Source organism: Marivita geojedonensis (assembly GCF_002115805.1).
In the GTDB taxonomy this organism is placed as follows: Bacteria; Pseudomonadota; Alphaproteobacteria; order Rhodobacterales; family Rhodobacteraceae; genus Marivita; species Marivita geojedonensis.
In genome coordinates this window covers 113875-171074 of sequence record NZ_JFKC01000002.1, presented here as the reverse complement: position 1 = coordinate 171074, position 57200 = coordinate 113875, and the positions used below count along the sequence as shown (strand labels likewise).

The 57200-nt window shown below is 61.3% G+C and carries 54 protein-coding genes and 1 pseudogene (2 of these 55 only partly in view); 28 read left to right on the top strand and 27 right to left on the bottom strand.

Annotated features, from left to right (window positions below):
- From fdhF to leuS, 5 genes are all read right to left on the bottom strand, one after another.
- Positions 1 to 2728, bottom strand: the 5' portion of a protein-coding gene (fdhF, locus tag MGEO_RS03975; protein ID WP_085635415.1) for a formate dehydrogenase subunit alpha. The gene continues 41 nt to the left of window position 1, outside the view; only the first 2728 of its 2769 coding nucleotides appear in the window; its start codon is at positions 2726 to 2728; the stop codon falls past the left edge of the window.
- A 143-nt stretch (positions 2729 to 2871) separates the two neighbouring features.
- Entirely contained in the window at positions 2872 to 3456 is a 585-nt protein-coding gene (locus MGEO_RS03970; protein ID WP_085635414.1) for a glutathione S-transferase family protein, read from the bottom strand.
- A gap of 38 nt (positions 3457 to 3494) precedes the next feature.
- Entirely contained in the window at positions 3495 to 4520 is a 1026-nt protein-coding gene (gene holA, locus MGEO_RS03965) for a DNA polymerase III subunit delta (protein ID WP_085635413.1), read from the bottom strand.
- Complete coding sequence (lptE, locus tag MGEO_RS03960) at positions 4517 to 5011, bottom strand: LPS assembly lipoprotein LptE (protein WP_085635412.1); 495 nt, start codon at positions 5009 to 5011, stop codon at positions 4517 to 4519. Before lptE ends, holA begins: the two co-directional genes overlap by 4 nt.
- Positions 4998 to 7583: a leucine--tRNA ligase gene (leuS, locus tag MGEO_RS03955; RefSeq protein WP_085635607.1), complete on the bottom strand. Its 2586-nt coding sequence runs from the start codon at positions 7581 to 7583 to the stop codon at positions 4998 to 5000. Before leuS ends, lptE begins: the two co-directional genes overlap by 14 nt.
- Positions 7584 to 7795: 212 nt before the next feature.
- Between leuS and MGEO_RS03950 the strand changes: the two genes are divergently transcribed.
- A complete protein-coding gene (locus tag MGEO_RS03950; protein WP_085635411.1) occupies positions 7796 to 9058 on the top strand; it encodes a glycosyltransferase in 1263 nt (420 codons plus the stop codon).
- A 56-nt stretch (positions 9059 to 9114) separates the two neighbouring features.
- On the opposite strand, the gene MGEO_RS03945 is transcribed toward MGEO_RS03950, so the two are convergent.
- Positions 9115 to 9624: a DUF3576 domain-containing protein gene (locus tag MGEO_RS03945; RefSeq protein ID WP_085635410.1), complete on the bottom strand. Its 510-nt coding sequence runs from the start codon at positions 9622 to 9624 to the stop codon at positions 9115 to 9117.
- 274 nt (positions 9625 to 9898) lie between these two features.
- Here MGEO_RS03945 and MGEO_RS03940 point away from each other — a divergent pair, with 274 nt between their 5' ends.
- From MGEO_RS03940 to MGEO_RS03930, 3 genes are all read left to right on the top strand, one after another.
- Positions 9899 to 10822, top strand: a complete 924-nt coding sequence (locus MGEO_RS03940; RefSeq protein WP_085635409.1) for a porin — start codon at positions 9899 to 9901, stop codon at positions 10820 to 10822.
- A gap of 101 nt (positions 10823 to 10923) precedes the next feature.
- Positions 10924 to 12393, top strand: a complete 1470-nt coding sequence (locus MGEO_RS03935) for a tetratricopeptide repeat-containing sulfotransferase family protein (RefSeq protein WP_085635408.1) — start codon at positions 10924 to 10926, stop codon at positions 12391 to 12393.
- Positions 12384 to 13043 carry a YggS family pyridoxal phosphate-dependent enzyme gene (locus MGEO_RS03930; protein WP_085635407.1) on the top strand — a complete coding sequence of 220 codons (660 nt, stop codon included), beginning with the start codon at positions 12384 to 12386 and terminating at the stop codon, positions 13041 to 13043. Before MGEO_RS03935 ends, MGEO_RS03930 begins: the two co-directional genes overlap by 10 nt.
- Positions 13044 to 13150: 107 nt before the next feature.
- Here the strand turns inward: MGEO_RS03930 and MGEO_RS03925 are convergent, their stop codons facing one another.
- The 5 genes from MGEO_RS03925 to MGEO_RS03905 all read right to left on the bottom strand — a co-directional run bounded on the left by MGEO_RS03925 (position 13151) and on the right by MGEO_RS03905 (position 15721).
- Complete coding sequence (locus tag MGEO_RS03925; RefSeq protein WP_085635406.1) at positions 13151 to 13711, bottom strand: F0F1 ATP synthase subunit B; 561 nt, start codon at positions 13709 to 13711, stop codon at positions 13151 to 13153.
- On the bottom strand, positions 13708 to 14262 hold the full coding sequence (locus MGEO_RS03920) for a F0F1 ATP synthase subunit B' (RefSeq protein WP_085635405.1): 555 nt from the start codon (positions 14260 to 14262) through the stop codon (positions 13708 to 13710). Before MGEO_RS03920 ends, MGEO_RS03925 begins: the two co-directional genes overlap by 4 nt.
- 85 nt (positions 14263 to 14347) lie before the next feature.
- Entirely contained in the window at positions 14348 to 14572 is a 225-nt protein-coding gene (locus MGEO_RS03915) for a F0F1 ATP synthase subunit C (protein ID WP_072775827.1), read from the bottom strand.
- Positions 14573 to 14631: 59 nt separating this feature from the next.
- Positions 14632 to 15390, bottom strand: a complete 759-nt coding sequence (locus tag MGEO_RS03910) for a F0F1 ATP synthase subunit A (protein ID WP_085635404.1) — start codon at positions 15388 to 15390, stop codon at positions 14632 to 14634.
- Positions 15374 to 15721, bottom strand: coding sequence for an AtpZ/AtpI family protein (locus MGEO_RS03905; protein WP_085635606.1), 348 nt, complete (start codon positions 15719 to 15721; stop codon positions 15374 to 15376). Before MGEO_RS03905 ends, MGEO_RS03910 begins: the two co-directional genes overlap by 17 nt.
- 231 nt (positions 15722 to 15952) lie before the next feature.
- Between MGEO_RS03905 and MGEO_RS03900 the strand changes: the two genes are divergently transcribed.
- The gene (locus MGEO_RS03900) at positions 15953 to 16285 is read left to right on the top strand and encodes an ArsR/SmtB family transcription factor (protein ID WP_085635605.1); all 333 of its coding nucleotides are present in this window, start codon (positions 15953 to 15955) and stop codon (positions 16283 to 16285) included.
- A 51-nt stretch (positions 16286 to 16336) separates the two neighbouring features.
- Here the strand turns inward: MGEO_RS03900 and MGEO_RS03895 are convergent, their stop codons facing one another.
- From MGEO_RS03895 to MGEO_RS03870, 6 genes are all read right to left on the bottom strand, one after another.
- Positions 16337 to 18349 carry a M3 family metallopeptidase gene (locus MGEO_RS03895; protein WP_085635403.1) on the bottom strand — a complete coding sequence of 671 codons (2013 nt, stop codon included), beginning with the start codon at positions 18347 to 18349 and terminating at the stop codon, positions 16337 to 16339.
- 80 nt (positions 18350 to 18429) lie between these two features.
- The gene (locus tag MGEO_RS03890) at positions 18430 to 19503 is read right to left on the bottom strand and encodes a HesA/MoeB/ThiF family protein (RefSeq protein WP_085635402.1); all 1074 of its coding nucleotides are present in this window, start codon (positions 19501 to 19503) and stop codon (positions 18430 to 18432) included.
- Positions 19500 to 19958 carry a dUTP diphosphatase gene (dut, locus tag MGEO_RS03885; protein ID WP_085635604.1) on the bottom strand — a complete coding sequence of 153 codons (459 nt, stop codon included), beginning with the start codon at positions 19956 to 19958 and terminating at the stop codon, positions 19500 to 19502. Before dut ends, MGEO_RS03890 begins: the two co-directional genes overlap by 4 nt.
- Before the next feature lie 50 nt (positions 19959 to 20008).
- Complete coding sequence (gene coaBC / locus MGEO_RS03880; protein ID WP_085635401.1) at positions 20009 to 21202, bottom strand: bifunctional phosphopantothenoylcysteine decarboxylase/phosphopantothenate--cysteine ligase CoaBC; 1194 nt, start codon at positions 21200 to 21202, stop codon at positions 20009 to 20011.
- A 58-nt stretch (positions 21203 to 21260) separates the two neighbouring features.
- Positions 21261 to 22040, bottom strand: coding sequence for a ChaN family lipoprotein (locus MGEO_RS03875; protein ID WP_085635400.1), 780 nt, complete (start codon positions 22038 to 22040; stop codon positions 21261 to 21263).
- Positions 22037 to 22915: an RNA polymerase factor sigma-32 gene (locus MGEO_RS03870; RefSeq protein ID WP_085635399.1), complete on the bottom strand. Its 879-nt coding sequence runs from the start codon at positions 22913 to 22915 to the stop codon at positions 22037 to 22039. Before MGEO_RS03870 ends, MGEO_RS03875 begins: the two co-directional genes overlap by 4 nt.
- A 207-nt stretch (positions 22916 to 23122) precedes the next feature.
- Here MGEO_RS03870 and MGEO_RS03865 point away from each other — a divergent pair, with 207 nt between their 5' ends.
- Positions 23123 to 23809, top strand: coding sequence for a glutathione S-transferase (locus MGEO_RS03865; RefSeq protein WP_085635398.1), 687 nt, complete (start codon positions 23123 to 23125; stop codon positions 23807 to 23809).
- A 66-nt stretch (positions 23810 to 23875) separates the two neighbouring features.
- Positions 23876 to 25387, top strand: coding sequence for a YifB family Mg chelatase-like AAA ATPase (locus MGEO_RS03860; RefSeq protein ID WP_085635397.1), 1512 nt, complete (start codon positions 23876 to 23878; stop codon positions 25385 to 25387).
- 6 nt (positions 25388 to 25393) lie between these two features.
- On the opposite strand, the gene gshB is transcribed toward MGEO_RS03860, so the two are convergent.
- From gshB to rsmI, 3 genes are all read right to left on the bottom strand, one after another.
- Positions 25394 to 26326 (bottom strand): glutathione synthase, encoded by a 933-nt coding sequence (gene gshB, locus MGEO_RS03855; protein ID WP_085635396.1) that lies wholly within the window; start codon positions 26324 to 26326, stop codon positions 25394 to 25396.
- 66 nt (positions 26327 to 26392) lie between these two features.
- Positions 26393 to 26800, bottom strand: coding sequence for a YraN family protein (locus MGEO_RS03850; protein WP_085635395.1), 408 nt, complete (start codon positions 26798 to 26800; stop codon positions 26393 to 26395).
- A gap of 37 nt (positions 26801 to 26837) precedes the next feature.
- Positions 26838 to 27695 (bottom strand): 16S rRNA (cytidine(1402)-2'-O)-methyltransferase, encoded by an 858-nt coding sequence (gene rsmI, locus MGEO_RS03845; RefSeq protein WP_085635394.1) that lies wholly within the window; start codon positions 27693 to 27695, stop codon positions 26838 to 26840.
- Positions 27696 to 27784: 89 nt separating this feature from the next.
- Here rsmI and MGEO_RS03840 point away from each other — a divergent pair, with 89 nt between their 5' ends.
- The 4 genes from MGEO_RS03840 (at position 27785) to murJ (ending at position 35612) form a co-directional block, all read left to right on the top strand.
- A complete protein-coding gene (locus MGEO_RS03840) occupies positions 27785 to 28966 on the top strand; it encodes a penicillin-binding protein activator (RefSeq protein WP_085635393.1) in 1182 nt (393 codons plus the stop codon).
- Entirely contained in the window at positions 28926 to 31736 is a 2811-nt protein-coding gene (locus tag MGEO_RS03835) for a [protein-PII] uridylyltransferase (RefSeq protein ID WP_085635392.1), read from the top strand. Before MGEO_RS03840 ends, MGEO_RS03835 begins: the two co-directional genes overlap by 41 nt.
- A gap of 75 nt (positions 31737 to 31811) precedes the next feature.
- A complete protein-coding gene (locus MGEO_RS03830; protein ID WP_085635391.1) occupies positions 31812 to 33683 on the top strand; it encodes a DUF4214 domain-containing protein in 1872 nt (623 codons plus the stop codon).
- Positions 33684 to 34067: 384 nt separating this feature from the next.
- Positions 34068 to 35612 carry a murein biosynthesis integral membrane protein MurJ gene (murJ, locus tag MGEO_RS03825; protein ID WP_085635390.1) on the top strand — a complete coding sequence of 515 codons (1545 nt, stop codon included), beginning with the start codon at positions 34068 to 34070 and terminating at the stop codon, positions 35610 to 35612.
- Here the strand turns inward: murJ and MGEO_RS03820 are convergent.
- Complete coding sequence (locus MGEO_RS03820; RefSeq protein ID WP_085635389.1) at positions 35609 to 36298, bottom strand: rhomboid family intramembrane serine protease; 690 nt, start codon at positions 36296 to 36298, stop codon at positions 35609 to 35611. The two genes, murJ and MGEO_RS03820, sit on opposite strands and share 4 nt — an antisense overlap.
- Before the next feature lie 77 nt (positions 36299 to 36375).
- Between MGEO_RS03820 and trpS the strand changes: the two genes are divergently transcribed.
- The 15 genes and pseudogenes from trpS (at position 36376) to MGEO_RS03745 (ending at position 49186) form a co-directional block, all read left to right on the top strand.
- Positions 36376 to 37407 (top strand): tryptophan--tRNA ligase, encoded by a 1032-nt coding sequence (gene trpS, locus MGEO_RS03815; protein WP_085635388.1) that lies wholly within the window; start codon positions 36376 to 36378, stop codon positions 37405 to 37407.
- A gap of 95 nt (positions 37408 to 37502) precedes the next feature.
- Entirely contained in the window at positions 37503 to 37985 is a 483-nt protein-coding gene (locus MGEO_RS03810; protein ID WP_085635387.1) for a VOC family protein, read from the top strand.
- Positions 37986 to 38122: 137 nt separating this feature from the next.
- Positions 38123 to 38986 (top strand): branched-chain amino acid aminotransferase, encoded by an 864-nt coding sequence (locus MGEO_RS03805; RefSeq protein ID WP_085635386.1) that lies wholly within the window; start codon positions 38123 to 38125, stop codon positions 38984 to 38986.
- Positions 38987 to 39064: 78 nt separating this feature from the next.
- Positions 39065 to 39520: a universal stress protein gene (locus tag MGEO_RS03800; protein WP_085628445.1), complete on the top strand. Its 456-nt coding sequence runs from the start codon at positions 39065 to 39067 to the stop codon at positions 39518 to 39520.
- A 64-nt stretch (positions 39521 to 39584) separates the two neighbouring features.
- Positions 39585 to 40085: a ClbS/DfsB family four-helix bundle protein gene (locus tag MGEO_RS03795; RefSeq protein WP_085635385.1), complete on the top strand. Its 501-nt coding sequence runs from the start codon at positions 39585 to 39587 to the stop codon at positions 40083 to 40085.
- Positions 40086 to 40163: 78 nt separating this feature from the next.
- Positions 40164 to 40727 carry a NifU family protein gene (locus MGEO_RS03790; protein ID WP_085635384.1) on the top strand — a complete coding sequence of 188 codons (564 nt, stop codon included), beginning with the start codon at positions 40164 to 40166 and terminating at the stop codon, positions 40725 to 40727.
- Positions 40717 to 41292, top strand: a complete 576-nt coding sequence (tsaB, locus tag MGEO_RS03785) for a tRNA (adenosine(37)-N6)-threonylcarbamoyltransferase complex dimerization subunit type 1 TsaB (RefSeq protein WP_085635383.1) — start codon at positions 40717 to 40719, stop codon at positions 41290 to 41292. The genes MGEO_RS03790 and tsaB overlap by 11 nt, the downstream gene beginning before the upstream one ends.
- Positions 41289 to 41702 carry a GNAT family N-acetyltransferase gene (locus MGEO_RS03780; protein ID WP_085635382.1) on the top strand — a complete coding sequence of 138 codons (414 nt, stop codon included), beginning with the start codon at positions 41289 to 41291 and terminating at the stop codon, positions 41700 to 41702. The genes tsaB and MGEO_RS03780 overlap by 4 nt, the downstream gene beginning before the upstream one ends.
- Before the next feature lie 149 nt (positions 41703 to 41851).
- Positions 41852 to 42847 (top strand): BMP family lipoprotein, encoded by a 996-nt coding sequence (locus tag MGEO_RS03775; protein ID WP_085635381.1) that lies wholly within the window; start codon positions 41852 to 41854, stop codon positions 42845 to 42847.
- A gap of 96 nt (positions 42848 to 42943) precedes the next feature.
- Positions 42944 to 44501, top strand: a pseudogene (locus MGEO_RS03770) (ABC transporter ATP-binding protein); the annotation flags it as partial.
- Between the two features lie 366 nt (positions 44502 to 44867).
- Entirely contained in the window at positions 44868 to 45959 is a 1092-nt protein-coding gene (locus MGEO_RS03765; protein WP_085635380.1) for an ABC transporter permease, read from the top strand.
- Positions 45959 to 46924, top strand: a complete 966-nt coding sequence (locus tag MGEO_RS03760; protein ID WP_085635379.1) for an ABC transporter permease — start codon at positions 45959 to 45961, stop codon at positions 46922 to 46924. Before MGEO_RS03765 ends, MGEO_RS03760 begins: the two co-directional genes overlap by 1 nt.
- Positions 46925 to 47085: 161 nt before the next feature.
- Positions 47086 to 48000, top strand: a complete 915-nt coding sequence (locus MGEO_RS03755) for a sulfite exporter TauE/SafE family protein (protein WP_085635378.1) — start codon at positions 47086 to 47088, stop codon at positions 47998 to 48000.
- On the top strand, positions 48000 to 48758 hold the full coding sequence (locus MGEO_RS03750; RefSeq protein WP_085635377.1) for a TIGR02186 family protein: 759 nt from the start codon (positions 48000 to 48002) through the stop codon (positions 48756 to 48758). The genes MGEO_RS03755 and MGEO_RS03750 overlap by 1 nt, the downstream gene beginning before the upstream one ends.
- Entirely contained in the window at positions 48755 to 49186 is a 432-nt protein-coding gene (locus MGEO_RS03745; protein WP_085635376.1) for an acyl-CoA thioesterase, read from the top strand. The genes MGEO_RS03750 and MGEO_RS03745 overlap by 4 nt, the downstream gene beginning before the upstream one ends.
- 96 nt (positions 49187 to 49282) lie before the next feature.
- Here MGEO_RS03745 and uvrC read toward each other — a convergent pair whose 3' ends face one another.
- The 5 genes from uvrC to MGEO_RS03720 all read right to left on the bottom strand — a co-directional run bounded on the left by uvrC (position 49283) and on the right by MGEO_RS03720 (position 54177).
- Positions 49283 to 51148, bottom strand: a complete 1866-nt coding sequence (gene uvrC / locus MGEO_RS03740; protein ID WP_085635375.1) for an excinuclease ABC subunit UvrC — start codon at positions 51146 to 51148, stop codon at positions 49283 to 49285.
- Between the two features lie 312 nt (positions 51149 to 51460).
- Positions 51461 to 52240 carry an SDR family oxidoreductase gene (locus MGEO_RS03735; RefSeq protein WP_085635374.1) on the bottom strand — a complete coding sequence of 260 codons (780 nt, stop codon included), beginning with the start codon at positions 52238 to 52240 and terminating at the stop codon, positions 51461 to 51463.
- A 15-nt stretch (positions 52241 to 52255) separates the two neighbouring features.
- Positions 52256 to 53209 (bottom strand): calcium/sodium antiporter, encoded by a 954-nt coding sequence (locus tag MGEO_RS03730; protein ID WP_408607484.1) that lies wholly within the window; start codon positions 53207 to 53209, stop codon positions 52256 to 52258.
- A 1-nt stretch (position 53210) separates the two neighbouring features.
- A complete protein-coding gene (locus MGEO_RS03725) occupies positions 53211 to 53378 on the bottom strand; it encodes a hypothetical protein (protein ID WP_198948081.1) in 168 nt (55 codons plus the stop codon).
- A 1-nt stretch (position 53379) separates the two neighbouring features.
- Complete coding sequence (locus tag MGEO_RS03720) at positions 53380 to 54177, bottom strand: S49 family peptidase (RefSeq protein ID WP_085635372.1); 798 nt, start codon at positions 54175 to 54177, stop codon at positions 53380 to 53382.
- 321 nt (positions 54178 to 54498) lie between these two features.
- Between MGEO_RS03720 and rpiB the strand changes: the two genes are divergently transcribed.
- Both rpiB and MGEO_RS03710 read left to right on the top strand, forming a co-directional pair.
- The gene (gene rpiB / locus MGEO_RS03715; protein WP_085635371.1) at positions 54499 to 54948 is read left to right on the top strand and encodes a ribose 5-phosphate isomerase B; all 450 of its coding nucleotides are present in this window, start codon (positions 54499 to 54501) and stop codon (positions 54946 to 54948) included.
- 121 nt (positions 54949 to 55069) lie between these two features.
- On the top strand, positions 55070 to 55573 hold the full coding sequence (locus tag MGEO_RS03710) for an AAA family ATPase (RefSeq protein ID WP_332908302.1): 504 nt from the start codon (positions 55070 to 55072) through the stop codon (positions 55571 to 55573).
- 85 nt (positions 55574 to 55658) lie between these two features.
- On the opposite strand, the gene MGEO_RS03705 is transcribed toward MGEO_RS03710, so the two are convergent.
- On the bottom strand, positions 55659 to 57200 hold the 3' portion of the coding sequence (locus MGEO_RS03705; RefSeq protein ID WP_085635370.1) for a primosomal protein N'. 657 nt of this gene lie beyond the right edge of the window; the window shows 1542 of its 2199 coding nt (coding positions 658-2199); the start codon falls outside the window, past its right edge; the stop codon is at positions 55659 to 55661.

Genomic DNA, 57200 nt, shown 5'->3' with positions numbered 1-57200 from the left:
GAACCGCCGAGAACTTGAATTCGGGGATCTTGCCGTAGGGGTCGAGCGCCGGGTTAGTCAGGATATTCGCCGCCGCTTCGACATAGGCAAACGGCAGGAACACCATGTCCGGCGCCACCGCGCGATCGGCACGGGCCATCACCACAACAGACCCACGCTTGGTCGTCAGGCGAACATGCCCACCGGGTTCGACGCCCAGCTTGCGCAGCGTGCTCGGATGCAGCGAACAGTTCGCCTCCGGCTCCACCGCGTCCAGCACCGCAGATCGCCGCGTCATCGACCCGGTGTGCCAATGCTCCAACTGCCGCCCTGTGGTGAGGATCATCGGGTAATCCGCATCCGGCACATCGTCAGGCGCGATCACGGACGCAGGCGTGAACCGCGCGCGGCCCTGTGGGCGGGGGAAGCCATCGCCGAACACGATCGGCTGGCCGGGGTCCTCGGGCGACAGCGAGGGATAGGTCACCGCGTTTTCCCGCGCCAGACGGTCCCAGGTGATGTTTTCCAAAGACCGCATGTTCAGCTTCATCTCGGCAAACACATCGGCGGGACTGTCATACCCCCACTCCATCCCACAACGCCGCGCGAGTTCCGTGGTGATCGCCCAATCCTCGCGCGCCTCACCCGGAGGCGTGACAGCAGGACGACCCATCTGCACCTGACGGTTGGTGTTCGTCACCGTGCCAGACTTTTCGGCAAAGGCCGACGCCGGCAGGATCACGTCGGCATAGTTGGCCGTCTCGGTGAGGAAAATGTCCTGCACCACAAGATGATCGAGCTTGGCCAAAGCATCCCGCGCATGTTCCACATCGGGGTCCGACATTGCCGGGTTTTCGCCCAGAATATACATCGCCTTGATGTAACCCTCGTGGACCGCGTCCATGATCTCGGTGACGGTCAGGCCCTTCTGGTTCGAGAAATCCTCCGAACCCCAGACCTCGGTAAACGCGGAACGCACGCCGTCATCCATGACCGACTGGTAATCCGGCAGGAACATCGGGATCAGCCCCGCATCCGACGCGCCCTGCACGTTGTTCTGCCCGCGCAGCGGGTGCAGCCCGGCACCGGGGCGGCCCACATGCCCGGTCATCAGCGCCAGGGAAATCAGGCAGCGCGAATTGTCCGTACCGTGGATGTGCTGGCTGACACCCATGCCCCAGAAGATCATCCCGGCCTTGCCCCTGGCAAAATCACGCGCCACCGCGCGGAGGGTCTCGGCGTCAATGCCGCAAATGTCGGCCATCTTCTCGGGCGCGAAATCCGCCAGATGCGCCTTCTCGGCCTCCCAGTTCTCGGTATAGGCCTCGATATACTGGCGGTCGTAAAGCTCTTCCTCGACGATCACATGCATGATCGCGTTCAGCATCGAAACGTCCGCGCCGGGGCGGAATTGCAGCATGTGCGTCGCGTGGCGCTTGAGTGCCTGACCGCGCGGGTCCATGACGATCAGCTTGCCGCCACGCTTGGCGAACTGCTTGAAATAGGTCGCCGCGACGGGATGGTTTTCGATCGGGTTCGCGCCGATCACGATGGCCACATCGGCGTTTTCAATCTCGTTGAACGTGGCCGTCACAGCCCCTGATCCGACGTTCTCCAGCAGCGCCGCCACCGAGGACGCATGGCACAGCCGCGTGCAATGGTCGACGTTGTTGTGGCCAAAGCCCTGACGGATGAACTTCTGGAAAAGATACGCCTCTTCGTTCGTACACTTGGCCGACCCGAACCCCGCCACTTCGCGTCCCCGGCCCTTCAGCCCCTTGGCGGCAAAGTCCAGCGCTTCGTCCCATGTCGCCTCGCGGAACACCTCCTGCCAATTGTTCGGATCGACGTTCAAACCCTTGGCTGGCGCATCGGCGCGCCGGATCAGCGGCTTGGTCAGGCGATGGTCGTGGTGGATGTAATCGAAGCCAAAGCGCCCCTTGACGCAAAGACGCCCCTCGTTCGCGGGGCCATTGATGCCTTCGACATAGACAACCTTGTTGTCCTTTACCTTGAGCGAGACTTGGCAGCCCACGCCGCAGAATGGGCAGACGCTTGCTACTTCCTTGTCATAGTCCTGACTGTCACCCACCTGCGCGTCATCGAGAACGGTCGCGGGCATCAACGCGCCCGTCGGGCAGGCCTGCACACATTCGCCGCACGCGACACAGGTCGAGGCACCCATCGGATCGTCGAAGTCGAAGACCGGGTAGGCATCATGCCCCCGCCCTGCCATGCCGATCACGTCGTTGACCTGCACCTCGCGACAGGCGCGGACGCAGAGTCCGCACTGGATACAGGCATCGAGGTTCACGCGCATGGCAACATGGCTGTCGTCGAGAAGCGGGATCCGTTCCGCTTCCAAAGTCGGCAGACGGCTCTCCGTAACGCCGTTCAATTCGGCCATGTCCCAAAGATGCGAGGACTTGTCATGCGCCGCGTCGCGCTCGGGCTGGTCCGCCAGCAGCATCTCGACCACCATCTTGCGCGCCGACGTGGCACGGTGCGAGTCGGTCGTGACCACCATCCCTTCGACGGGTTCGCGGATGCAGGACGCGACCAGCGTCCGTTCGCCCTCGACCTCGACCATACAGGCGCGGCAATTGCCATCCGGGCGATAGCCGGGTGCCGGTTTGTGGCACAGATGCGGGATCACCAGACCCCGGCCATTGGCAACTTCCCAGATGGTCTCGCCCGGCTGGGCCTCGACCTCTTTGCCGTCCAGAGTAAAGCGGATCGTGTCAGTCATCGCGGTCTCCCTTGTCGGGGACAGTCTAACCGCAAATCGGGGCGGGCGTGGATCAACATTCCCGACACCTTGGCGCGGATTTGCGGCTGAGCCGTTTCCGATGCGAACAATTCTCTCGGAAGAGGCGCGGGAAGCCCTTTCGCTCAGAGCGCCGCAGCCCGCTCGAAGGCCGGTCTTGTCCGCAACCGCCGCAGGTAGTTGACCAGAGCCTCCGGCGCATCCGGGAACTTCGCGTTCCGCGCCCAGCCCAGACAATGCGCCAGGACGAAATCCGGCACCGTCGGTTGATCCCCGGCAAGGAAGTCCGAGGTCAACTCACCGGCAATCCGTTCAAGGTTCTGGGCAAACTCCGCTTTAAGACTGTCCTTCACCTCCGGCACACGCTGGTCCTCTGGCAGGATGAAACTGTGCCGCGCCGCAGTCCAGAGCACGGAATCCACCTCGTCCAGCACGCGGAAGGTCCACGCATCCTGCCGCGCCCGTGCCACCGTGCCCGCCGGGTGCGTAAACGCGCCGTGCTTGTCCGCCAGATAGGTCAGGATCGCCGTCGAATCGGCGATTACGTCGTCCCCATCCACCAGCACCGGCACCTTGCCCAAGGGACTGACCGCGCGCACCTCGTCAGAACGCGGGGCTGCCGGGACATGCTCATATGGCACGCCCAATTCCTCCAGCAGCCACAAAGGCCGAAACGCCCGTGTCGCGCGATTGCCCACCAGTTTGTACATGTCCGTCCTCCCAAAACCGGGCCTCTGCCCGGCAAACCTTATCTGCGTCCCAGCATCGCCAGCCGGATGAAGGCCCGCTCCACAATTGCCAGCGCTGGCCCGTGCTGCCCGGCCGAGCGCAGCGACAGGTCGGTTTCCAACAGCATCTGCAAGGCCTGTTCGAGCCGATACATGCCCCATCCGGACGCCTGCCGCGACATGCGATCCCGGCGCGGGCCGAACACCGGCGGACGCAACCGTGTGATCCCCTGCCCGACGCCACCAGGATCAGAGGCCGCCGTGTGCAGCGCCCGGAAATGGCGGGTCGCCATGATGAGCAGCGTCACCGCCGCCGTGCCCTGCGCCTCAAGCCGTGCCATCACCGGGCCAATCTCGCCAGTGCGCCCCTCGGCCACGATGTTGAGCACGTCGTCCAGGTCGGCCTCTGTCGAACCCGGCGCGCAGAGCGCCACCTCGTCCGGCGAGAGCGGCGCGTCATCCCCCAGCTTATAGAGCGCGATCTTTTCGAGCGTCTGGCGGAAATCGCCCGGGTCCAATTCCTTCGACAGCGAGGTCAGCATCTCCATCGCTGCGCCATCGGGGCGGGCTAAACCTGCGCGGGTCAATTCCGCCTCGATCTCGGCCCGGCTGGGCGGATCGTTATAGAGCGCCGCCGCATAGGCGTTTGGATGCCCTTCAAAGAGCTTGCGCAGCGCGGACTTGGCCTGCAACTGCCCCGCCGTCACTACGATCTGCGCATCGCCCGGTTGCCAATCTTCAACCGCTGCCGCAATGGGCTTGATCACCGTGTCATTTGCATCTTCGACAAAAGCCGCGCGGGCGCCGGGAAAGAACCCCACCGCCTTGATTGCATCGCCCAGCAAAGCGGGTTCCTTGCGCAACTCTGCCGCCGGAATCCGCGTGAGCCGCATTTCGGCCTCGCCCTCCGGCCCGATCAGAGCCGCAATCAACTCCTGCCGCTTGAGCGCCACGCGCATCGCGTCTTCGCCATAGATCAGGATGCCGGTCTTGGCCGGATCCGGGCGGGCAAAATAGCCCGACGCCTCGCGCGGGGGCAGCTTCATTCGGGCAGACCGCCTGCCGAAATGACCAGACGGTCAACGATCTGATTCGCCAGAATCACCATCAATCGCGCTGCCGCATCACGTTCGGCGGCCAGTGTGGCGACAGTCGAACCGGTGGCGGAAAAGCCGGTGAAATCGGTCACGCGCCCTTGCCGGACCACGCTGTCCATCTCTTTGTCACGCAGCTCGAAATCCGCGCGACCCGTCAGTTGGAAACGATTGGTCGTCCCTTCGACCGAGGTCGCAAGTCCCTGCCGCTGGATTGTGGGTGTGACGGTCAGCACATAGCGCCCACCGTCATTTCGACCAAAACGATCTTCCAGCCGTTGCGCAATCAAGAACCCGTCGCGCCGTTCCGGGGCTGCGACACGCAGATTGTTCTGCAAAACCGACGCGCCGCCATCCGGCCCATATGCCGGCGTAAACCCGCAGGCCGCGCCCGCGACGAGCGCAGACAAAGCAAACAGCGTCTGGCGTCTATGCAACCACATTCACGATCCGACCCGGCACGACGATCACCTTCTTGGGACTCGCGCCATCCAGCGCGCGCTTCACACCTTCGGTCGCCAGCGCCAGCTTTTCAACCTCGGCTTTGTCCATGTCCTTGGGCACGGTGATTTCGTCACGGCGTTTGCCGTTCACCTGAATCGGCAGCGTGACGGTGTCTTCGACCAGCATCGCCTCATCGGCCACGGGCCACGGCGCATTGGCGACAAGGCCCTCGCCCCCCAGCAGCGCCCAGATTTCTTCGGACAGGTGCGGTGTCATCGGCGACATGAGCTGCGCCAGTGTCTTTGCCGCCTGCCGTTTCGCATCCGACCCGGCTTTGGATTTAGCCAGTGTGTTTGTGAAAGCGTAGAGCTTTGCAATCGAAGCGTTGAACCCGAAGCTTTCCACGCCACCGGTTACGTCGTGGATCGCTTTGTGCATCTCGCGCAGAAGGGTTTCGTCTTCGGTGTTGGCAGCGTCGTCAGCATCGGCCACCTCGGCAGCAATCCGATGGACCCTGGCAAGGTGCTTGGCCGCCGCCTCGGCGCCGGAAGCTGTCCACTCCACGTCCCGTTCGGGGGGCGAGTCGGACAGCACGAACCACCGTGCGGTATCTGCGCCGTATTGCTGGATGATCGCCACCGGATCGACCACGTTGTTCTTCGACTTCGACATTTTGGCCGAAGGGATGATCTCGACCTCGGTGCCGTCTTTCAGGAAGCCTTTGCCGTCGCGCAGTTCCACGTCTTCCGGGTAGTGATAAACGGGGCGTCCATCCGTGCCGGTGGTCTTGTAGATCGCGTGAGTGACCATGCCCTGCGTAAAGAGCGCGTTGAACGGCTCCTTGCAGCGTTCCGGCAGGTGTCCGGTGATGTACATGGCGCGCGCAAAGAAGCGCGAATAGAGCAGGTGCAGGATCGCGTGTTCGATGCCGCCGATATACTGGTCGACATTCATCCAATACTCCGCATCCGCCATATCCGTCGGCGTATCCGCACGTGGCGCGGTGAAGCGGGCAAAGTACCAGGACGAATCGACAAACGTGTCCATCGTGTCGGTTTCCCGCTTGGCGGGTTGGCCACAGGACGGGCACGGGCAATTGCGCCACGACGGGTGACGATCCAGCGGGTTGCCGGGGATCGAGAAGTCGATGGGCTTGCCATCCTCGTCATAAGGAAGCGCGATCGGAAGGTTTTCTTTCTTCTCCGGGACGACGCCGCAGGCATCGCAATGCACCACCGGTATCGGACAGCCCCAATAGCGCTGGCGGCTGAGACCCCAGTCACGCAGGCGGAACTTGGTTACGCCATGGCCGACGCCGTTCTCTTCGCAGAAGCCGATGGCCGCTTCGATGGCATCGTTCCCGGTCTGCGCTTCTTCGCCAGCAAAGCCACGGACATAGCGCACGGTTTCGGGCTTGGGCGGCACATAAGCCGGGCCACCGTCTTCGGGCAGGATGAACGCATCCTCACCCGTCGCAGGCACGAAGGTGCTCTGCACCGGCAGGTCGTATTTCCGCGCGAAATCAAGGTCGCGCTGGTCATGCGCCGGGCAGCCGAAGATCGCACCGGTGCCATAATCCATCAGGATGAAGTTGGCGACATAGACCGGCAATTCCCACGCGGTATCAAAGGGATGGCGGACGCGCAGCCCGGTGTCGAAACCGCGCTTCTCGGCCTTCTCCAACGCCTCTTCCGTGGTTCCACCTTTGCGGCACTCTGCATTGAACGCGGCCAGTTCGGCGTTGTCCTTTTCCAGATGCTTGGCGAGAGGATGGTCGGGAGAAATGCCGACAAACGACGCGCCCATCAATGTGTCGGGACGGGTCGTGTAGACCTCGATCCGGTCAAACCCATCCGGCGCGTCAATCGTCGAGAACGCAAACTGAAGGCCACGGGATTTACCGATCCAGTTCGCCTGCATCAACTTCACCTTGGCGGGCCAATCGTCCAGCGTATCCAAAGCGTCCAGCAGTTCTTCAGACATATCGCTGATCTTGAAGAACCACTGCGTCAGCTCGCGCCGCTCCACTTCGGCACCCGAGCGCCAGCCCTTGCCGTCGATCACCTGTTCGTTGGCGAGAACGGTCATATCCACCGGATCCCAGTTCACCACCGCGTTCTTGCGGTAGACCAGCCCGGCCTCCAGCATGTCGAGGAACAGCGCCTGCTGCTGGCCGTAATATTCCGGATCACACGTCGCGAACATGCGCGACCAGTCGAGACCGAAGCCCAAAGGCTTCATCTGGCTGACCATCGTGTCGATGTTGGAATAGGTCCAATCCTTCGGGTGCCCGCCCGACGCCATTGCGGCGTTTTCGGCCGGCATCCCAAACGCGTCAAATCCCATCGGATGCAACACGTTATGCCCGGTGGACAGCTTGTAGCGCGCGATCACGTCGCCCATCGTGTAGTTGCGCACATGGCCGATATGGATGCGGCCTGACGGGTAGGGGAACATCTCGAGCACGTAGTATTTCGGCTTGTCGTCCGACCGCACGGCGCGGAACGTGTTCTGCTCTTCCCAGGCAGCCTGCCATTTCGGCTCAATGACAGAAGGGTCGTAACGCGACATGGGCATGTCCTCGTGGTGTTCAATGACGTGTTGCAGCGCGTGATAGGACGATGCTGCGCGATGGTCCAGTCCCGCCGCTCTGCCATTGGCGGGCATTGATGCAACAGACATCGAGCGCGCAAAGACCCCGCCGGATCTATGTGCGGCGTTGTGATTGATCCGAATTGCCTCCATACAGAGCGCGTTGCCTTCGTTTGTCACGGCGTTTTCGTATGAACATTTTGTTGATTCACCAAAACTTCCCCGCTCAGTTCAAGCACTTGGGTCCCGCCCTTGCAGAACGCGGCGATCAGGTTGTGGTGCTGACCCCTCGGGTCAAGGAGCCAACCAAATGGAAAGGGATCAACGTTCTACCCTATACCGTAAAGGGATCGACAACGCAGGGCGTTCACCCGTGGCTCGCTGATTTCGAAACGAAGATACTGCGTGGGACAAGCTGCTTTGAGGCGGCTCTCGCTCTGAAAGAGCGTGGCTTTGTCCCCGATGTGATCCTCGCCCACCACGGCTGGGGCGAAAGCCTGTTCCTCAAGGATGTCTGGCCGGATGCGCGTTTGGGACTTTATTGCGAGCTCTATCATCGGTCGAGCAAACACGAGACAGGCTTCGACCCCGAATTCCCAAGCCCGACACCCGGACGCGACGCGCTGCGTCTGCGGATGAAAAACCTTAACAACCGCCTGCACGAAGAGGTGATGGATGCGGGCCTCAGCCCGACGCAGTATCAGGCGGGCACCTATCCGGACGCGTACCAGTCGCGGATCACGACATGTCACGACGGGGTCGATACCAATGCGATTGTCGCCAATCCGGATGCCAAACTACAGCTTCCTGATGGGCGCGAGGTGACACCGAGGGATGAGGTGATCACCTTCATCAACCGCAATCTCGAGCCCTATCGCGGATACCACATCTTCATGCGCGCCCTGCCCGACCTGCTGCGCCGCCGACCCAATGCGCAGGTGGTGCTGCTGGGTGGCGACGAAACCAGCTATGGCGCGAAGCCACCACAGGGCCAGACCTGGAAACAGATCTTCATTGATGAAGTCCGCCCGCAGATCCCGGATCAGGACTGGGCCCGCGTTCACTTCCTGGGGCGCGTTCCCTACCCGACGTTCCTGTCGATGATTCAGGTCAGCACGGTGCATGTCTATCTGACCTACCCATTTGTCCTGTCCTGGTCCCTGATCGAAGCGATGAGTGCCAAATGCGCCATTGTTGCCTCTGATACCGCGCCGGTGCGGGAGGCCATCATCGGTGGGCAGACCGGTGTTCTTGTGGACTTCTTCGACAGGGAAAGGCTCGTCGAGGAAACCTGCGCTCTTCTCGACTCACCCGAACGGCGCGATTTCCTGGGGTCAAACGCCCGCCGATTCGCCAGAGAGCGCTACGATCTCAAACGGGTGTGTCTGCCAAGGCAGCTGAAATGGGTTGACGACCTCGCCGCCACTCATCCCGTGCGGCACCCCAGAGACTGACCATCTTCGGCACAGCCGACCCAAGCCATTGGCGCTCGGGGCACACCTTCGAAAAATCAGAAACCGCTGTCCTGCTGTCGCAGCTGCCGCGCCCGCGTCAGGATCGCATCCTCAACCGCCCGCACGGTGGCCGCGCTGACTGGACCGGACCGGGTCATCAGCGCGATGTTCAGGGACCGCGCATCCAGCGCAGGATCGTTCACCAGAATGGTTGCCCGATAGGCACGGCCGCCACCCGGCGGCGTTCCATACCCGGTGGTGATCACGCCTGTGAACGGATCAACCGATTGAACCGGAAGGAAATCAAGCGTCTCGAGAGCAGCGTTCCAAATATACTTGTTAACCGCGCCCACCTGTCCGGCGTCATTGCGATTCCGGAAGAAATCGAACAGCGAGGACTGCGCCCTGTAGGGGCGGCGTTGTTCCTGGATTTCATCCATGATCTCCTGTGCCGGTCGTGTCTCGACCGGTTCGCGGTCTTCCGACCCGCCGAAAAACCCACAGCCTGAAACAAACGCACCTATAAGGGCAACGCCTAAACCTGTCCTGAAACGTGTAAGGTCCATAAGAGACTGCCCTCGTTTGCCTGTTTGCCTCTTGCTTTGCATACAAGCCGATCCCTATCCCGACAAGCCGAACTTGTCTTTGCACAATAAGCCTGTGTTCTTTCAAAGGGAAAAGCCCGGAACAAACCTTGTGGCAAATGAGCATCACAGATGGCGAAGTTGGGAAAGGGGGGTCACCTTGGCTTGCAAACATGACCCGCCAAAGAGCATAGAGTTTCCAGCTAATCCGGACCTTCCGGTTTGGTACGTGCCTTACGAACACATGAGGGAAAAAATGAAAACTCTTCTTCTTGCTTCCACCGCGCTGGTTGCAACTGCTGGCATCGCAGCAGCCGAAGTTTCGATCTCCGGTTATGCAGAAATCGGCATCATCGGCGGCGACAAGTACGCAACTGACCAGTGGCACACCGACATCGACGTCACATTCGCAATGACCGGCGAATCCGATGGTGGTCTGGCATTTGGTGCATCCGTTGACCTCGACGAAAACGGTGCATTCGGCAACACTACCCAGGGTGGCGAAACATACTTCCTGTCGTACGGCGGCCTGCGCCTCGACATGGGTGACACCGATGGCGCGCTCGACGCGGTCATGAAGGAAGTGAACTTGGCCGGTGCATCGATCGCGGACGACGAGACTTCGCATGCTGGTTTCAATGCCAACTCCGGTCTCGACGGTCAGTTTGATGGCCAGATTGCTCGCGTGTCCTACTCCGCGGCAGGTTTTGCAGCTCATATGTCGGCTGAAATCGACGACACGGGTGCTCAGGATCCGATCTGGGGTCTTGGTGTTCGCTACTCCACCGACTTTGGCGGTGCATCGCTTGGAATTGGTGTGGGCTTCCAAACTCAAGAGGATATCGCTGACCTCGTGGGTGTGAGCCTCGATGTTGCCATGGCTAACGGCTTCTCCGCTGGTATCAACTACACCCAGGCTGACATCGAAGGTGGGCCGGATGATGCAACGCACATGGGCATCGGTGTCGGTTACACCATGAACGCACTGTCCATCGGTGTGAACTACGGCGAATACGATGATTGGGCCGTCGGTGGCATCGGTGATAGCTCCGGCTGGGGCCTTGCGGCTACCTACGATCTGGGTGGCGGACTCGCCGCTCACTTGGGTTACGGTTACAGCGATGACGGCAACGACAACACCAGCGATAGCTACTCGCTGGGTCTGTCGATGAGCTTCTAATAGCTCATAGCCAGATTTGATTAAGGGAAGAGCGGGCCTTGTGCCCGCTCTTTTCTTTTCGGGATGGGCCGAGTAGCTAAAGGCAAAAGGCCGAGGCTCCGATGCAGAACAACCCAGCACTCGCAATCAAAACGACCTATGACAAGGCCCTCGCACTTGCGCGGGACGGGAACGATCTGCAGGCCGCCGCGTTGCTCGATGGACTGTTGCTGCAAGCCCCAAACCTTCCTGAGATCCATTACCAGCGGGCGCGTATCGCCGCCCGCCTGGGAGATCAGGACAAACGGCTCAGCGCCATCGACCGTGCTGTCGCGCTCCGACCCTCCGAACAGGCGATCCTGACGGAAGCCATTGCCGCACATTCCGCCGCCGGAAACCACGAGACCGTTCTGTCACTCTATGACAAACAAATCGCTCTCGATCCGAAGGCCATCAAACCGCAGGCGGAAAAGGCGCTTTATCTCCAAACTGCCGGTCAGTTCGATGAATCGGAAAAACTCCTCCGGAAGCTGCAGAAAAAACACCCGTACGATGCCGAGCTGTACCGGATGCTTGCCACAACCATTCGGATCAAGCCAAACGATCCTATGATTGGCGCTATGCGGCGATTGGCAAATCATCCACGCCTGTCGGCCACGGGGCGCATGCATATCAACTTCGCGCTGGCCAAGGCTATGGAGGATACCAAGAACACCTCGAAAGTGTTTCCGCATCTTCGCCTCGCGAACAAGGCACAGGCCGATCTCTGGCCTGATGACCCCGAGGTCCGAAAGGCCGAACGTGACGGTGTTCTGAAGGCGCAGGACGGTTTGCGTCCGCTGCAGGATGCCAAAGGAACAGACCCGGCGTTGATCTTTGTGACGGGCCTGCCCCGTTCCGGGACAACTCTGGTAGAGCAGATCATAGCCAGCCATAGCCGGGTACACGCTGGCGGCGAGATGGCGACAGCTTTGCGCTGTGCCTATGCCAGTTTTGGCACTGGTGCCGACATGCGCCCGCTTGCCGAGGAGCCGTCAGAACACTTCAAGGCTTTCATCGGTCTTCTCGGGCGCGCCAACGTGCCTTTTGTCGATCAGACGAAACCCTGTCTGACGGACAAATCCATCATGGCTTTCATGATTTACGGCCTGTTACACGCGACGCTCCCAAACGCGCGCTTCATCGTTGTGCACCGCGATCCACGCGACATCGCGCTGTCGATCTACAAGAACCACTTCAAGGGCGGCACGCATCGCTATGCCAACGACCTCGCGACGATCGCCGAAGTCATCAAAGCATTCCGGCAGGTCATCAGCCACTGGCGCGACACGCTTCCAGACCGCTTTGCCGAAGTCCGGTACGAAGATCTCGTATCGGACCCCGAGCTTCAATCACGCAGGGTGATTGAAGCTGCAGGTCTTGAATGGGAGGATGAGTGCCTCAACTTCCATGAGAAGGGCGGCACGGTCAAAACACTCAGCCTGCATCAGGTACGGCAGCCAATTTACAAAAGTTCGACCGCTGCGTGGCGCCGCTACGAAACCGAGATGCAACCCTTCATCGACGCCTGGGGAGACACACCATGGGATTGACAGAGATCGCCAACCGCATCGCCAAAGCTGCCACCGAAGCAGGCCGCGATCCGTCGGACGTCACCCTGATTGCCGTGTCCAAGGTTCAGCCGAATGAACGCGTCGAAGCAGTCCTCAAGGAAGGGCACCGAAGCTTTGGTGAGAACCGCGTGCAGGAAGCGGCCGGCAAATGGCCCGGTTTCCGCGAAACCTATGACGGCATCGACCTGCACCTTATTGGCCCTTTGCAAAGCAACAAGGCGCGTCAGGCATTCGAGCTTTTCGATGTCATCCACACGCTCGACCGGCCCAAACTGGCCAACACCTTTGCCCGACTGGCGCAGGAAATGGGCCACTGCCCTCCACTCTTCATTCAGGTGAACACCGGGGAAGAGCCGCAGAAAGCCGGGATCGCACCGGCTGACACGGACGCCTTCGTTTCCGAATGTCGCGCCCTCGATCTGCCCGTTCAGGGTCTGATGTGCATTCCGCCGGTGGACGAAACCCCTTCGCTGCATTTCGCTCTGCTGCGCAAGCTGGCTGACCGTAACGGCCTAAGCCAACTCTCCATGGGCATGAGCGACGATTTCCAACAGGCCATCGCCTTCGGTGCCACACATATCCGTGTTGGCTCTGCCCTGTTCGGCGAACGGGTTCCGCCCGCAGGATAGCGCAGCTTTTCCGTCGACAGAAAACCCGGATGCGTCGACGCATCCGTCCCCACAAAACAAAAAAGCCCCGGGCAACCGGGGCTCTTTTCATACTGTGATCAGAAAGCTCAGTGGAGCTTCTGGCCAACCTCTGCAATTGCATCGTCGATACTCTTGGCCGCGTCTTTGGCAGTCATCTGCTTGGCTACAACGTCGCGTGCAGCTTTGATTGCCACGGCAATCGCACGGTCCCGCACTTCTTTGACGGCGCTGGCCTGAGCCGACGCAATCTGATCTTCGGCGGCAGCCAAACGGCGTGCGATCGACTTTTCCAGATCCGCACGGGCCTGCTCACCGGCTAGAACGGCCTCTTCTTTGGCATGTGCGATGATGCGGTCCGCCTGCTCCTGCACTTCGCGCTGACGGCGCTCATAGGAGGCCAGCAGAGCCTGTGCTTCTTCACGCAGCGCTTTGGCCTCATCCAGCTCGTTCCGGATACCTTCTGCGCGCTTGTCCAGCATGCCCATCAGCAGAGACGGCACCTTGAAGTACAGCAGAACGCCGATGAAGACGAGGAAACCAACGGTCACCACGAAGTCGGTGTTCTTCAGAGAGAAGAACGGGCCGCTTGCGGCAAAAGCCGGGCTGGCGAGCAGCGATGCTGCGGCAATTGTCATGATACGGTTCATGTCATTCCCCCCTTTATCTGCGCGTCAACGGCAGCGGCAACCGCCGCGTCATCCGCCTGACCACCCACAGCGGCAACGATGCTGCCTGCGGTGTCTTTGGCGACGGCTTCCACACTCTGCACGGCAGAGGCGCGGATTTCGGCAATGGCCTTTTCCGATTCCGCTGCCTTCGCAGCAATCTCGGCATCCGCCTTCGCGATAGCCTTGTCCAGTTCGGCCTGCATTTCAGCCTTGTTCTTTGCGATGATCTCGTGCGCTTCCGCACGGGCATCGGCGAGGGCCTTGTTATAGGCCTCTTCGGCCTCGACAGCCTTCTGCTTTAGATCTTCAGCAGCTGCGAGGTCGTTTGTAATCGTGCCTTGTCGTTCCGCCAGAACCGTCGCAATGCGCGGCAACGCGATGCGGGACAGGACAAAGTAAATCGCGATCAGCGCGATCAGAAGCCAGAAGATCTGGTTCGGCATCCAGTCGGCGCAAAGCTGCGGCATGCCGATGGCGCTGCCATCCGGACCCACACATGCGCTGGCTGTACCAGTGGTTTCGGTTGCCATGTCGTCCTCCGTCGGAACTTGTCGTTACATCGGGCGGGCCGCGTGATTACGGCACCGCCCGCGCGTAAGGATTTAAGTCCGAAGCTTAGACGGCGAACATCAGCAGCAGCGACACGAGGAATGCGAAGATCCCCAGCGCTTCTGCGAACGCGATACCGATGAAGAGGGTTGCTGTCTGCGAAGCAGCAGCGGACGGGTTACGCAGGGCGCCTGCGAGGTAGTTGCCGGCCACGTTGCCCACCCCGATTGCGGCTGCGCCGGAACCGATTGCTGCCAGGCCTGCGCCGATGTGTGCGAGATCGCCTTCCATGTGAATTCTCCTTACGATTGGAAGTTGAAACTGGGGATGGGTGCACGCACCCACCGGTATTAGTGTGACGGGTGCAGCGCGTCCTTGAGGTACACGCAAGTCAGGATGGTGAACACGTAAGCCTGGATGAAGGCCACGAGCACTTCCAGTGCATAGATTGCCGTGATGCCGAGGATCGACAACGGGGCGACTGCGGTGATCGCGGCGAAACCGGCGAACACTTTGAGAACCGCGTGGCCTGCCATGATGTTACCCGCAAGACGGATGGAGTGGCTGACGGGACGCACGAAGTAGGAAATCAGTTCGATCACCGCGAGGATCGGACGCAGCGCCAGCGGCGCGCTCGAGACCCAGAAGAGACCAAGGAAGCTCGCGCCGTTCTTGATGAAGCCCAGCGCAGTCACCGCGATGAACACGCCGAAACCGAGGATGGCCGTAACCGCGATGTGCGAGGTCGGCGAGAATGAGGTCGGGATCAGCGCAAGGAAATTCGAGAAAGCGATGAACATGAACAGCGTGAAGATATACGGGAAGTACTTCACCGCATCCTTGCCGGTCACATCCTCGACCATCTTGTAAACGAAACCATAGGCCAGTTCCGCGATCGACTGCACTCGTGTCGGCACTGTCGCGCGCTTGGACGTGCCCAGCACCATCAGCGCGATCACGCAGGCCACAGCCAGCAGGAGCCACAACGCAACGTTGGTAAAGGTGAACATGCCCACTGCACCGTCGCCGAACAGCGGCTTGACGATGAACTGGTCCATCGGGTGGAAAACCAGTCCGCCTTCGCTGTGACCGTTAGCTTCCGTCGCCATGTCGATCCCTCTCGTTCTCTCCGGCCAGCTCGGCCAGTTGCTTGACCTGAAGCTCCTTGGCGGTGCGGATCATAACATTCACCCCCGCCGCGAAGCCCAGCAATGTAAACAGCACCATCAACCACGGATCGGTCTTAAAGACCGCATCAAGCCCGTATCCGATGCCAAATCCGATCCCAAGACCGGACACCATCTCAATCACCATGCGCCACGCTTGCTGCGCCTGGCTGTAATGTTCTTCCTGGTGTGGCTTGTCCTCTTTGGCCCCCTTGGCCGCCGCGATCCGCGCTTCCAGCTCTTTCAGCCTTTGCTTTGGATCGTCGTCAGACATGCGCTCCATCCCAGTTGGAACTTTCGGCATGTGCTACGGTGCAGCATGTCCTGAGTCAAGGCGCTGCTTGGCGTGGGCATGATACGCCCAACCTTTTGATAAAAATCAATTTTCATGTTTCGAATAAGTGGCCGCGCAAAGGGTCGCAGGGGCAATTCTCCCAATTTGGTCCCATTCCGCATATTCAACTTTCCGGTTGAGTTTTCCGGCCATCTCCGTCTACTGCGCGCCATGGGCCCCACACTCGACACCGTCTTTGCCGCATTGGCAGACCCGACCCGCCGTCAGATTCTGACGATGCTGCTCGAGGATGACATGGCCGTCACCGACGTGGCAGACCCGTTTGACATGTCCCTCGCGGCGATCTCGAAACACCTCGTAATCCTCGCCAATGCGGGCCTGATCAGCCAGGAAAAACGCGGTCGTGTGAAGTGGTGCAAACTGGAACCGGACGCACTTCGCGATGCCAGCATCTGGATGCAGGCCTTCGGCCAGTTCGAAGCCATCAATCTCGATGCCTTCGAACGCTTTCTGGAAACAGAAAACCTGACCTCCGACACCTGACCCCAAACGCGTCGACGCGTTTGGGCACTCCGTCGACGGAGTGCCTCCGATTCAGGCTGCCAATCCACGACCCTTTAGCAGTGCTTCAACCCCCGGCATCCGACCCCGGAACTTGGTATAAAGCACATCCGCCTCTTCGGACCCACCAGCCGACAGGATGAACTGCTCGAGCTTGCCAGCCATCGCCGGATCGAATGCGCCGCCCGCTTCCTCGAACGCCTCGAAGGCGTCCGCGTCCATCACTTCGGACCACATGTAGCTGTAATAGCCAGACGAATAGCCGTCCCCGGTGAACACATGCGCGAAATGCGGCGTCGCATGGCGCATGACGATGGCCTCGGGCATCCCTATATCCGCCAGCACCTCGGCCTGCGCCGCCATCGGATCGGCGGGAGGATCCCCTTCATGGAACGCCAGATCGACCAGCGCAGAGGCCACATATTCCACCGTCTGGAAGCCCATGTCATAGGTCGCCGCCGCCAGCACCTTGTCCAGCATCTCCTGCGGCATCGCTTCGCCAGTCTCCGCATGGGTGGCGAATTCCTGCAACACCTCCGGCACTTCCAGCCAGTGCTCGTACAACTGGCTCGGCAGCTCGACAAAGTCCCGCGCCACCGACGTGCCCGAAATCATGTCATAGGTCACATCCGAAAGCATCTGGTGCAGCGCATGGCCGAATTCGTGGAACAGCGTGCGCGCATCGTCATAGGACAGCAGCGCCGGGTCACCCTTGGCGAAGTTGCAGATGTTCACCACAATTGGTGCCTGAACATCCGGGAACTTGCGCTGAGACCGCATCGCAGAACACCACGCACCCGACCGCTTCGACGCACGCGCAAAGTAATCCCCGATGAACACAGCCACATGCTGCCCGTTCCGTGCCACCTCCCACGCCCGCGCGTCCTTGTGGTAGAGCGGCACTTCCAAAGGCCGGAACTCCAGCCCGAACAGTCGGTTCGCACAGGCAAAAGATGCCTCGATCATCTTGTCCAACTGGAAATACGGCTTCAACTCTGCCTCGTTGAGCGCAAATTCCTCGCTCCGCCGCGCCTCGGAATAGTACCGCCAATCCCATGCCTGCAGCGGTCCGTTCACACCATCGGCCACCATCCTCTCTTCCAGCAGCGCAGCATCCGCCAAAGCCCGCGCCTTTGCAGGCTCCCACACATCCATGAGCAGACCGCGAACGGCCTCCGGCGTTTTCGCCATTTCGGTCTCGAGCTTGTAGGAGGCAAAATCGTCATAGCCGAGCAGCTTCGCCCGCTCCTGCCGCAACTGCAGGATCTCAGCCGCCACACCCCTGTTGTCGGTCTTGCCGCCATTTTCGCCGCGCGCCACCCAAGCGCGCCAAGCCTCTTCCCGCAGCGCCCGATTGGGACAGAACTGCAGGAACGGCACCATCACCGAGCGCGACAGGGTCAGAACCGGGCCGTCAGCCCCGCGCTCCTTGCCCGCGGCGCGCACTGCGTCGACCACGAATTTCGGCAGGCCCTCAAGCTCGTCCTCGGACAAGGCCCGTTGCCAGTCCCGCTCATCCGCCAAGAGGTTCTGACCGAATTGCGTGCCCAAGGTGGCCAAACGCCCCTTGATCTCCTTCATTCGCGCCGCCTCATCCCCGGTCAGCGCAGCGCCCGCGCGCACGAAACCTCGATGGGTCAGCATCAGCACCCGCGCCTGCTCCGGCGTCAGGTCCAGCGCCTCGCGCGCCAGCCACACTTGTTCAATCCGCGAAAACAGCGCCTGATTGCCATAAATGGCCGCCGAATGCGCCGCGAGCTTGGGCGAAAACTCCCGCATGATCTCTTCACGCATATCGGTGCTGTCGGCCCCGGCCAGGTTGTAGAATACGCCCAGAACCCGATCCAAGGCCGCGCCGGTTTTCATCAGACCTTCAATCGTGTTCTCAAAGGTCGGCGGCTCGTGGTTGTTCGCCACCGCTTCGACCTCTGCCAGCCCTTCCGCCATCGCGGCCTCGATCGCGGGCGCGAAATGCGCGTCCTCAATCTGCTCAAACGGCGGCAGGCCGAACTCTGTGTCCCAGGTCTCAAGCAAAGGGTTGGTCATCGAAGGCTCCTATTCGGTTTCCCAAAACCTAGGGCCGCCCGATGCCAACAACAATGGGCCACGAACAGGGAAAGCGGTGTTCAGCGTGCCGCAGCTGTCTTCACAGACGCCGCACCGCAGATCGGGCAATCGTCGCGCGGTTTCAGCCCGATTTTCCGCGTCTCACCCCACAGCGCATCGTAAATCAGCATCTCACCCTTGAGCGCCTGCCCCGCCCCGGTGATCAGCTTGATCGCCTCGACTGCCATCATCGACCCGATCACACCGGGCAAGGGCCCGATCACCCCAACCTCGGCACAGGACGGGGCCAGCCCCGCTGCAGGCGCTTCGGGGAAGATACACTGATAACAGGGCGTACCAGAGGCCGGATCAAAGACCGAGATCTGCCCTTCCCACTGCGACAACGCACCGGAAATCAACGGCTTGCCCATAGCAACGGCAGCGCGGTTCGCAAGATAGCGTGTCTCGAAATTGTCCGTGCCGTCCAGCACCAGATCGTACTCCGACACCAGCTTTTCGGCCACATCCTCGGCCAGCCGCCGGTGATAGGGGCGCACCTCAACATGCGGGTTTTGCGCCAGCATCGCGGCCTGCGCGGAAAACACCTTGGGCATACCGATGTCCTTATCCCGGTGGATCACCTGCCGTTGCAGATTGGCGTTCTCAACCACGTCGTCGTCTATCACCCCGATGTTGCCGACACCCGCCGCCGCCAGATATTGCAGCGCAGGCGCGCCCAGACCCCCAGCCCCGATCACAAGCACCTTGGCATCCCGCAGCGCCTTCTGCCCCGGGCCACCGATCTCACGCAGCACGATATGGCGTGCGTACCGTTCCAATTCCGATGCCGAGAAACTGGCAGACCGCTGCACGGGCGCCGCCTCACCCTTTTCCTTGGCCACTGCGCGGTCCTTCAATCTCTTGACGACCTTGCCATACAGAACCGCGACCGCCGCAAAGACGCCCAACAAGATCCACAGTGCCGCACTCTCGCCTGTCGCCATGCGCAGCGGATGCCCCACCGGCAGCGCGATCTGGATGAACAGCACCCCGACATAGAGCAGCCCGATCATGTAGAGCCGCGCCGTTCGCGGCATCTTCATCAACGCGCCCAGCCCCCAAAGGGCCGCGGCCATGGCAAAGACAACAATCATTCCGAAACCCCGGTCGATCCAAAGCCACCCGCACCGCGCGCCGTGTCGTCCAGTGTTTCCTCCAGCGCGAATTCCGCCCGCAACACCGGGGCGACGATCATCTGCGCAATCCGGTCGCCATGGGAAATCTCGAACGATTCCTGCCCGGCATTCATAACGATCACGCCCAAAGGCCCGCGATAATCGCTGTCGATGGTCCCCGGCGCGTTGGGCAGCGTGATCCCATGCTTGAGCGCAAGCCCTGAACGCGGCCTGATCTGCACCTCAAACCCCTCCGGGATCGCCATGCGCAGCCCGGTCGGCACCAACGCCCGCGCACCCGGCTCCAGCACAATCGCTCCGCGATCCGGGAAGTTCGCCCGCAGATCCGCACCAGCGGCACCGGCGCTGGCATAAACCGGCAGCCCCAAAGACCTGTCCGCCCCTTCATCCCAAGTCAGCCTGATCGCGACCACGCCTTGCCCTTCTTCTTTTTCCAAATATGCAAAATGGTCCAACCGTGCCGTCAGACCAGAGCGTCGGCAATCCGCGCTGCCAATTGCCGCGCCACCGCATCCTTGCCCATGCGCGGCCAGGCCTCTGCCCCGGTGTCCGAGATCAGCGTCACCGCGTTTTCACTACCGCCCATGATCCCCGTTGCAGGTGACACGTCATTCGCCACGATCCAGTCACAGCCCTTGCGCGTGCGCTTGGCGGTGGCGTTTTCGATCACATCATTGGTCTCGGCGGCAAAGCCCACCACCAGTCCGGGACGGTCCTCCGTCATCTGAGACACCTCGGCCAGAATGTCCGGGTTCTCTTCAAACGCCAGAGTCGGCAGCGCCCCTGCCACTTTCTTGATCTTGCTGTCCGACGCCCCGACCACGCGCCAATCGGCCACCGCTGCTGCGAACACCGCCGCATCAGCAGGCAAGGCGGCAAGCACCGCGGCCCGCATCTCCCGCGCGGTCTCAACTCGGACCACCTCGACGCCATCCGGCGGCGCAACATCCGCAGGCCCGGTGACGAAAACCACCTCCGCCCCCAACGCCCGCAGCGCCGCTGCAATCGCCTTGCCCTGCGCCCCTGACGACCGGTTCGCGATATAGCGCACCGGATCAATTGGCTCATGCGTCGGCCCGGATGTCACTACAATCCGCTTGCCGTGCAGCGGCCCATCCGCCAGCGCCCCCACCACGGCATCGACGATCTCCAAAGGCTCCGCCATGCGCCCCGGCCCATACTCGCCGCACGCCATGTCGCCGTCATTCGGCCCAACCACCGAAACGCCGTCGCCCTTCAAGACCTCGAGATTGCGCTGGGTCGCCCGATGCTCCCACATCCGCACATTCATCGCTGGCGCGATCATCACCGGCGTGTCGGTCGCCAAAAGCAGCGTCGTCGCCAGATCGCCGGCCATCCCCTGCGCCATCTTCGCCATCAGATCCGCCGTCGCCGGGGCAACCAGCACCAGATCGGCCACGCGGGACAGCTGGATATGCCCCATCTCGGCCTCATCAGTCAGGTCGAAGAGATCGGTATAGACCTTCTCCCCCGCCAGCGCAGAAACCGACAAAGGCGTGACAAACTCCGCCGCCGCCCGCGTCATGACCGGCGTCACCGCCGCACCGCGTTCGCGCAACCGGCGGATCAGGTCCAGGCATTTATACGCCGCGATGCCGCCGCCGATGATCAGAAGAATACGTTTGCCGCTCAACATAAAGCACAGTCCTGACAGGTCCCCGCACCTTGTTACGGGGCTGTCGGGCAAAACTCAATCAGCGGAACGCGGCGCAGGGATCTCCTCGATCGACCTCGGGCGAAGTTTCTACCACGTCGAAGAGGCCCTCGGGCGGCACGTCCTCCTCGCCCTGCCCCAATGATGCAATCCGCAAATCGGGCGCCGCCGCCATGAGATACACCGGCGCCCCCCAATCCTTGCGCGCATGTCCATTTCCGGTGATCACCACCACCGGCCCGCCATGCGCCTCGAACGCCTGAACTGCGGAATAAGCCAGCTCCGCATCCCGAAGCCGTTGAATGTCCACCATCACCGGCAGCATGTCTTCCGGCATCGCATCGCAATGCGCCGCCAGCTGCAACGCCTCACGCTCCGCCTGCTGGTCCTCCGGCAAAACCGCCGTCAGCCCGTACACGTCGGCATCACCGCGAAACGCCGCCGCCATGCCGGTCTCCATCGCCTGCCGCGCGACGTCCCGAGGCACAGCCGCACCGAAATACGCGGCCTCAGGCGCTTCGGCAAAGATCGGGTAGTACATCGAAAAATCAGGCCAACCGCTGTCGTTCCAGCCCAACGCGGCCTCCAAAGCCGCCTCGTCCGCAACCAAGTCAGGCGTCACCAAATCCGCCTGCGCCTGCGTCAGCATCTCGAACACCAGCGCGGTCGGCTCCACCTCAGCCACCACTTCGGCCTGCCGTAGATGGTGCGCGGGATTGTCATGCAACTCCCCCAGAAACACCACATCGGCACCATCAAAAACGCCCCCAGCGACCAAAGCCGTGGGGGCGCAGATGAGAGAAATCAAAGCGTACTTCATGAAAGGAAGTGATGCACCTCAGGGCTTTGGGCTTCAAGCGACTTCCGGATCTTTGCAAACGCGGCCGCCTCAAGCTGGCGGACACGCTCCTTGGACAGGCCAAGCTCATTGCCAAGGCTCTCCAGCGTCCGAGCATCTTCCCGCAGCTTACGTTCGCGCACGATGAACCGCTCACGTTCGTTCAGCTGGTTCATTGCCATCATCAGCCACTGTCGCAGCTGTGCGAGATCCAGATCCTCTTCGACCCGCTCATCCGCCTGCGCGCTTTCATCTTCCAGCGCGTCGATCCACTCACGGCCTTCATCCTCGGTCGATTGGGTCGCGTTCAGCGAATAATCGGAACCGGACAGCCGCCCTTCCATCATCTCGACATCATGCAGCGGCACACCGATTTCTTCGGCAATCATCCGGCGCATCTCGTGACCTTCGAGCACTTTGGCCTCGGCAGCCGCTTCGCGTTCCAGACGCGCCTGGACCCGGCGCATGTTGAAAAACAGCGATTTCTGAGAAGAGGTCGATCCGGTCCGAACAATCGACCAGTTGCGCATCACGTAATCCTGGATGGACGCCTTGATCCACCACACGGCGTAGGTCGAAAAGCGTACGCCGCGATCGGGATCGAACTTGTCAGCGGCCTTCATCAGCCCCAAGCCGGCTTCCTGAATGAGATCGTTCATCGGCGCGCCATAGCGCTTGAACTTGGACGCCATCGAGATCGCCAGACGCATATACGCGGTGATCAGACGGTGCAGCGCCACCTCATCGCGCTGATCGCGCCATGCATAGGCCAGCTTGAGTTCCGTCTCCGCGTCCAGCAATTCTGCCTTCATCGCGCGGCGCGACAGGGTTTGGTCGTTAAACGAGTCCAGTGCCATTGGTGCCCCCTGATCTTATGTCTTGTTCTGTCTACGAGGGTCCCCGGCCCGTGGATCAAAGATTCATGAAAAAAAGTTTCAACATCGGGCCAACGCCCATGTCTCTTATTCGCTCCTGTGATGACCTCACGCACAATTCGAAATTGGGAATGCCCACCGGGCTGCGCTAGACATGCGTGAGAAACGGGCAATCGGAGTGACCCCTGCATGACTTACGAGCTTTTCATTGGCGACTACGCCTATTCCAGCTGGTCGCTGCGCGGGTGGCTGCTGTTTCGGCATCTCGGCGTCGATCCGAAGCTTCGTTTGGTGGATTTCACCAAAGGAAGCGTGGCAGAACAATTGCCCGACGTAGCACCCGCGCGCACCGTTCCGGCGATGCGCACACCGGAAGGCGCAGTGGTCTGGGATTCCCTCGCCATGGCTGAGGAACTGCATGACCGTCACCCCGAAGGTGGCCTCTGGCCAACCGACCCTGCGGCCCGCGCACTGGGGCGTTCCCTCGCAGCCGAAATGCATTCGGGGTTTTCCTCCTTGCGCAGCGAATGCCCGATGAACCTCCGCACGGCCTACGTGAATGTTCCCCTTTCCGATGCTACGAAGGCCGACATTGCGCGGATCGAAAGCCTTTGGGCCTATGCCCGGTCACAACATGCAGATTGCGGGCCGTGGCTCTTGGGCGACTATTCCATCGCCGACATCGCCTTCGCGCCCGTCGCTGCCCGCTTTGCCGGCTATGACGTGGCGCTGTCGGAGGCATCGCAGGCCTACGTGGACCTGCATCTCGCAGATGCGAAATTCCGCGAATGGCGCAGCATTGCGTTGAAGACCGGCGAAACGCTGCCCTGGTACGCCAAGACCTTCGAAACCAAGCCATGGCCCGACCCGGCCTGAGCATCAGCGTTAACCTTTTCGCAACCATGATGGCCGCACCCTCGAAACACACGAGGACCGGATCACATGGTTGCGCATGCCTACACTGTCGCCTTCGAAGGCGTAGACGCCCGCATGGTCGAGGTGCAATGCGCCGTGACACCCGGATTGCCTGCGTTTTCCTTGGTCGGTCTTCCGGACAAAGCGGTCTCGGAATCCCGTGACCGGGTGCGCGGCGCACTCTCGACGCTGCACATCGCGCTTCCGTCAAAGCGGATCACGGTGAACCTGTCTCCTGCCGACCTGCCCAAGGAAGGGTCACATTTCGACCTGCCCATCGCCCTGGCCCTGCTGGCCGAGTTGGACATCCTGCCCAAGGACGCGGTGGCCGATGCGGTGGCTCTGGGGGAACTGTCACTCGACGGCGCGCTGATCCCGGTGATCGGCGCGCTGCCCGCCGCGATGGCCGCAGCCGAGGAAAACCGCGCCCTGATCTGCCCCGCCGCTTCCGGGGCCGAGGCCGCGTGGGTTGGCGGCTGTCAGGTGATTGGGGCGAAGGGACTGATGGACGTGATCCAGCATGTCACGGGGCGCGCCCCGCTCACCCCCTGTGACCCCGGCGAAGTCAGCCACGCCCGCGACAGTCGGGACATGCGGGATGTAAAAGGACAGGAACGCGCCAACAGAGCGCTCGAAATCGCGGCGGCCGGGCGGCATCACGTTTTGATGGTCGGCACGCCGGGATCCGGCAAATCCATGCTCGCCGCGCGTCTGCCCGGTATCCTGCCACCACTCACCCCCGCCGAAGCGCTGGAAACCTCAATGGTGCATTCCCTCTCCGGCTTGATCGAAGCGGGCGGCATTTCCCGCGACAGGCCTTTCCGGGAACCGCATCACACCGCCTCGATGGCGGCCATCGTTGGCGGCGGGCGCACCGCCAAACCGGGCGAGATCAGCCTCGCCCACAATGGCGTGCTTTTCATGGACGAATTTCCCGAATTCCCCCGCGCCGTTCTGGAAACCCTGCGCCAGCCGATTGAGACGGGCGAGGTCATGGTCGCCCGCGCCAATGCCCACATCAAATATCCCTGCCGGTTCCTGCTGGTGGCCGCCGCGAACCCCTGCAAATGCGGCTATCTCAGCGACCCATGCCGCGCCTGCTCCCGCGCGCCCAATTGCGGTGAAGACTATATGGGACGCATCTCAGGCCCCTTGATGGACCGCTTCGACCTGCGTGTAGACGTGCCCCCCGTGGCCTTCCGCGATCTCGACCTGCCCAGTTCCGGCGCCACCAGCGAAGAGCTTGCATCCCGCATCGCGGCAGCACGCACCCGTCAGGCCGACCGCTTCAATAGTCGCCCCGATCTGCGCCAAAACGCCGATTTGCAAGGTGACCTGCTGGAAGAGGTGACAGAGCTCGATCCCGAAAGCCGCGCCCTACTGAACAGCGCCGCCGACCGTTTCGGCCTCTCGGCGCGCGGCTATCACCGCGTCCTGCGCGTCGCACGCAGCATTGCCGATCTCGACGCCTCCGATAGGCTCAGCCGCGATCACGTGGCCGAGGCGCTCAGCTACCGCCTGCCCCAAAGCACGGCCTGACGCGCCTTACAGCTTCGCCTCGATCGCCTGCCAGATCTTCTCGGCCACATTGATCCCGTCGAAACGCTCCAGCTCCTGAATGCCGGTGGGCGAGGTCACGTTGATCTCGGTCAGATACGTCCCGATCACGTCGATCCCGACAAACACCTGACCCTTTTCCTTAAGCAACGGCCCGATCCGCGCGCAGATCTCCAGATCGCGCTCCGTCAGCCCGATCTTCTCGGGCCGTCCGCCCACATGCATGTTCGACCGCGTCTCGCCCTCTGCCGGCACCCGGTTTATGGCGCCAACCGCTTCACCGTCGACAAGGATCACGCGCTTATCCCCCGCCGACACGTCCGGCAGGAATTTCTGCACGATCAGCGGCTCGCGCGAAAACCCGGTGAAAAGCTCGTGCAGCGAGGTCAGGTTTCGATCATTCGCATCCAGCCGGAACACCCCGGCCCCGCCATTGCCGTAGAGCGGCTTGAGAATGACATCCCCATGCCGTGCCTTGAACGCTTTGATCGACGCAAGATCCCGCGCAATCATCGTTGGCGGTGTCAGGTCGGGGAAATCCAGCACCAGCAGCTTTTCCGGGTAATTGCGCACCCAGAACGGATCATTGACCACCAGCGTCTTGCCCTTCAGCCGGTCCAGCAGATGCGTCGAGGTGATGTAATGCATGTCGAACGGCGGATCCTGCCGGAGCCAGACCACATCCACATCCGCAAGGTCGATCTGCTCCACCGGTCCTAGCTGGGCATGATCCCCCTGCACCCGCTGCACGGTGAACCACTGCCCGGTCGCAAGAATGCGACCCTCGTCATATGCCAGTTTATCGGGGCTGTAGAAGAACAGCTCATGCCCCCGCGCCTGCGCCTCTTCCGCCAGCCGGAACGAACTGTCGCCATTGATGTTGACCGATTGGATCGGATCCATCTGGAACGCGATTTTCATGTGCTGCCCCCTGCAAACCTTGCCCGTGTAATGGCGCAAGCGTAAGGGGCGCGCAAGGTCGGCGCGTCAGAACCCCATGCTGGCATTGGGCAGGATATCGATCCGGCCTTCGGCATCGACAAGCGCCACATCCAGCCGCGCATCCGTCAACGCACCTGCCGGACACCGGCCCAGATAATCCTCGGCGCTGCGCATGATCCGCCCAATCTGCCGGGCGGTCACGCGTTGCACCGCTTGGGCATGCGTACGGCTTTTCTTCACTTCGACAAAAACCACCCTGTCGCCTTCAGACAGGATCAGGTCAATCTCACCAGACCGCCCGCGCCAGCGGGTTTCCCGCAGCACTGCACCGCGATCCTGATAATGCCGGGCAACAGCCTGTTCCGCGCTGACACCTGCATGGTAATTGGTCCGATGCACGGCCCCTGCATCGCCCTGCCCCGCAAACCCGTCAGTCTGAAAATCGAATGGCATCCAAATCCCCTTTCGCCTTCAGACTACCACCCGACATCTAACGTTTCCCTAACGCCATTGCCCTTTGATAGGCCTCGCGGCGTGGCACGCCGAATGTCTTGGCCACTTCGCTGGCCGCGTCTTTGACCGACATGCGGCTCAACGCTTCCAACAACGCGTCGTCCAGCGTCGCCTGATCGGTGACCACCCCGGCCCCGCGTTCGATCAGCACGACGATTTCACCTTTCGGGGTCTCGTCCGTGTACTTCTGGGATAGGTCCGCCAACGTCCCCGCACAACGCTCTTCGAATTTCTTGGTTAACTCCCGGCACACCACAGCATCGCGCTCCGGCCCCAGCACTTCTGCCGCATCGCGCAGCATCGCACCCAGCCGTTTCGGGGATTCGTAGAAAATCAACGTCGCCGGCACAGCGACGAACTCTGCCAAGGCTGATTTCCGCTTTCCCGAGCTGTTGGGCAGGAACCCCGCGAACAGGAACCGATCCGATGGCAAGCCCGACAGGGTCAGAGCAGCCACCACCGCCGTCGGTCCCGGCGCCGTGGTGCAGGGCAGACCCGCCTGCAAGGCTTCGCGCATCAGGTCAAAGCCGGGATCGGAAATCAGCGGCGTCCCCGCCTCGGACGCATAGACCACTGATTGTCCGGCTTCCAACGCAGCCATCAGCCTGGGCCGCGCACGGTCGCCATTATGGTCGTGGTACGCCACCAGAGGCCGGTCCCCCAAGGCGACGCCATGGATCTCCATCAACCGCCGCAGCGACCGCGTGTCCTCTGCTGCCAACACGTCAGCGCCCGCCAGCAGGTCCAGCGCGCGCAGTGTGATGTCACGCGCGTTCCCGAGCGGGGTTGCCACAAGGTACAGCCCCGGCGCGATATCGCGTGCCTGCCAATTCATGTCTGGACCCGCCTTTCGCGTTGTCTATTATCGCCCCAAATCAAAATTGCGCGTGCCCAACGGTGACACGCGAACAGGGAGTGCGTTTTATGTTGGCTGTTTTGTCCACCCCCCGCAAGCTGTTGCGCAAGGCAATGGCTGTTGGAGCAATCATGGGCCTGACAGCCTGCGATCCCAGCATGATGGCGGCGCCCAGCGGTGGCTCTGGCCCCAGTGTCGACACCAGCGCACCGGTCCCGGTCGCCCTTCTGATCCCGCGCAGCGACAGCGGCGCAGGTGCCGTTGCAGCAAGCCTCGAAAACGCGGCGCGATTGGCCATAGCCTCGCTTGACGGGGTGCAGATCGACCTGCGCGTCTATGATACCGGCGGCGACGCCCAGCGCGCCGCAGTACAGGCCGAAACGGCCGTATCTGAGGGCGCGAAGATCATCCTCGGCCCGCTCTTCGGTGAAGCCGCCAACGCAGCCGGTGTGGCTGTATCCGACAACAACGTGAACGTCCTCAGCTTCTCGAACAACCCCTCGATCGCGGGCGGCAATGTCTATGTTCTTGGTCCGACCTTCCGCAATACTGCGAACCGGTTGCTGCGCTATGCGTCGGGGCAGGGCAACTCGTCGGTCGTAATCGTTCACCCGCAGAACGTTGAAGGCGAGTTCGGAAAGGCCGCAATCCAGGCCGCCGCCAGCCAGAGTGGCGTGCGTGTGACCGGCATCGAATCCTTTCCCTTCTCACAGGAAGGTGTGGCCTCGGCGGTGCCGCGGATCAAATCGACAATCGATTCTACCGGTGCGGATTCGGTATTCCTGACGTCCAACGCGGCCGGTGCGCTGCCGATCCTGCTTCAGCTTCTGCCCGAAGCCGGTGTCAGCCCGTCCACAACCCAGTATTTGGGTCTTGCCCGCTGGGATGTCCCGGCGCAGATCCTGTCCATGCCGGGCGCGCAGGGTGGGTACTTCACCCTTCCGGACACGGCTGCCAAAACCGCCTTTGAAAGCCGCTACAAGGCTCAGTTCGGACAGGATCCGCACCCGCTTGCGGGTCTGGCCTTCGACGGAATCGCGGCAATCGGCGCACTGGTGCGCCAAGGACGGTCGGATGCATTGTCCGGTCGCGCCCTGACACAGAATTCGGGCTTCCAGGGCGCCAATGGCGTCTTCCGCTTGCGCCCGGACGGAACCAATGAGCGCGGCCTCGCAGTAGCGACCGTGCGCAACAACCAGGTGATCATCCTTGACCCAGCCCCATCCGGCTTCGGCGGCGCAGGCTTCTAAGTCCTTAACAAACGAACAGAACGCGGGCGCCCCAGCGGCGTCCAACCCGTTCGATGACGTGCTCGACGTTGCCGCGCTGCGCGAAAAACTCTGGCAAAGCATCGAAGACGCGGCTGATGAACGCGCCATCCGCGCCGCTGTCGTTGACGTGCTCAAGGAAGGGCAAAAGACGGGCCGTGCCGCCGTGGCTGCTCGGCTCGAGGCACAGCCACGCAACGCCCTGCCGGTGACCACCGGGTATACGTGGCTCACCGATCAGCTGGTCACGCTCACCTTTGAGGTTGTGACGGAACGGATTCACCGCAATCCCAACCCGACTGAGGGTGAACGGTTAACCGTGCTGGCCGTGGGCGGTTATGGGCGTGGGGAAATGGCACCCTTCTCGGATGTCGATCTGCTGTTCCTGACCCCTTACAAGATCACCGCCTGGGCGGAGAGCGTGATCGAATCCATGCTCTACATCCTGTGGGACCTTAAGCTTAAGGTCGGCCATTCCTCACGCACCGTGAAGGACTGCCTGCGCCTAGGCGCCGAGGATTTCACCATCCGGACAGCGATGCTCGAACACCGGTTCATTGCGGGCTATGAACCGCTGGCCGACGAACTGGACAGCAAGCTCTGGAACACCCTGTTCAAAGGTACAGAGGCAGAGTTCATCGAAGCCAAACTCGCCGAACGCGACGTCCGCCACACCAAGCAGGGCCAGCGCTACATGGTGGAACCCAATATCAAAGAGGGTAAGGGCGGGTTGCGTGACCTGCAGTCGCTGTTCTGGATCGCCAAGTACATCCATCACACCGATGACCTGCGCAAACTGGTGCGAACCGGTGTGTTCCGTCCCGAGGAATTCGACACATTCGTCAAGGCCGAGAACTTTCTCTGGGCCGTACGCTGCCACCTGCACCTCGCCTCCGGTCGCGCAACCGAACAACTGACTTTCGACATGCAGGTCGAAGTTGCCGCCCGAATGGGCTATGTCGACAAAGGCGGTCGACGCGCGGTGGAAATCTTCATGCAGGACTTTTTCCGCCATGCCACATCCGTGGGTGACCTGACCCGGATCTTCCTGACCTCGCTCGAAGCCTCGCAGCAGAAAGAACCACCGCTTCTGCTGCGCCTGCTCAAGCGCGCACCGAAGATGAAAGAAGGCTACGAGGTCGTTAACAACCGCCTCGCCATCACCGACGATGCGGCCTTCCTCGCCGACAAGATGAACATGCTGCGCATCTTCGAGGAAGCGCTCCGCACCGGCCTTCTGATCCACGCGGACGCCATGCGCCTGATCAGCGCCAATCTGCATCTGATCGACCGTGACATGCGCAACGACAAAGAAGCCCAGCGCATCTTCCTTGACCTGCTGCTCAAACACGGCAACCCCGAACGCGCTCTGCGTCGCATGAACGAACTTGGGGTTCTGTCGGCCTTCATCCCCGAATTCGAACCCATCGTGGCGATGATGCAGTTCAACATGTACCATCACTACACGGTGGACGAACACACGATCCAATGCATCTGGCACCTCAGTGAGATCGAAAACGGCCATCTTGAGGAAGACCTGCCGGTTGCCAGCTCGATTCTAAAAGACGGGGTAAACCGCAAGGTCCTGTACGTCGCGCTGCTGCTGCATGACATCGGCAAAGGCCGCGACGAAGACCACTCCGTTCTTGGCGCCAAGATCGCACGCAAGGTCGCGCCCCGCCTCGGCCTGAACAAGCAGGAATGCGCCACTGTCGAATGGCTGGTGCGCTACCATCTGCTGATGTCCGACATGGCACAGAAGCGCGACATTGCCGATCCCCGCACCGTCCGTGATTTTGCCAAGGCCGTGCAGACAAAGGAACGGCTCGATCTGCTCTGCGTTTTGACTGTCTGCGATATCCGTGGCGTCGGTCCGGGTACGTGGAATAACTGGAAAGCCGTGCTGATCCGCGCCCTCTACCGTCAGACCCGCCGCGCTCTGGAAGACGGGATGGAGGCCCTCAACCGCGAAAACCGTGGCGCTGAAGCCAAGAAAGCTCTGCGGGAAGCCCTCGAAGGCTGGGATGCCAAGGATCTGCGCATCGAGACTGGCCGACATTATCCGCCCTACTGGCAGGGTCTGCACGTCACCGCTCACAAGGTCTTTGCCGAACTGCTGCGTGACATCGGCGATGATGAAATCCGCATAGACATCCATCCGGATGAAGATCGCGATGCCACCAGGGTCTGCTTTGCGCTCGCAGATCATCCGGGCATCTTCTCACGTCTCGCCGGGGCGCTTGCGCTCGTTGGGGCGAATGTCGTCGATGCCCGTACATTCACCTCGAAAGACGGTTTCGCAACCGCGGCCTTCTGGATCCAGGACGGCGAAGGGGCCCCTTACGAAGATGTCCGCATCCCGCGACTGCGGGATATGATCTCGAAAACCCTTCGAGGGGAGGTTCTGGCACGCGAGGCGATCAAGCCGCGTGACAAGCTGAAAAAGCGCGAACGGGCCTTCAATGTACCCACCTCGATCACCTTCGACAACGAAGGGTCCGAAATCTACACCATCATCGAGGTCGATACCCGCGACCGCCCGGGCCTGCTTTTCGATCTCACACGCACTTTGGCAAATGCCAACGTCTACATCGCCTCTGCTGTCATCGCGACCTATGGCGAGCAAGTGGTCGATACCTTCTATGTCAAGGACATGTTCGGCTTGAAATTCCATTCCGAGAACAAGCAGAAAGCCCTTGAAACCAAGCTGCGCAATGCGATCGCCGAAGGGGCCGAACGCGCCGCGCAATAATTCTGACTGATCCGGAGCCTGCCATGCTGATCACATCTACCGGCGAAAATACACTTTTCCTCGAATAGAAGCTTTTTGGCGTTCCTCGAACAGAGCCTTTTTGGGCCGACCGGCTTTCTGAGCGTCGACATAACCTCGCCCGACCCGTCCCGACTTGTCCTGACGCACACCGTCTACACCGACGCGAATGTCTCGGTCACGCTTCGGGGGTCAGGGTTCCTTCTGTCGAACAGCGGCGAGGTTCTGACCGGTCAGATAACGTCGATGGAATTCGACGGACTTGACGTCAGGCAAGGCACTATCTCGGGCATCAACTGGAGCGCACCGGCATTCCTCAATGCGCTGAATGCGATTTCCGAGTCCTCGGACTTCGCACCGCTCGCCGCCTTGTTCAATCAATCGAGCCGCATCACTCTGGATGCCAGCGGTGGCCTGACGCGCTTTGATCAGGAACTCGCGTGGTCGCCGTTCCTTCCGCTGCTGACCAAACCGATCACGTTCATCGGTTCGCCCTTTGGCGACAGCATCGAAGGCGCGTCCGGAAACGACATCCTCCAACCCGCTGGAAACAGCGATATGCGAGACCGCATAGTTGGTTCGGCAGGCAATGACCGCATCGTTTTCGACATTTCCAATTCCGACAACAACGCGGGCTATTGGGTCGACTACGACAGCTTCACAGAGTCGCTGTCGTTCAATATCGACAGCGTCGCGAACGCCGGTTCGATCATTGGCGAGTCGATGGTCGACAAGCTCGAAAACGTAAACGACGCGCTTGAAACCTCTCTAGGTCTAGAAGGGACGCTCGGAGACGACACCTACAACATCCGCACAGGACAGGATCACCTGCTGTTTCTCAACGGCAATGAAGGGTCCGACAGCTATTTCATCGATTCTCCGGGCAGCGTCGTCGTACTCGATTATCAATTCGGTGCATCGGGGCGGGCGACCAGTGGAGTCGACATCAACCTTGGTACCGGTGCCATCCTCGACGACGGACTTGGCTTTTCCGAAACGCTTGATGTGCAAAATGCGCCGGACGCGCTTCTTATCTTCGCCACGGACGAGGCAGACGTCATCCGTGACGGTGCGGACAACCAGTTGATCCGATTCTACAGTGCGGATGACACGTTCTTTGCCGGAGCGGGCGGCATCGACAGTGTCGATGGCGGTGCCGGTGAGGATACCGTGGTCTTTGAACAGACCGTGCAGGGCGCGCTGTCCATCCAGTTTCAGAACGGACAGAGCATCGTTGCCGATCGGGGCGCACCCGGAGACCTGACCTATCTGGTCAGCGTCGAAAACCTGCAGACCCAAGGCAATGTCGTTCTCGAACTCGACAAGCACGACGGGATCGGGCTGATCTCTGCGGAAAACCTGACCACGCTGACCGAGCTTTACATCGCCTATTTCAATCGCGCTGCTGACGCGCTTGGACTGTCCTTCTGGGCGACGGCGTTCCAAAAGAACGGTTTTTCCTTCGAGGAAATCGCAGATCTGTTCTTTACCCAGCCGGAAACCGTGGCGCTGTATTCGGATGTGAGTGACGGCGAATTCGTAAACGCGGTCTATAACAACGTGCTTGGGCGCAACCCCGATCAGGCGGGTTTCGATTTCTGGACCGGCCAGCTTGCGGCGGGCAATGTCACCGAGAGCGGCTTTATCCTGGACCTGCTGGCAGGCGCACGGGCGGCGACCGGCTCTCCTGATGATGTTGCCTACATCGAAAACAAGACCGATATCGGCCTTTATTTCGCAGTCATTCAAGGCCAGAGCGATGTTGCGGCAGCCAACAGCGTAATGGCGGCATTTGACGGAAGCGCAAGCAGCATCGACGCGGCGCAAGCACTTTCGGACGCCGCGCTCAGTGATGCGGTCGCGGGCAGTTCCGATCTGTTGCTGCCAGTCGTTGGCGTGGTCGATAGTCCGTTTGCATTGTTCGGGTAGTCCAGCCGCCATCAGCGCTGTAAACCTGCCCCAAGGGACCGGGGCAGGTCGTCCACTCCGCACGACCACCCTTTGCGCACCTCCAGGCGCGGATTCCCGGCCGACCGGAACCTTTTTCCATGACCTGGATGCCCTCATCTTGTGAGAACCCCCTGAGCCTTGAACAGAGCGGTCCCTATTTGGCCACGCCCTGCGGCGGGCCGGGGTGATCTGGGCAAACGAAGCGCACGGCTAGGTAAGCCACCCGAAAAATCAGCCAAAATCAGCCCAAGGGTTGTGAAATCGGCCTCTGAACGGTTCGCCTCCGCCCCCCGAACCACACAAGAGGCACTTTTCGCCGGACGATTTCTGCTCTACCCCACGTCTGACGCGCAAGGAGCCCGCATGAAACCGATCCGCCTGATTACCGGTGTGCTCACCGTTGGCTTCTGGACCTTGATGAGCCGGGTTCTAGGCGTCCTGCGCGAGGTCATGATCCTCGCCTTCATCGGCCCCGGCCCGGTCATGGACGCGTTCGTTGCGGCCTTCCGTCTGCCCAATATGTTCCGCCGCTTCTTCGCCGAAGGCGCGTTCAACGCATCATTCGTGCCAATGTTCTCCAAACGTCTGGAAGCGGATGACAACGCTGTCGGCTTTGCCACACAGGCGCTGTCCGGACTGACCTTCGTACTCTTGATCCTGAGCGCCCTCGCGATGGTGTTCATGCCCGGACTCGTCTGGCTGACGGCAGGCGGGTTCGTCGGCGATGCACGATTCGATCTGACCGTCGATTACGGCCGGATCGTCTTTCCGTACATCCTGCTCATTTCGCTGACGGCTCTGTTCTCCGGCGTGCTGAACGCAACGGGCCGTTTTGCCGCTGCTGCTGCAGCACCGGTGTTTCTGAACATTTTTGTCTGCATCTCGATGGCATGGGCAGCCTATGCCGGTGGAGAAGTGATCCATTGGCTGATCTGGACGGTTCCCGCAGCTGGCCTTGCGCAACTCGCGCTTGTCTGGGTCGCAGCCGATCGCGCCGGTATCCGTCTTCGCCCCACCCGCCCCCGTTGGACGCCCGAGATGAAACGGCTGGTCATCGTCGCCATTCCCGCCGCGCTTGCCGGCGGCGTAATGCAGATCAACCTGCTTGTCGGCCAACAGGTCGCATCACACTTCGAAAAGGCGGTGGGATGGCTTTATGCGGCGGACCGCCTGTATCAGCTGCCTCTTGGCGTTGTCGGTATTGCGGTGGGAATCGTCCTGTTGCCCGACCTGTCCAGACGCCTCACAGCACAGGACGACAAAGGTGCAAAACACGCTTTCTCGCGCGCAGGAGAGCTTTCGCTCGCCCTGACCATTCCGGCGGCGGTTGCGCTGGTCGTGATCCCGCTTCCGGTGGTCACAGTGCTCTTCGAACGCGGAGCCACGGGAACAGATGACTCTGCCGCAATCGCCGCGGCGGTCGCAATATACGGACTGGGTCTTCCCGCCTTCGTTCTGCAGAAGGTCCTGCAACCGCTGTTTTTTGCGCGGGAAGACACCAGATCCCCCTTCCGCTATGCGGTCTGGGCGATGATCGTGAATGCCGCCATTGCGGTCGGGCTGGCCCCCGTCATCGGTTGGATTGCGCCCGCCATCGCCACCACCGTGGCAGGCTGGGTTATGGTCTGGATGCTGGCACTGGGCTCACGCAGAATGGGCGACGTTGCGCGCTTCGATGATCAGTTCCGCCAACGCATCTGGCGGGTCTGCCTCGCATCTGCTGTCATGGGTGCGGTGCTCTGGGCAGCAACAGTCCTGCTGGGTCCGTTCTTTGCCATGGCCGGCATCCGGTTCATCGCGCTCACTGTGCTGATCGGGACGGGCATGGTCAGCTATGCCATCGCCGGACAATTGATCGGGGCGTTTTCTCTTCGGGAATTCCGCAGCGCGTTCCGGCGCGGTGGTTAATTGCGCTGACGCAGACGGTCGATCAGCTTTGACCAGCCGCCCGGAACCAGAATGATCGACAGGCTGAATCCAAGCGCAAAGCCCGATAAATCCGCAACCCATTCCGCGTTGGCCCCGAAGAGAAGGCCAAAGATCAACTGGATGAACAGCAGGAACCCGATCAGGGTAAAGGCGCGGATCTGGCTTTCGCCCAGCTGACCCAGACGCAGCCACAGCATGTAGGTGAACCCACCGATCAGACCGTAAACCGCAGGGAACGCACCGATCAGCGGAGCGGAACTGCCAATGGTCACGGCATAGATCACCGCACCGCCCGCAGCTGAGACAAAGAAGATCACGACAACCGCAAGGCTGCCCATGGCCTCGCCCACCATCTTGCCCAGCGCAAGAAGCATCACCCCGGCAAAAAGCGCATGGGTAAAGCTGGCATGAACAAACGGGTAAGACACCATGCGCAGAACATGCTCGGGCGGCCACCGTCCCGTTTCGCGCATCCATGCGAATATCTCGGCCGAAAAGGCGAACCGCTCAAGATATTCCAGACGCCAGCCCACTGCACCTTGCCCGCCGACGATCCCTCGCGCACCAAGGCTGAAGGCCACCTCGATCCCGACGATCACGAGGAACAACGCGATCACCACAGGCGGCAGCGGGTTCAGCGGGGGTTCGTTATGCGGGTGGGTCACTGCTCAGGCCCTTGCTTGACGGCACTTGAGGTCATGGGTAAGGCACCCGCACCACTTTTGCCAGATGGAGTTTTGCCATGTCCGAGGGGGTCCAAACCTCTCCCGCGTTCACGCCCCGTGTCTTTTCGGGGATCCAGCCCTCCGGGGGGCTGACACTGGGCAATTACCTTGGTGCCATGAAGCGTTTCGTCGAAATGCAGGGCCAGGGCTTCGAAACCATTTACTGCATGGTCGATCTGCACGCGATCACCGTCTGGCAGGACCCGGATGCTCTGCGCCGCCAGACGCGGGAACTGGCCGCCGGCTACATTGCCAGCGGCATCGACCCCGAGAAGTCCATCCTCTTCAACCAGAGTCAGGTGGCAGAACATGCGCAGCTTGCGTGGATCTTCAACTGCGTGGCGCGCATGGGATGGATGAAGCGCATGACCCAGTGGAAGGACAAGGCGGGCAAGAACCAGGAGAACGCGTCGCTTGGCCTTTTCGCCTATCCGGCCCTGATGGCAGCGGATATCCTTGTCTATCACGCCACGCATGTTCCCGTCGGAGAGGACCAGAAGCAGCATCTTGAACTGACGCGCGACATTGCCACGAAGTTCAACCACGACTTCAAGACTGACTTCTTCCCGATCACCGAACCGGTGATCGAAGGCGCGGCAACACGGGTGATGAGCCTGCGCGACGGGTCAAAGAAGATGTCGAAATCCGATCCCTCGGATGCGAGCCGCATCAACATGACTGACGATGCCGATGCCATCGCGCAGAAGATCCGTAAGGCCAAGACCGACCCGGATGCCCTGCCCTCCGAGGCAGACGGGTTGGAGAACCGCCCCGAGGCGCGCAACCTCGTCAATATCTTCGCGGCATTGGCCGATCAGTCGGTGGATGACGTTCTGCGCGATGTGGGCGGAAAGCCATTCTCGGAATTCAAGCCAATGCTGTCGGAACTTGCCGTCGCCAAGCTGTCTCCGATTTCCTCGGAAATGGCGCGCCTCATGCAACAGCCTGACGAGATTGACGCAATCCTTCGCAAAGGATCGGATCGAGCCCGCGCAATCGCCGCACCGATTCTCAAGCAGACTTACGACATCGTCGGCATAGTTTCGTAACCCGCCACACAAACGCACACATCCTGCGCGCCCGAGAGCCTTTTGCGCAAGGGCGCGCAGATATAGCTTGGTCGAAACGGTCGAAAGGACAGACCATGACCAAAGCACACCCCAACATGTCCATCGGGCATGTCCATCTCAAAGTCACCGATCTTCAACGCTCCATCGCGTTTTACCGCGATGTGATGGGGCTGGATGTGATGCAGCATTACGGCGATCAGGCAGCATTCCTGTCTGCCGGTGGCTATCACCACCATATCGGCCTGAACACATGGTTCAGCGAAAACGGCCCACGCGCGCCCCGGCGCAGCCCCGGACTGTTCCATGTGGCATTTCTCTATCCTGACCGCGCAGCGCTGGCGCAGGCGTTCCGCACGGCGCTCGAGGCCGGGGTCGAGATCGAAGGCGCGGCAGATCATGGCGTCAGCGAAGCCATCTATTTCAGCGATCCCGACGGAAACGGCATCGAGATTTATCGGGACCGTCCCGAAGCCGAATGGCCCCGCAATGCGCAGGGCGATCTGGAGATGGTGAACGCACCGCTCGACCTCGACGCGCTGCTTCTCGAAGCGGCCTGACACTGTCGGAACCGTGTGGCCGGGCAAGCCTTTTCGAAAAGGCTTGCCCAAGGTGCTTACAAGCACCTTTCCGCCTTCCCCGGTCTGGACCTTCTCCGGTCCCGCACCTAACGTGCGCCCCAATAAGGGAGGGCCAGATGGCAACCGGAACCAACATCCACACCTATTTCAACGGCACCTGGCACAATGGCGATGTCGCGGTGATGAATGCCGCCGACCATGGCGCGTGGCTGGGCAGCGGCGTCTTTGACGGCGCACGCTATGTGAACGGTGTGGCCCCGGACCTGCTCGCCCATTGCGAACGCGTCAACCGCTCGGCCGAAGCGCTGATGGTGACACCCACCGTCAGCGCGGAAGACATGGTACAGATCGTCTGGGATGGACTGCGCGCCTACCCGAAGGAGAGCGCGGTTTACATCCGCCCCATGTATTGGGCAATCGACGGCGATGCCTCCGCAATCGTTCCAGAGAAGGGAAAGACCGGTTTCGCGATCTGTCTTGAGGAAATCCCGATGGCACCCGAAAGCGCCAGCGTGTCTCTGGGCAAAACACGGTTCCGCCGGCCGGTGCTGGAAGATGCCGTAGTCAACGCCAAGGCAGGTTGCCTTTACCCCAACAACGCAAGGATGCTGGCCGAGGTCCGCGCGCGCGGCTTCCAGAACGCGCTTGTCACCGACGCAATGGGCAATGTTGCCGAAAGCGCCACGGCCAATGTGTTCATGGTCAAGGACGGCGAAGTGTTCACACCCATCGCCAATGGCACGTTCCTTGCCGGGATCACCCGATCCCGCCACATGACCAATCTGCGCGCCGATGGCACAAAGGTGCACGAAACCATCCTCACCTTTGCCGATTTCGAAACGGCGGATGAGGTGTTCCTGTCCGGCAACATGAACAAGGTCACACCGGTGGTCGGCTTCGAAGACACCTCGTATCAGGTCGGCCCGGTCACCCGCCGCGTGCGGGAAATGTATTGGGACTGGGCACTTTCGGGCCGGTGACCCTCTGCCTGAGCAAGATCCATCGTTCTATTGCGCGGGGTCGGTTCCTGCGTCATGATCCCCGGCGGGAGAACATCTATGCGTAAATTCCTTGTTGTGCTGGATGACAGCCGCGAATGCCTGAATGCCATGCGCTTTGCGGCGATGCGGGCGGCCAATACCGGCGGCGGGGTCGAGATTCTCTCGATCATCCCAGCGGACGAATTCAATCACTGGATCGGTGTGGGCGAGGTCATGCGCGAAGAGGCGCGCGAGCGTATCCACGCGCATTTCGAAGTCTTCGCCAAATGGATGCGCGACAAGCAGGGTGTGGATCCGGAACTGGTGATCCGCGAAGGTGAAGCTGTGACCGAGATCATTGCACAGGTGCAGGATGATCCGGATATCGGCGTGCTGGTGCTTGGCGCGAACTCCGGCAAGAAGGGACCGGGTCCGCTGGTGACCCAACTCACCAAGAACGCAGGCAGTCTGCCCATTCCGATCACCATTGTCCCTGGTGAGCTTTCCAAGGAACGGCTGGAAGCAATTACCTGATATTGCTGCATATCAAGGACAGCGGATACCGGCGCAGATTACCTCCGCCGCAGGAGACCCTGCCATGCCCGCTGCGACCACCAAAACCGAATTGCTGTCCATCACGGAAAAGGAATTCAACAAGCTTCAGACCGAACTGGACAATCTTCCGACAGAACTGCGGAACGTGCCGGATGGCGAAGACACCACCCTCAAGGATATCGTCGGGCATCGCGCGCACTGGATTGCACTGTTTCTCGGCTGGTATGCCGACGGTCAGACCGGAAAAGACGTCTTCTTTCCCGCCCACGGCTACAAGTGGAATGATCTCAGGCGCTACAACGCCGATCTGCGGACAGAACAGGCCGATCTCGGCTGGGACGCCGCCCGCGTGCTGCTGAACCGAAATCACCGACGGCTGTCCGCATGGATCAGCGATCACAGCGAAACGGAGCTGTACGGCGGCCCGATGAAAGGTGCCCACAATGCGTGGACGCCGGGGCGTTGGGCCGAGGCCGCCGGAGCCAGCCATTATCGCTCTGCCACCAAGTATATCCGGGCCCGTGTCCGTGCCGCGCAATCGTGATTGGTTTAGAACAGTTCTAAACCTTGACGCTGAGGTGGACGCACAGCATATAAGTTTCACCCATCAGGAGGTGACGCAATGTTCATTCAGACCGAATCCACACCCAACCCGGCCACGCTCAAATTCCTTCCCGGACAGACCGTGCTCGATATGGGAACGGCCGATTTCCCGTCGGCGGAAGGCGCGTCGGCGTCGCCTCTCGCATCGCGCCTCTTTGGTGTGAACGGCGTCAAAGGCGTGTTCTTCGGGCATGATTTCGTCACCGTGACCAAGGATGACAACACCGATTGGGACCACCTGAAACCCGCTCTTCTGGGCGCGATCATGGAACACTTTCAGTCCGGCGACCCGGTCATGTCGGGTGATGCGCAGGCTCCGTCGGGTCATGCAGAGCACACCGGAGAGGATGGCGAGATCGTAGGCCAGATCAAGGAACTGCTCGATAGCCGTGTTCGTCCGGCCGTGGCGCAGGATGGCGGCGACATCACGTTCCACGGTTTCGACCGCGGTGTGGTTTACCTGCACATGCAGGGCGCCTGCGCAGGCTGCCCATCCTCGACCCTGACCCTGAAAATGGGCATCGAGAACCTGCTGCGCCACTACATCCCGGAAGTGACCGAGGTACGTCCGGTTGCCGTCTGACCAGACCGTATTGGCCTTTGACACATCGGCTGCGCATTGCGCAGCCGCTTTGTTTTGCAACGGTCGCGTTGTCGCAACGCGTGTCGATGAAATGGGGCGCGGCCAGGCTGAACATCTGATGCCGATGCTCGAAACGTTCCTCGCGGACCATGATCTTGACTGGTCGCGGCTCACGAGGATCGGGGTCGGTATCGGACCGGGGAACTTCACGGGTATCCGCATTTCGGTATCGGCCGCACGGGGCCTGGCGCTGGGGCTTGGGATTCCGGCCATCGGGGTCTCCAGCCTCGACGCGATCCACAGAATGCACCCAAACGCCTTCGCCGCAGTCCCCGCCCCGCGCGAGATGATCTACACGCAACCGCCGGGTGGCACACCCGAGCTGCGTCCTTCGGCAGACGTGCCTGAAGCCGTCTTTGCAGACAATCCGCACCGCCTGATCGCAGCCATTGCGGAATGCGCCGCAGAAGCGCAAGCCGAGCAGGCAGGCCGACCCAAGCCCCTCTATGTCAAACCGGCAGACGCTGCACCTTCGCGTGACACAGCGCCGGTCATCCTGTCGTGACACCCGGTGCCTTCGCCGCGCTGATGGACCGTGCCTATACCCGGATGCGGCCTTGGTCGGCAGAAACGATCACCCAAACCCTCGCCAACCCGCACAGCCTTTTCCTGGCACGGGAAAACGGCGGTCTGATCGCTCAGATCGTCGCCGATGATTGCGAAATCCTCGCTCTCGCAACCGACCCTGACGCGCAGCGCAGCGGCGTCGCGTCGTCCCTCCTGTCTGAACTTGTCGATACGGCCGGGGAAGCCGACGTGACCCGCATCCTGCTTGAGGTTGCCGCCGAAAACGCCCCGGCCCGGGCCTTCTATGCCGCGCGGGGATTCGCGGAAATCGGTCGGCGCAAAGACTACTACACGCTGCGTGATGGGCGAAAAGACGACGCTCTGCTGCTTTCCCGGCCAGTGCCGTAGGGTAACCGGCCCAACGCACCAACGTCATATGACCGCTTCGCAAAAAGCGGTTGACCCTCTGCCGCGCCTGCGGCCTTAATTGTACCGATCACCCGATCTAACCAAGCGACGCAATAGAGTCGTCGCAGTCCAACACCTGGGAGCTCGAAATGACCCTTATGACCAAACTCTCCAGTGCCGTCGCCGCACTGGCGCTGACCGCAGGCGCTGCTGTCGCGGAACCGGCCCTGATCTTCGATCTGGGCGGCAAGTTCGACAAATCGTTCAACGAAGCGGCTTTCAACGGAGCCAAGCGCTGGTCCGAAGAAGCAGGCGAGTCGTTCCGCGAGATCGAGCTTCAGTCCGAAGCCCAGCGCGAGCAGGCGCTCCGTCGCTTTGCCGAGAACGGCAACAACCCGATCGTGATGACCGGCTTTGCTTTCGGCAACGTCCTGTCCGAAGTGGCCCCGGATTACCCCGACACCAAATTCGCCATCATCGACATGGTCGTAGACGCGCCGAACGTGCGCTCCGTTGTGTTCAATGAACATGAAGGCTCCTACCTCGTCGGCATGATGGCCGCGATGGCGTCCGAATCCGGCACCGTCGGCTTTATCGGCGGCATGGACATTCCGCTGATCCGCAAGTTCGCCTGCGGCTATGCGCAGGGCGTCAAGGCCGTGAACCCGGATGCAACCGTTGTCGCCAACATGACCGGCACAACTCCGGCAGCATGGAACGACCCGGTAAAAGGTTCCGAGCTGACCAAGGCGCAGATCAGCCAGGGTGCTGACGTGGTCTATGCAGCCGCTGGCGGCACAGGCGTCGGTGTTCTCCAGACCGCTGCTGACGAAGGCATCCTGTCCATCGGCGTGGACAGCAACCAGAACTACCTGCATCCGGGCAAGGTTCTGACCTCGATGATGAAGCGGGTGGACAATGCGGTCTATGACGCCATGAAGGCTGGGACCGATCTCGAAACCGGGATCAACGTCATGGGCATCGCGAATGGCGGTATCGGCTATGCGCTGGATGAGTACAACGCCTCTCTCGTCAGCGCCGAAATGCAGGCGGCCGTTGACGAAGCGTCTGCCAAGATCGCCAGCGGTGAGCTTACCGTCCACGACTACATGTCGGACGACAGCTGCCCGGCACTGAGCTTCTGATCCATCTGGATCCACGATGACAGGACGGAGCGGTCGGAAACGGCCGCTCCGCCACGTATCGGGCGACAGACCCGAACAGTGAAGCAGGGATAGTTCATGACCACCGCCGTTGCCCCCGAGACCGACATTGTCCCGACAACTGTTGCGCCCGCGATCGAATTGAAAGGCATCTCCAAGGCATTTGGTCCTGTTCAAGCCAACAAGAACATTTCGATCAGCGTCAAACCCGGCACGATCCACGGCATTATCGGTGAGAACGGTGCGGGCAAATCCACCCTCATGTCGATCCTCTACGGCTTTTACAAAGCCGACCGCGGCGAGATCTTCATCCACGGAAAGAAAACCGACATCCCCGACAGCCAGGCTGCGATCCGCGCCGGTATCGGTATGGTGTTCCAGCATTTCAAACTCGTCCCCAACTTTACCGTTCTGGAGAACGTCATCCTAGGTGCCGAAGACGGCCCTCTGCTTCGCTCGTCGCTGAACAAGGCACGGGGTGTTCTCAAGCAGCTGGCTGCGGAATACGAACTGCACGTCGATCCCGACGCGATTGTCGAGAACCTCAGCGTCGGCCACCAGCAGCGGGTCGAGATCCTCAAGGCGCTTTACCGTCAGGCGGACATCCTCATTCTCGACGAACCGACAGGCGTTCTGACCCCGGCAGAGGCCGATCACTTGTTCCGGATCCTCGACAACCTGCGGTCCGAGGGAAAGACGATCATCCTGATCACTCACAAGCTGCGCGAGATCATGAAATCCACCGACACCGTGTCGGTGATGCGCCGTGGCGAGATGACCGCCACGGTCAAGACCTCGGAAACCAGCCCGGAGCGGCTGGCCGAGATGATGGTAGGCCGCAAGGTCCTCCTGCATGTCGAAAAGCAACCCGCCAGCCCCAAGGACCCGGTCCTGGAAATCGAAAACCTGCGTCTGGTCGACGACAAGGGCGTGGAACGACTCAAGGGCATTTCGCTCAATGTGCGTGCCGGTGAAATCCTCGGCATCGCCGGCGTTGCCGGCAACGGACAGTCCGAGCTTCTCGAAGTTCTTGGCGGGTACGCTGATGCAACCGGCACCGTCCGCGTCAATGGTCAGAGCATCGATCTGACCGGCAAGCATTCCGACGGCCAGTCGCGCCGCGCCCGCGGCATCGCGCATGTCCCCGAAGATCGCCACCGCGAAGGGCTGATCATGCCCTTCACTGCATGGGAAAACACCATCTTCGGCTATCACCGCGATCCGAAAATCCAAAGCGGCCCGCTGATGAACAACGCCGCGATCAAAGCCGAAGCCGCCGCCAAGATGGAGCGCTTCGATGTGCGCCCGCCGAACCCCAAGCTCGCCGCCCGCAACTTTTCCGGCGGCAATCAGCAGAAGATCGTTCTGGCCCGTGAAATCGAACGCAACCCGGATATCCTTCTGGTCGGTCAGCCGACGCGCGGAGTCGATATCGGCGCCATCGAGTTCATCCACCAGCAGATCGTGCGCCTTCGGGACGAGGGCAAGGCAATCCTGCTGGTATCTGTCGAACTGGACGAGATCTTCTCGCTCTCCGACCGCATCGCGGTGATGTTCGACGGCCAGATCATGGGCGAACGCCTGCCCAGCGAAACCAACGAAAAAGAACTCGGCCTCCTGATGGCCGGGATCACAGACACCGCAAATGCGGCCATGCCCGCCTCGCCCATGGCGATGACGGAAACCGAACTGCAGGAAGCTGCCGAAGCCGAACCCACATCCGACGCCGAAGCTGTGCCCTCGGCAACAGAGGCCGAGACCGCGGCCGAAAGCCCCGATCAGGAACAGGCTGCAGCCGAAGAGGTGCCGCCGCCTGAACCGTCTCCTGCCGGCGAAGACGAACCCGTCGAGGAATTCTCGACCGCGCCCGTCAGTGCCCCGGACGGGATCCCGTCCATAGACACGGGCAGCATTGCCAGCCTGAGCGCCAGCATCCCCATGTCGGCCCCCTCCGCTCCGCCGCCCCCGACCAAGACCGAAGACCCCGAGGAGGGAGACAAAAATGGATAAGATGCCCGGCTGGGCCGACGCGGTCCTTGTCCCCCTGATTTCGCTCATCCTCGCTGCGATCCTGTCGGCTTTGGTGATCATCGGCATCGGCGAAGACCCGATTGCGGCCTTCAATCTCATGGTCGATGGCGCGCTGATGCGGTCTTCGGGCTGGGGCTACACGCTCTACTACGCCACCAACTTCATCTTCACCGGCCTTGCTGTCGCCGTGGCCTTCCACGCTCGGCTGTTCAATATCGGCGGCGAAGGTCAGGCGATGATCGGCGGCCTTGGCGTTGCACTGGCCTGCCTCTACATCCCCTGGCCGAACTGGTACGTCGCTCTGCTGGGTGCGACGGTCTCGGCCGCGATCTTTGGGGCGCTCTGGGCATTGATCCCGGCCTACCTGCAGGCCAAACGCGGCAGCCATATCGTGATCACCACGATCATGTTCAACTTCATCGCGGCCGCCCTGCTCAACTACGTTCTGGTGAACCTCCTTCGTCCGCAGGGCGCCATGGACCCGGCGACCGCGAAATTTCCCGAAGCGACGCACCTGCCGACATTCCAGGACATGTTCTCGACCGCCACCGCTCCGATGTTCCGGGGCGCACCGGCCAACGTGACCTTTTTCCTGGCTCTGCTGGCCTGTGTCTTTGTCTGGGTCCTGATCTGGCGCACCCGCCTCGGATACGAGATCCGCGCCTTCGGGCATTCCGAATCCGCCGCGAAATACGCAGGCATCAGCCCCGTGAAGATCACCATCGTTGCAATGCTGATTTCCGGCGCGCTGGCCGGGATGATGGCGCTCAATACCACGATGGGCGAGGCCGAACGCCTTGTGATGAACGCCACCGAAGGCGCCGGCTTCATCGGCATCGCCGTCGCGCTGATGGGGCGCTCCCATCCCCTGGGCGTTCTCCTCGCCGCCCTTCTCTTCGGTTTCCTCTATCAGGGCGGCGCAGAGCTGGCGCTCTGGACCAATATCCCACGTGAGCTGATTGTGGTGATCCAGGCTCTGGTGATCCTGTTCACCGGCGCGCTCGACAACATGGTGCGGATGCCGCTTGAAAAACTCTTCCTCGCCCGCCGGAGGAAAGCCTGATGGATTTCGCAACACTGCTTCAGGTGCTCGACAGCACCATTCGCCTGGCCACGCCGCTTCTCCTGGCGTGCCTTGCAGGGCTCTATTCCGAACGCGCCGGGATTTTCGACATCGGCCTCGAGGGCAAGATGCTCGCCGCAGCCTTTTTCTCAGCCGCCATTGCATCCATCACCGGTGACGTCTGGATGGGCCTCGGCGCGGGCATCCTCGCCTCGATGGCACTCTCGGTTCTCCACGGTCTTGCCTCGATCACATTCCGGGGCAATCAGCTTATCTCCGGGGTCGCGATCAACTTCCTCGCCGCCGGTCTGACGGTGCTGATCGCGCAGGACTGGTTCAGTCAGGGCGGTCGAACCCCGTCCCTGATCGGAGAAGGCCGCTTCGGGCCGATCACCCTCCCAGGGGCCGAGGCCGCTGCGGGCATCCCGATCATCGGCCCAATCTACGCGGAACTGATCTCGGGACACTCGATCCTCGTGTACGTCGCCTTCCTGATGGTGCCTCTTACATGGTGGCTGATGTTCCGCACCCGCTTCGGCCTGCGTCTGCGCGCGGTTGGTGAGGCCCCCGAGGCAGTGGATACCGCAGGCGTATCGGTCATTGGGCTGCGCTATGTGGCCGTCGGGATTTGCGGTATCCTCTGCGGCATCGCCGGGGCCTATCTGGCCACCGCGCTGCAGGCCGGTTTCGTCAAGGACATGACCGCCGGGCGCGGCTTCATCGCACTGGCGGCGCTGATATTTGCGAAATGGAGACCGTGGTACGCGCTCTATGCCTGCCTGCTGTTCGGTCTGCTGCAAGCCATTGCACTGCGCTATCAGAACATCGATCTCGGAGCGTTCATAGTTCCGGTGCAGTTCATGGACGCGCTGCCCTATATCCTGACCGTTGTCATCCTTGCAGGCTTCGTCGGCAAGGCAATCCCGCCGCGGGCTGGCGGTGAGCCCTACGTGAAGGAGCGCTGACCGCTTTTGTAAGCGGGCGTTTCCGTCGACGGAAACGGGTGATGCCCCGTCGCATCACCCGCGTTGTCCCTGAGTCCAGTTGACCCTCATCCGTAAGTCCTTTTTGCACCTGCGGCACCGCACCGCTTGAAACGGGGCAAGGGTTGGGTCTATGGACAAACATGCAAATTTACCTGCCCATCGCCGAGGTATCGGTCAACGCGTTCCTGCTGCTTGGCCTGGGCGGCTTGGTGGGCATCCTTTCTGGCATGTTCGGCGTCGGTGGCGGGTTCCTGATGACTCCGCTGCTGTTCTTCATCGGCATCCCGCCGGCGGTGGCCGTGGCGACAGAAGCGAACCAGATCGTTGCTTCGTCATTCTCGGGCGTCCTGGCGCATCTCAGGCGAAAAACCGTTGATTTGAAGATGGGCACCGTGCTGCTGATCGGAGGTCTGATCGGCGCCGCGCTGGGTGTCTGGGTCTTCAACTACCTGAAAAGCCTCGGTCAGGTCGATCTGCTGGTCAAGCTCTGCTACGTGGTATTCCTCGGCATCATCGGCTCGCTGATGTTCGTCGAAAGCCTGAACGCCATCCGCAAGACCAAATCCGGCAAGGCCCCCGCCCGAAAGAAGCACAACTGGATTCACGGCCTGCCCTTCAAGATGCGCTTTCGCACCTCGGGCCTTTATATCTCGGTCATACCGCCAGTAATCGTCGGTGTGCTCGTCGGTATTCTTGCGGCGATCATGGGTGTCGGCGGTGGCTTCATCATGGTGCCGGCAATGATCTACCTGCTCGGCATGCCGACAAAGGTTGTGGTTGGCACCTCGCTGTTCCAGATCATCTTCGTGACCGGCTTCACCACATTGCTGCACGCCACCACGAACTACACCGTGGACATGGTGCTGGCCGTGCTGCTGCTGGTCGGCGGTGTGGTCGGGGCACAGTTCGGCACCGTGATCGGGGCCAAACTCAAGGCCGAACAACTGCGCATCCTGCTGGCGATGATGGTGCTCGCCGTCTGCGGCAAACTCGCGCTGGACCTGCTGATCCAGCCGTCCGAACTGTTCTCGATCGGCGCGGCGGGAGGCCACTGATGCGCTGGCTGCTCCTGATCCTCACACTTATCGCCGCACCGCTGCGCGCCGAGGAAGTCGTGTTGGGCCTCAGCCAGGATCAGGTTTCGATTTCGACCAATTTCGACGGCTCCGAAATCATCATCTACGGCGCGATCAAGCGCGAAACGCCGATCCCCCAGGATCAACCTCTCCAGGTGATTGTCACGGTGTCCGGCCCCCAACTGCCGCTGACCGTCCGGCGCAAGGAACGCCGCCTTGGCATCTGGGTCAATGTCGACTCGGTCGAGGTCGATGCCGCGCCGAGTTTCTACGCCATCGCCACTTCGGCACCATGGAGCGACGTGATCAGCGAAACCGAAGACCTGCGTCACACCATCTCCATCCCCCGCGCGATCCGGTCGGTCGGCGCACCGATGGAGGTGAACGAACCTCAGGCCTTCTCCGACGCCGTGATCCGAATCCGCATGGAAAACGGGCTCTACGCTCTGGAGGAAGGCGCAGTCGAACTGCGGGAATCGACACTCTTCAACACCGCCATCCAGATGCCCGCAAACCTGACCGAAGGTGACTATGCCACGCGCATCTTCCTCACCCGTGGCGGCAAGGTCGTGTCGCAGTACGAAACCAGCATCGACGTCCGCAAGGTCGGCCTCGAACGCTGGCTCTTCAACCTGTCGCGCCAGCAACCACTGATCTACGGCCTTCTGTCGCTGACCATCGCTATAGCCGCCGGCTGGGGCGCCTCAGCGGCCTTCCGCCTGATGCGCTCCGGATGACCCGCACACCTCCCGGAACCCGCGCCGACTACCGCGCTTTCCGTACCCTGCCGACCCGCTGGCAGGACAATGACGAATACGGCCACCTCAACAATGCCACCTATTACGCGCTTTTCGACACCGCGGTCAGCCTCTGGCAGATCGAACAGGGCATCGAGATCAGAGGCCCCAACGCCACCAAATTCCTCGTGGTCGAAAGCGGTTGCCGCTATCACGCCGAACTGGGCTTTCCTGACATTCTCACCGCCGGGATCCGCATCGCGCATATCGGCACCTCGTCCTTCCGCTACGAGATCGCGCTCTTCGCCAATGAGAGCGACACCGCCGGGGCCGAAGGGTTTTTCACCCAGGTCCATGTCGGTACCGATGGCCGCCCGGCCCCGCTTTCGGAAAGCGTCCGCCAGACACTGGGCCAACTCAGCGTCTGACCTTCTTCGTTTGAAAAATACCTCCGCCGGAGGCAACCCGCAGGCGCGTCAGCGCCGAGGCATCATGCGTGCGCGCAGCGCACACAATCAGGCACCCTATCCGCTCTCGTGGAAGAAGCTGTAAATCCGCTCTGCCAGTGCTTCGCTGACACCTTCCACCGCCTTCAGGTCAGCCAGGTTCGCCCGGCTGACTGCCTTGGCCGATCCGAAATGCGCCAGCAGCGCCCGCTTGCGCGACGCGCCCACGCCCGAGATTTCATCCAGCGGGTTTGCCATCTGCGACTTTGCCCGCTTCGCCCGGTGCGTGCCGATGGCAAAACGGTGCGCCTCGTCGCGCAGACGCTGGACGAAGTAAAGCACCGGATCATTGTGGCGCAGCGCAAAGGGGCGTGTGCCGGGACGGTGGAACTCTTCCTTGCCCGCATCCCGATCCACACCTTTGGCGACACCGACCATCGGCACATCTTCGACGCCGTATTCCTCCATGATCTCGCGCACCGCCGACACCTGCCCGGCCCCGCCATCGATCAACAGCAGGTCGGGCCACAGCCCCTTGTCACGATCCGGATCATCCTTGAGCAACCGCTTGAAACGTCGCGTCAGCACATCTTTCATCATGCCGAAATCGTCGCCGGGGGTCAGCTCATCCCCCTTGATGTTGAACTTCCGGTACTGGCTTTTCAGAAACCCGTCCGGCCCCGCGACAATCATCGCGCCAACGGCGTTGGTGCCTTGGATATGGCTGTTGTCGTAGACCTCGATCCGCTCGGGTGGAGCCTCCAGATCGAACGCCTCGGCCAGCCCGCGCAGCAGCTTCGCCTGTGTTGCCGTTTCCGCCATCCGGCGGGCCAGAGACTCCCGCGCATTGCGCAAGGCACCATCGACCAACTCGGACTTCTCGCCTCGAAGCGGCACCGAAATTTCGACCTTGCGACCCAGCTTGCCGGACAGCGCTTCTGTCATCAGGTCTTCATTTTCGATCGGATGTGACAGCAGGATCAGGCGCGGAGGTTCCTTGGTGTCGTAGAACTGTCCGAGGAACGCTTCCAGGACTTCGGCCTCTTCCACATCGGCGCCCACACGCGGATAGAAATCGCGGTTGCCCCAGTTCTGGTTCGCCCGGATGAAGAACACCTGAACACAGGCCTGCCCCTTCTCCAGATGCAGCGCGATCACGTCCGCCTCGGTCACGCCACGCGGGTTGATCCCCTGCGCCGTCTGCACCTGCGTCAGCGCGCGGATGCGGTCACGCAATGCAGCCGCGCGTTCGAATTCCATCTCTTCAGACGCCTGCGCCATCTGCTTGGCCAGCGTTTCCTGAATGTTCGTGGATTTGCCCGACAGGAACCGTTCCGCATCCCGGACACTCGCGGCATAATCGGCTTCGGAAATCTTCCCGACACAGGGCGCGGAGCAGCGTTTGATCTGATAAAGCAGGCAGGGCCGCGTGCGACTGTCGAACATCGCATCGGTACAGTTGCGGAGCAGAAACACCTTCTGCAACTGGTTCAGAGTCCGGTTCACCGCGCCCGCACTGGCAAACGGGCCATAATACGCGCCCTTCTCCTTCTTCGCGCCGCGATGCTTGTGGATCATCGGATAGGCGTGATCGGTGACATGGATATTGGGGAAGGATTTATCGTCCCGCAGCAGCACGTTGTAACGCGGCTTCAGCTGCTTGATGAGGTTCTGCTCCAGCAGCAGCGCCTCGGTTTCCGTCCGCGTCGTCAGAAACATCATCGACGCGGTTTCCGAGATCATCCGCGCAATCCGTGGGCTGTGCCCCGCCGGTCTCGCATAGTTGGATACACGCGCGCGCAGGTTCCGCGCCTTTCCGACATAGAGCACCCGCGCTTGTGCATCGAGCATCCTGTAAACACCGGGGCTTGCGTCCAGCGTCTTCAGATAGCTCTGGATACAGGCATGGCCCGTGACCGGTTCACTGTCAGATTTTTGCGTCATGTAAGGCGGCCCTGACACCCTTTCTCCGGACACCGATTCTTTCAAATTCGCTGCCCGATTGGAACCGCCGGTGCAACCTTTAAGACATCCACGGTTTCTGTGGATAACTTTGGGGGAAAGTTTTGAACGTTAAGAAATTTCCCTTGTTTTTCGGCGCCTTCCCTCATCTGCCTAATTTTTAGCCGATGCCACAAGTATTTGAAATTATGAGGTATTTTTCTTTACGCATGACAAGTTACTGAAAACATTAAGACTTTCGTAACAGTTTCGTAACGTTAATCCGACCGGTGCAAAACTTGCTTCTGCCGCACATCATTCAACCCCGATCACGTCGGGTGTCTGCCATCCCAGATGCTGACCGCCATCCACACACAGCAGCTGTCCGGTGACCGCTGGCGCATCAAGGAAATAACCCAGTGCGGCCGTGATATCCGACGGGTTTGCCCCCCGTTCCAGGATCGTGGCCGCGCGCTGTTTCGAAAAATGCGACTCGCTCTGACGCCCGCCTTTGAGGGTCGGACCGGGGCCAATCGCGTTGACCCGGCATTTCGGCGCCAGCGCCTGCGCCGCTGTTTGGGTAAAGGCCCAAAGCCCCATTTTTGCGATGGTGTAGGTCATGAACTCCGGCGTCAGTTTACGCACCCGCTGGTCGATCATGTTCACCACCAGACCGCTGGCAACGGGCTCGTCCTGATCGTCGCGTTGCGGCTCTGGCAGTTGCGCTGCGAAACGCTGTGTCAGGACAAACGGTGCGCGCAGATTGCTTTCCAGATGTCTGTCCCAGCTGTCGCGCGTGGCGCTTTCGATGTTGTCATACTCGAAGATCGACGCGTTGTTGATCAGCACCGTCAACGGCCCGCCGATCCTCGCAACAGCCGCATCCGTGAGTGACTGTGTCTCGTCCTCGCTGAGCAGATCGGCCTGCACGGTACACGCCTTGCGGCCTTTTGCCCGGACGATATCCGCAACCTCTTCCGCTGCTGCCGCAGAACTCGCGTAATGCACCGCGATGTCGAAACCGCGATCTGCGAGGTAGAGCGCCATTGCGCGTCCAAGCCGTTTTCCGGCCCCTGTGATCAGTGCTCTGCTCATTGCTCCGCCCTGCCCTTACATGATGACAAGCGCAATGTAGCCCAGATAGAGCGCCGACAAGACCACACCCCAGATACGGGTCAGATCTTTGGCAAGGAACACCAGCGGGAAGATCAGGAGCGACGCGCCAAGCATGACCCAGAGGTCGAAGCTCAGGAATTCCGGATCGACCGGGATCGGCGCGATCATTGACGCGACACCGATGATGGCCAACAGGTTGAACATGTTGGACCCGATGACGTTGCCCAATGCCACATCCGCCTGCCGCCGAAGTGCGGCCATGACGGTTGTCGCTAGCTCCGGCAGGGAAGTCCCGAGGGCAACCAGCGTCAGGCCGATCACCGTGTCACTCACGCCGAACAGCGTGGCGATCTCGACCGAGCTGTCGACCAGCAGATCAGCGCCCAGCGGCAGACCAACAAGACCAAGTGCGAGGTAAAGAAGGATCTTCCACCACGGCATGTTCGGGTCGGCGCCTTCAGGCTCTTCGTCATCCTCGGCCTCCTGCCCAGCGCGCCGATGGGCCAGCGCCTCGCGCATGGAGTCGCCAAGAATAACAGCCAGAACAACCAGAAGGATCACGCCTGCGATCCAGTCGAACACACCCCGGAAGGCCAGAGCAATGAACAGCACCGATGCCCCGAGCATCACGACATAGCTCTTGCGGGTGTCACACTCGCTCGTGTGCATGACAGCCAGCAGAGCCGGTATCCCCAACACCAACAGGATGTTCGCGGTGTTCGACCCTACAACATTGCCAAGTGCAATACCGGGCACATTCTCCATCGCCGCCTTGATCGAGATGAGCAGCTCTGGCGCGGAGGTGCCGAAAGCCACAACCGTCAGGCTGACGATCAGAGCAGGGATCCCAATCCGGAGCGACAGGTTTACTGCGCCCTTGACCAGCGCATCCCCGGCCAGAAGCAGGATGACCAGACCGATGACCACACCTCCCCAGATCATCAGCATCTCAGCCTGCCTTTCCCGAACAGGGGCACGGTCCCTTGCCGATCCGGTAACGGCCGCATTTGGGGCATTTGGCGTCCGACAGGCGTTTGACGCCGGGAACCTGGAGTTTGCCGAACATGGCAAGAACCGCCATGAAGGCGAGGAAGAGGAGAACGATCTTTGCGATCACGTCAGAGACCGTAGCGCGCGAACTCGGCGCGCTCCTCGATAGCACTGAGCGCATCGGTGGCAAGTTTCGCACCGAAACGGGCAAAGAACGGACGGCGCTGTTCGTAGCGGCGGAATTTCACCTTGTCGCCAAAGCGCTCTTTCATGGCGGGCACGAGATGTCCGACATGATCGGCAAGACCGACATCGACCGCGCCCTGTCCGACCCAGATCTCTCCGGTAAAGAGGTCCGGGTTATCGGCCAGCCGGTCCCCCCGCCGGTCCTTGACCTGGGTGATGAACGTGTCATGCAACTGCCCAAGCAGACGGTTCAGACGTGCCACGTCTTCCTCGCTCTCGGGGCGGAACGGGTCGAGCATGGATTTCGACTTGCCTGCCGTGTGTACCCGGCGTTCGATCCCCTGACGCTGCAGAAACACATGCGCTCCGAAACCGGCCGAAATGACCCCGATTGAGCCAAGGATCGAACTGGCGTCGGCATAGATCTCGTCCGCGGCGCTGGCGATCCAGTAGCCACCCGATGCAGCGACATCCTCGACGAAGGCGTAGACGGGAACTTCGGTTTCTTCCGACAGCCGACGGATGCGTGAACCGATCAGGGCGCTTTGCACCGGTGAGCCACCGGGCGAATTGATTTCCAGCGCCACGGCGTCAGGCTTGCCCCGCCGGAATGCCTTTTCGAGAAGCACGCGGAGGCTGGCATCGCTGAGCGTGCCACGGGTGCCTGCTGCAATCGTGCCCTGCATCCGAACGACCGCCACAGTGGGATCGGATTTCACAAATGGGATAAAGCGCTTCATGGAGGCCCATGTAGATTGCGCATAGGGGGCATACAAGGCGTGGCGGCAAATATGACCGCACTGTGGGATGCGGGACGCGGCCCAGGGAGCACCCCCGAAAGGGTGCATGTGCTGACCCAATGTTTCGCACGCGAAACAATGGGTCCGAAGCGGACCCATTAAGATTTCGTTAACCAATCGCAGACAGCAGCCTCACAGACACCGATCAACGGACATGACTGGACCTTTGACGGACCTGTGGTATCAGGAGCCTCCGAACCACAGCCATGAAACCTCCCCGAACCGGCGAGGACGTCACTTCGGGATTACGGGACGCTTCACATGACCGACACCCTGCGCATTGCGCTTTCAAGCGACCACGCCGCAATCGAGCTTCGACAGGCCGTCGCAAGCCACATCTCCGCACGCGGCTTCGAGGTTGTCGATATCGGCCCGACAACTCCCGAAAGCACCCATTACCCCAAGCACGGGGAAGCGGCGGCCAAGCTGGTGGCCAACGGAGACTGTGCCCTTGGCATCATCCTCTGCGGTACCGGACAGGGAATCATGATGGCTGCGAACAAGGTGAAGGGCATCCGATGCGGCGTCTGTTCCGACACGTTCTCGGCCCGCATGATCCGCCAGCATAACGATGCCAATATGCTGTCGCTGGGCGCGCGCGTGATCGGCGAAGGGTTGGCGTTGGACATCGTGGATGCGTTTCTGAACGCGGAGTTCGAAGGCGGCCGCCACGGCACGCGCGTGGACATGATCACCGCGATCGAAGGGTAACCCCCACCGCCGGTGACGGGTCGGGCTGTCGGTCCTTTGAACCCATTGACCGGGAAGCCCGGGCCACAGACCGAAAAGACGAACCCGTTCGCGCCCTTCGAAACACAAAGAGGACAGGGCCTTGGGCAAGGATCACAGCACACCCACCCTGCACATGATCTGCGGCAAGATCGCTGCCGGAAAGTCCACTCTGGCGGCCCAACTCAGCGCGAGAGAAGACACCGTTCTGATCGCTGAAGACACATGGCTGGCCCAACTGTTCGGGGACCGGATGTCGAGCGGCGCCGACTATATGCGATGCTCGGCCAAGCTGCGCGCGGTGATGGGGCCGCATGTCGTGAACCTTTTGGAGAGCGGCCTATCGGTGGTGCTGGATTTCCAGGCGAACACGGTGGAAAGCCGCGCATGGATGCGTGGTATTCTGGATCAGAGCCGGGCTGCGCATCAGATGCATGTCCTGATAATCTCGGATGAGCTGTGTCTGGAGCGGCTGCACCGCCGGAACACGGAGGGCACGCATCCCTTTACGGTCAGCGATGACCTGTTTCACCAGATCACCCGCCATTTCGTACCGCCGACGCCGGATGAAGGATTCACGCTGGTTCTGCATGACGCGCAGGGTTGAAAAAGGGTCCGCATGGATCTGAGCGCGGGTGGATGCGTCGACGCATCCAGTCGTTTCGGTCGACCGAAACGGAGCATGGCGGCGATCAGTAGAAACTCTGCGGGTCGATATCGATGGCCATGCGCAACTCACCTTTCAGCCGGAAGGGTTTGACCCATTCCGCCAGTGCCGGTTGCAACGCAGTGCCCTTGGGGGCCTTGACCAGAAGGCGCACCCGATGGCGCCCGCGCACCCGCGCGATGGGGGCCGGGGCCGGACCAAAGACCTGTGCGCCCACACGGCGCAGCGGTCCATCGTTGCGGGCGAGCGCGTTGCCGAGGTCGAACACCTCCTGCACATCCGTGGAGGACAGGATGATTCCGGCAAGGCGTCCATAGGGCGGCACACCTGCGCTACGGCGTTCGCCTGCTTCTGCGGTCCAGAAATCCTGTTCGTCGCCGGACAGGATCGCGCGGATCACCGGGTGTTCCGGCTGGTAGGTCTGCATCAGCGCCTGACCGGGTTTGTCGGCGCGCCCCGCCCGACCTGCCACCTGCCGCATCAGTTGGAAGGTGCGTTCGGCTGCGCGCAGGTCAGAGCCTTGAAGCCCCAGATCGGCGTCGATCACGCCGACCAGTGTCAACAGCGGGAAGTTGTGGCCCTTGGCGACAAGCTGCGTGCCGATGATGAGATCGGCCCCACCGCTGGCGATGGTTTCGATCTCGGCCTTGAGGGCACGGGCGGAGCCGAACATGTCGGACGACAGAACCGCAAGCCGGGCCTCAGGGAAGAGCGCCTGCGCCTCTTCGGCGAGGCGTTCGACACCGGGGCCGACGGCGGCCAGTTTGTCTTCGGCCTCGCAGGAGGGGCAGGTTGTGGGCATCGGCTTGGTCTCGCCGCACTGGTGGCAGACGAGGCGTTTGAGAAAGCGGTGTTCCACCATCCGCGCATCGCAGTGGTCGCAGCCAATCTGATGCCCGCAGGCGCGGCAGATGGTGACCGGGGCATAGCCGCGCCGGTTGATGAAGAGGAGCGCCTGTTCCTTGTTGTCGAGCCGCTGCTGCACGGCGCGTTGCAGCGTTGGTGAGATCCAGCTTGAGCCGGGGAGCTGTTCGTTCCGCATGTCGATGGCGCGCATCTCGGGCATGACAGCGGCGCCGAAACGAGAGGTGAGTTCGAGCCTCTGGTATTTGCCCGCATCGGCATTGGCCCAGCTTTCAAGGCTTGGAGTCGCGGAGGCCAGGATCACCTGTGCGCCACAGATCGATGCCCGCAGGACGGCCATGTCGCGGGCGTTGTAAAGAACACCATCTTCCTGCTTGTAGGAGGTGTCGTGCTCCTCATCGACAACGATCAGACCCAGATCGCGGAACGGCAGGAAGAGCGCGGACCGTGCGCCGACGACCAGTTGCGCCCCGCCCTGCGCGGTCATTTTCCAGACGCGACGGCGCTCGGTCATGGTGACGCCGGAATGCCATTCAGCGGGCTTGGCCCCGAACCGTTCGTCAACCCGGGTGAGGAATTCGGCGGTCAGCGCGATTTCCGGCAGCAGCACGAGCGCCTGACGGCCTTGAGCCAGACATTCGGCCACCGCTTCGAGATAGACCTCGGTCTTGCCCGATCCGGTGACACCCTTGAGCAGGGTTGT

Excerpts from the sequence above, each read along its gene's own strand:
- coaBC (WP_085635401.1), bottom strand. The coding sequence starts at position 21,202 with ATGTTGAGCGGCAAACGTATTCTTCTGATCATCGGCGGCGGCATCGCG.
- MGEO_RS03805 (WP_085635386.1), top strand. The coding sequence starts at position 38,123 with ATGGCAACCGGAACCAACATCCACACCTATTTCAACGGCACCTGGCAC.
- MGEO_RS03760 (WP_085635379.1), top strand. The coding sequence starts at position 45,959 with ATGGATTTCGCAACACTGCTTCAGGTGCTCGACAGCACCATTCGCCTG.
- MGEO_RS03735 (WP_085635374.1), bottom strand. The coding sequence starts at position 52,240 with ATGAGCAGAGCACTGATCACAGGGGCCGGAAAACGGCTTGGACGCGCA.
- MGEO_RS03810 (WP_085635387.1), top strand. The coding sequence starts at position 37,503 with ATGACCAAAGCACACCCCAACATGTCCATCGGGCATGTCCATCTCAAA.
- MGEO_RS03895 (WP_085635403.1), bottom strand. The coding sequence starts at position 18,349 with ATGACCAACCCTTTGCTTGAGACCTGGGACACAGAGTTCGGCCTGCCG.
- MGEO_RS03940 (WP_085635409.1), top strand. The coding sequence starts at position 9,899 with ATGAAAACTCTTCTTCTTGCTTCCACCGCGCTGGTTGCAACTGCTGGC.
- MGEO_RS03970 (WP_085635414.1), bottom strand. The coding sequence starts at position 3,456 with ATGTACAAACTGGTGGGCAATCGCGCGACACGGGCGTTTCGGCCTTTG.
- MGEO_RS03840 (WP_085635393.1), top strand. The coding sequence starts at position 27,785 with ATGTTGGCTGTTTTGTCCACCCCCCGCAAGCTGTTGCGCAAGGCAATG.
- murJ (WP_085635390.1), top strand. The coding sequence starts at position 34,068 with ATGAAACCGATCCGCCTGATTACCGGTGTGCTCACCGTTGGCTTCTGG.
- uvrC (WP_085635375.1), bottom strand. The coding sequence starts at position 51,148 with ATGACGCAAAAATCTGACAGTGAACCGGTCACGGGCCATGCCTGTATC.
- gshB (WP_085635396.1), bottom strand. The coding sequence starts at position 26,326 with ATGAAAATCGCGTTCCAGATGGATCCGATCCAATCGGTCAACATCAAT.
- MGEO_RS03935 (WP_085635408.1), top strand. The coding sequence starts at position 10,924 with ATGCAGAACAACCCAGCACTCGCAATCAAAACGACCTATGACAAGGCC.
- MGEO_RS03925 (WP_085635406.1), bottom strand. The coding sequence starts at position 13,711 with ATGAACCGTATCATGACAATTGCCGCAGCATCGCTGCTCGCCAGCCCG.
- trpS (WP_085635388.1), top strand. The coding sequence starts at position 36,376 with ATGTCCGAGGGGGTCCAAACCTCTCCCGCGTTCACGCCCCGTGTCTTT.
- MGEO_RS03750 (WP_085635377.1), top strand. The coding sequence starts at position 48,000 with ATGCGCTGGCTGCTCCTGATCCTCACACTTATCGCCGCACCGCTGCGC.
- MGEO_RS03720 (WP_085635372.1), bottom strand. The coding sequence starts at position 54,177 with ATGAAGCGCTTTATCCCATTTGTGAAATCCGATCCCACTGTGGCGGTC.
- MGEO_RS03915 (WP_072775827.1), bottom strand. The coding sequence starts at position 14,572 with ATGGAAGGCGATCTCGCACACATCGGCGCAGGCCTGGCAGCAATCGGT.
- holA (WP_085635413.1), bottom strand. The coding sequence starts at position 4,520 with ATGAAGCTGCCCCCGCGCGAGGCGTCGGGCTATTTTGCCCGCCCGGAT.
- MGEO_RS03950 (WP_085635411.1), top strand. The coding sequence starts at position 7,796 with ATGAACATTTTGTTGATTCACCAAAACTTCCCCGCTCAGTTCAAGCAC.
- MGEO_RS03920 (WP_085635405.1), bottom strand. The coding sequence starts at position 14,262 with ATGGCAACCGAAACCACTGGTACAGCCAGCGCATGTGTGGGTCCGGAT.
- MGEO_RS03910 (WP_085635404.1), bottom strand. The coding sequence starts at position 15,390 with ATGGCGACGGAAGCTAACGGTCACAGCGAAGGCGGACTGGTTTTCCAC.
- MGEO_RS03730 (WP_408607484.1), bottom strand. The coding sequence starts at position 53,209 with ATGCTGATGATCTGGGGAGGTGTGGTCATCGGTCTGGTCATCCTGCTT.
- MGEO_RS03875 (WP_085635400.1), bottom strand. The coding sequence starts at position 22,040 with ATGAAGTACGCTTTGATTTCTCTCATCTGCGCCCCCACGGCTTTGGTC.
- leuS (WP_085635607.1), bottom strand. The coding sequence starts at position 7,583 with ATGTCGCGTTACGACCCTTCTGTCATTGAGCCGAAATGGCAGGCTGCC.
- MGEO_RS03775 (WP_085635381.1), top strand. The coding sequence starts at position 41,852 with ATGACCCTTATGACCAAACTCTCCAGTGCCGTCGCCGCACTGGCGCTG.
- MGEO_RS03930 (WP_085635407.1), top strand. The coding sequence starts at position 12,384 with ATGGGATTGACAGAGATCGCCAACCGCATCGCCAAAGCTGCCACCGAA.
- rpiB (WP_085635371.1), top strand. The coding sequence starts at position 54,499 with ATGACCGACACCCTGCGCATTGCGCTTTCAAGCGACCACGCCGCAATC.
- lptE (WP_085635412.1), bottom strand. The coding sequence starts at position 5,011 with ATGTGGTTGCATAGACGCCAGACGCTGTTTGCTTTGTCTGCGCTCGTC.
- MGEO_RS03850 (WP_085635395.1), bottom strand. The coding sequence starts at position 26,800 with ATGCCATTCGATTTTCAGACTGACGGGTTTGCGGGGCAGGGCGATGCA.
- rsmI (WP_085635394.1), bottom strand. The coding sequence starts at position 27,695 with ATGAATTGGCAGGCACGCGATATCGCGCCGGGGCTGTACCTTGTGGCA.
- MGEO_RS03755 (WP_085635378.1), top strand. The coding sequence starts at position 47,086 with ATGCAAATTTACCTGCCCATCGCCGAGGTATCGGTCAACGCGTTCCTG.
- MGEO_RS03795 (WP_085635385.1), top strand. The coding sequence starts at position 39,585 with ATGCCCGCTGCGACCACCAAAACCGAATTGCTGTCCATCACGGAAAAG.
- MGEO_RS03765 (WP_085635380.1), top strand. The coding sequence starts at position 44,868 with ATGGATAAGATGCCCGGCTGGGCCGACGCGGTCCTTGTCCCCCTGATT.
- MGEO_RS03905 (WP_085635606.1), bottom strand. The coding sequence starts at position 15,721 with ATGTCTGACGACGATCCAAAGCAAAGGCTGAAAGAGCTGGAAGCGCGG.
- MGEO_RS03865 (WP_085635398.1), top strand. The coding sequence starts at position 23,123 with ATGACTTACGAGCTTTTCATTGGCGACTACGCCTATTCCAGCTGGTCG.
- MGEO_RS03860 (WP_085635397.1), top strand. The coding sequence starts at position 23,876 with ATGGTTGCGCATGCCTACACTGTCGCCTTCGAAGGCGTAGACGCCCGC.
- MGEO_RS03800 (WP_085628445.1), top strand. The coding sequence starts at position 39,065 with ATGCGTAAATTCCTTGTTGTGCTGGATGACAGCCGCGAATGCCTGAAT.
- MGEO_RS03790 (WP_085635384.1), top strand. The coding sequence starts at position 40,164 with ATGTTCATTCAGACCGAATCCACACCCAACCCGGCCACGCTCAAATTC.
- MGEO_RS03745 (WP_085635376.1), top strand. The coding sequence starts at position 48,755 with ATGACCCGCACACCTCCCGGAACCCGCGCCGACTACCGCGCTTTCCGT.
- MGEO_RS03890 (WP_085635402.1), bottom strand. The coding sequence starts at position 19,503 with ATGATTGTTGTCTTTGCCATGGCCGCGGCCCTTTGGGGGCTGGGCGCG.
- MGEO_RS03900 (WP_085635605.1), top strand. The coding sequence starts at position 15,953 with ATGGGCCCCACACTCGACACCGTCTTTGCCGCATTGGCAGACCCGACC.
- MGEO_RS03945 (WP_085635410.1), bottom strand. The coding sequence starts at position 9,624 with ATGGACCTTACACGTTTCAGGACAGGTTTAGGCGTTGCCCTTATAGGT.
- MGEO_RS03870 (WP_085635399.1), bottom strand. The coding sequence starts at position 22,915 with ATGGCACTGGACTCGTTTAACGACCAAACCCTGTCGCGCCGCGCGATG.